52 protein-coding genes and 1 riboswitch (2 of these 53 running past the window's edge) are annotated in these 56535 nt (G+C 68.8%); of the genes, 30 read left to right on the top strand and 22 right to left on the bottom strand.

All coding sequences use genetic code 11. The features are described 5' to 3' along the window. Positions 1-493, top strand: the 3' end of a protein-coding gene (locus Q3A80_RS26155; protein WP_446331707.1) for a DEAD/DEAH box helicase. 956 nt of this gene lie to the left of the window's left edge; the window shows 493 of its 1449 coding nt (coding positions 957-1449); the start codon falls outside the window, past its left edge; its stop codon occupies positions 491-493. On the opposite strand, the gene Q3A80_RS26150 is transcribed toward Q3A80_RS26155, so the two are convergent. From Q3A80_RS26150 to Q3A80_RS26140, 3 genes are all read right to left on the bottom strand, one after another. Further along, a complete protein-coding gene (locus Q3A80_RS26150; protein WP_446331706.1) occupies positions 487-996 on the bottom strand; it encodes a hypothetical protein in 510 nt (169 codons plus the stop codon). The genes Q3A80_RS26155 and Q3A80_RS26150 overlap by 7 nt on opposite strands. A 67-nt stretch (positions 997-1063) precedes the next feature. Next, on the bottom strand, positions 1064-1891 hold the full coding sequence (locus tag Q3A80_RS26145; protein ID WP_446331705.1) for a ferritin-like domain-containing protein: 828 nt from the start codon (positions 1889-1891) through the stop codon (positions 1064-1066). A 311-nt stretch (positions 1892-2202) separates the two neighbouring features. After that, positions 2203-3843, bottom strand: coding sequence for a gamma-glutamyltransferase family protein (locus Q3A80_RS26140; RefSeq protein WP_446331704.1), 1641 nt, complete (start codon positions 3841-3843; stop codon positions 2203-2205). A 223-nt stretch (positions 3844-4066) separates the two neighbouring features. Between Q3A80_RS26140 and Q3A80_RS26135 the strand changes: the two genes are divergently transcribed. Together Q3A80_RS26135 and Q3A80_RS26130 are read left to right on the top strand one after the other, a co-directional pair. After that, positions 4067-4846: a DeoR/GlpR family DNA-binding transcription regulator gene (locus tag Q3A80_RS26135; RefSeq protein ID WP_446331703.1), complete on the top strand. Its 780-nt coding sequence runs from the start codon at positions 4067-4069 to the stop codon at positions 4844-4846. 302 nt (positions 4847-5148) lie between these two features. Then, on the top strand, positions 5149-5346 hold the full coding sequence (locus Q3A80_RS26130) for a hypothetical protein (protein WP_040144790.1): 198 nt from the start codon (positions 5149-5151) through the stop codon (positions 5344-5346). Between the two features lie 98 nt (positions 5347-5444). Here Q3A80_RS26130 and Q3A80_RS26125 read toward each other — a convergent pair whose 3' ends face one another. Further along, positions 5445-5813, bottom strand: coding sequence for a hypothetical protein (locus tag Q3A80_RS26125; protein ID WP_446331702.1), 369 nt, complete (start codon positions 5811-5813; stop codon positions 5445-5447). Positions 5814-5976: 163 nt separating this feature from the next. Between Q3A80_RS26125 and glpD the strand changes: the two genes are divergently transcribed. The 3 genes from glpD to Q3A80_RS26110 all read left to right on the top strand — a co-directional run bounded on the left by glpD (position 5977) and on the right by Q3A80_RS26110 (position 9928). Continuing rightward, the gene (gene glpD, locus Q3A80_RS26120) at positions 5977-7500 is read left to right on the top strand and encodes a glycerol-3-phosphate dehydrogenase (protein ID WP_446331701.1); all 1524 of its coding nucleotides are present in this window, start codon (positions 5977-5979) and stop codon (positions 7498-7500) included. Positions 7501-7611: 111 nt separating this feature from the next. Further along, positions 7612-9114 (top strand): glycerol kinase GlpK, encoded by a 1503-nt coding sequence (gene glpK, locus Q3A80_RS26115; RefSeq protein ID WP_446331700.1) that lies wholly within the window; start codon positions 7612-7614, stop codon positions 9112-9114. Between the two features lie 97 nt (positions 9115-9211). Further along, complete coding sequence (locus tag Q3A80_RS26110) at positions 9212-9928, top strand: MIP/aquaporin family protein (protein ID WP_446331699.1); 717 nt, start codon at positions 9212-9214, stop codon at positions 9926-9928. Positions 9929-10046: 118 nt separating this feature from the next. On the opposite strand, the gene Q3A80_RS26105 is transcribed toward Q3A80_RS26110, so the two are convergent. Genes Q3A80_RS26105 through Q3A80_RS26095 form a run of 3 tightly spaced genes read right to left on the bottom strand, consistent with a single transcriptional unit; the run spans position 10047 to position 12733 of the window. Next, positions 10047-11297 (bottom strand): NAD(P)/FAD-dependent oxidoreductase, encoded by a 1251-nt coding sequence (locus Q3A80_RS26105; protein WP_446331698.1) that lies wholly within the window; start codon positions 11295-11297, stop codon positions 10047-10049. Positions 11298-11301: 4 nt separating this feature from the next. Next, positions 11302-11610, bottom strand: coding sequence for a non-heme iron oxygenase ferredoxin subunit (locus Q3A80_RS26100; protein ID WP_446331697.1), 309 nt, complete (start codon positions 11608-11610; stop codon positions 11302-11304). A gap of 37 nt (positions 11611-11647) precedes the next feature. Then, positions 11648-12733 (bottom strand): fatty acid desaturase family protein, encoded by a 1086-nt coding sequence (locus Q3A80_RS26095; RefSeq protein WP_446331696.1) that lies wholly within the window; start codon positions 12731-12733, stop codon positions 11648-11650. A gap of 170 nt (positions 12734-12903) precedes the next feature. Between Q3A80_RS26095 and Q3A80_RS26090 the strand changes: the two genes are divergently transcribed. The 6 genes from Q3A80_RS26090 (at position 12904) to Q3A80_RS26065 (ending at position 18366) form a co-directional block, all read left to right on the top strand. Then, positions 12904-13968: a LacI family DNA-binding transcriptional regulator gene (locus Q3A80_RS26090; RefSeq protein ID WP_446331695.1), complete on the top strand. Its 1065-nt coding sequence runs from the start codon at positions 12904-12906 to the stop codon at positions 13966-13968. 141 nt (positions 13969-14109) lie between these two features. Beyond that, a complete protein-coding gene (locus Q3A80_RS26085; protein WP_446331694.1) occupies positions 14110-15144 on the top strand; it encodes a xylose isomerase in 1035 nt (344 codons plus the stop codon). Positions 15145-15179: 35 nt separating this feature from the next. Further along, the gene (locus Q3A80_RS26080) at positions 15180-16013 is read left to right on the top strand and encodes a TIM barrel protein (RefSeq protein ID WP_446331693.1); all 834 of its coding nucleotides are present in this window, start codon (positions 15180-15182) and stop codon (positions 16011-16013) included. After that, positions 15895-16383, top strand: coding sequence for a porin (locus tag Q3A80_RS26075; protein WP_446331711.1), 489 nt, complete (start codon positions 15895-15897; stop codon positions 16381-16383). The genes Q3A80_RS26080 and Q3A80_RS26075 overlap by 119 nt, the downstream gene beginning before the upstream one ends. A 71-nt stretch (positions 16384-16454) precedes the next feature. After that, the gene (iolG, locus tag Q3A80_RS26070; protein WP_446331692.1) at positions 16455-17441 is read left to right on the top strand and encodes an inositol 2-dehydrogenase; all 987 of its coding nucleotides are present in this window, start codon (positions 16455-16457) and stop codon (positions 17439-17441) included. Between the two features lie 238 nt (positions 17442-17679). Further along, positions 17680-18366, top strand: coding sequence for an HAD family hydrolase (locus Q3A80_RS26065; protein ID WP_446331691.1), 687 nt, complete (start codon positions 17680-17682; stop codon positions 18364-18366). 114 nt (positions 18367-18480) lie between these two features. On the opposite strand, the gene ribB is transcribed toward Q3A80_RS26065, so the two are convergent. The 3 genes from ribB to Q3A80_RS26050 all read right to left on the bottom strand — a co-directional run bounded on the left by ribB (position 18481) and on the right by Q3A80_RS26050 (position 21729). Continuing rightward, positions 18481-19191 (bottom strand): 3,4-dihydroxy-2-butanone-4-phosphate synthase, encoded by a 711-nt coding sequence (ribB, locus tag Q3A80_RS26060; protein ID WP_446331690.1) that lies wholly within the window; start codon positions 19189-19191, stop codon positions 18481-18483. Between the two features lie 118 nt (positions 19192-19309). Next, positions 19310-19458, bottom strand: a riboswitch (FMN riboswitch). A gap of 185 nt (positions 19459-19643) precedes the next feature. Beyond that, a complete protein-coding gene (locus Q3A80_RS26055; RefSeq protein ID WP_446331689.1) occupies positions 19644-20327 on the bottom strand; it encodes a helix-turn-helix domain-containing protein in 684 nt (227 codons plus the stop codon). Between the two features lie 226 nt (positions 20328-20553). Beyond that, on the bottom strand, positions 20554-21729 hold the full coding sequence (locus tag Q3A80_RS26050; RefSeq protein WP_446331688.1) for an MFS transporter: 1176 nt from the start codon (positions 21727-21729) through the stop codon (positions 20554-20556). Between the two features lie 146 nt (positions 21730-21875). Between Q3A80_RS26050 and Q3A80_RS26045 the strand changes: the two genes are divergently transcribed. The 8 genes from Q3A80_RS26045 (at position 21876) to lnt (ending at position 30339) form a co-directional block, all read left to right on the top strand. Next, complete coding sequence (locus Q3A80_RS26045; protein ID WP_446331687.1) at positions 21876-22808, top strand: LysR family transcriptional regulator; 933 nt, start codon at positions 21876-21878, stop codon at positions 22806-22808. 296 nt (positions 22809-23104) lie between these two features. Further along, entirely contained in the window at positions 23105-24478 is a 1374-nt protein-coding gene (gene miaB, locus Q3A80_RS26040; protein ID WP_446331686.1) for a tRNA (N6-isopentenyl adenosine(37)-C2)-methylthiotransferase MiaB, read from the top strand. A gap of 33 nt (positions 24479-24511) precedes the next feature. Beyond that, positions 24512-25558, top strand: a complete 1047-nt coding sequence (locus tag Q3A80_RS26035) for a PhoH family protein (RefSeq protein ID WP_446331685.1) — start codon at positions 24512-24514, stop codon at positions 25556-25558. A gap of 166 nt (positions 25559-25724) precedes the next feature. Then, positions 25725-26501 carry an rRNA maturation RNase YbeY gene (ybeY, locus tag Q3A80_RS26030; RefSeq protein ID WP_446331684.1) on the top strand — a complete coding sequence of 259 codons (777 nt, stop codon included), beginning with the start codon at positions 25725-25727 and terminating at the stop codon, positions 26499-26501. A gap of 14 nt (positions 26502-26515) precedes the next feature. Beyond that, positions 26516-27148 (top strand): gamma-glutamylcyclotransferase, encoded by a 633-nt coding sequence (locus Q3A80_RS26025; RefSeq protein ID WP_446331683.1) that lies wholly within the window; start codon positions 26516-26518, stop codon positions 27146-27148. A gap of 74 nt (positions 27149-27222) precedes the next feature. Continuing rightward, positions 27223-27372, top strand: a complete 150-nt coding sequence (locus Q3A80_RS26020) for a hypothetical protein (protein ID WP_446331682.1) — start codon at positions 27223-27225, stop codon at positions 27370-27372. A 329-nt stretch (positions 27373-27701) separates the two neighbouring features. Next, positions 27702-28589, top strand: coding sequence for an HlyC/CorC family transporter (locus Q3A80_RS26015; RefSeq protein WP_446331681.1), 888 nt, complete (start codon positions 27702-27704; stop codon positions 28587-28589). A 52-nt stretch (positions 28590-28641) separates the two neighbouring features. Then, positions 28642-30339 (top strand): apolipoprotein N-acyltransferase, encoded by a 1698-nt coding sequence (gene lnt / locus Q3A80_RS26010; RefSeq protein WP_446331680.1) that lies wholly within the window; start codon positions 28642-28644, stop codon positions 30337-30339. Positions 30340-30483: 144 nt separating this feature from the next. Here the strand turns inward: lnt and Q3A80_RS26005 are convergent, their stop codons facing one another. Then, positions 30484-32121, bottom strand: coding sequence for a tetratricopeptide repeat protein (locus Q3A80_RS26005; protein ID WP_446331679.1), 1638 nt, complete (start codon positions 32119-32121; stop codon positions 30484-30486). A gap of 355 nt (positions 32122-32476) precedes the next feature. On the opposite strand from Q3A80_RS26005, the gene glyQ reads away from it, so the two are divergent. The 5 genes from glyQ to Q3A80_RS25980 are packed head-to-tail and all read left to right on the top strand — an operon-like array spanning position 32477 to position 37942. Further along, positions 32477-33481 (top strand): glycine--tRNA ligase subunit alpha, encoded by a 1005-nt coding sequence (gene glyQ / locus Q3A80_RS26000; protein WP_080294533.1) that lies wholly within the window; start codon positions 32477-32479, stop codon positions 33479-33481. Positions 33482-33503: 22 nt separating this feature from the next. Beyond that, positions 33504-35603 (top strand): glycine--tRNA ligase subunit beta, encoded by a 2100-nt coding sequence (gene glyS, locus Q3A80_RS25995; protein WP_446331678.1) that lies wholly within the window; start codon positions 33504-33506, stop codon positions 35601-35603. A gap of 10 nt (positions 35604-35613) precedes the next feature. Then, the gene (gene gmhB / locus Q3A80_RS25990; RefSeq protein WP_446331677.1) at positions 35614-36177 is read left to right on the top strand and encodes a D-glycero-beta-D-manno-heptose 1,7-bisphosphate 7-phosphatase; all 564 of its coding nucleotides are present in this window, start codon (positions 35614-35616) and stop codon (positions 36175-36177) included. Between the two features lie 43 nt (positions 36178-36220). Next, positions 36221-36985, top strand: a complete 765-nt coding sequence (locus Q3A80_RS25985; RefSeq protein WP_446331676.1) for a lysophospholipid acyltransferase family protein — start codon at positions 36221-36223, stop codon at positions 36983-36985. Positions 36986-37030: 45 nt separating this feature from the next. Beyond that, positions 37031-37942 carry a M48 family metallopeptidase gene (locus Q3A80_RS25980; protein WP_446331675.1) on the top strand — a complete coding sequence of 304 codons (912 nt, stop codon included), beginning with the start codon at positions 37031-37033 and terminating at the stop codon, positions 37940-37942. 110 nt (positions 37943-38052) lie between these two features. On the opposite strand, the gene gloA is transcribed toward Q3A80_RS25980, so the two are convergent. Beyond that, positions 38053-38442, bottom strand: a complete 390-nt coding sequence (gloA, locus tag Q3A80_RS25975; RefSeq protein WP_446331674.1) for a lactoylglutathione lyase — start codon at positions 38440-38442, stop codon at positions 38053-38055. 396 nt (positions 38443-38838) lie between these two features. On the opposite strand from gloA, the gene Q3A80_RS25970 reads away from it, so the two are divergent. Beyond that, positions 38839-39774 (top strand): DMT family transporter, encoded by a 936-nt coding sequence (locus Q3A80_RS25970; protein ID WP_446331673.1) that lies wholly within the window; start codon positions 38839-38841, stop codon positions 39772-39774. A gap of 123 nt (positions 39775-39897) precedes the next feature. Here the strand turns inward: Q3A80_RS25970 and rsmA are convergent, their stop codons facing one another. The 4 genes from rsmA to Q3A80_RS25950 are packed head-to-tail and all read right to left on the bottom strand — an operon-like array spanning position 39898 to position 45556. Beyond that, the gene (gene rsmA / locus Q3A80_RS25965) at positions 39898-40728 is read right to left on the bottom strand and encodes a 16S rRNA (adenine(1518)-N(6)/adenine(1519)-N(6))-dimethyltransferase RsmA (protein ID WP_446331672.1); all 831 of its coding nucleotides are present in this window, start codon (positions 40726-40728) and stop codon (positions 39898-39900) included. 55 nt (positions 40729-40783) lie between these two features. Next, complete coding sequence (pdxA, locus tag Q3A80_RS25960) at positions 40784-41773, bottom strand: 4-hydroxythreonine-4-phosphate dehydrogenase PdxA (protein WP_446331671.1); 990 nt, start codon at positions 41771-41773, stop codon at positions 40784-40786. Between the two features lie 11 nt (positions 41774-41784). Then, positions 41785-43143: a peptidylprolyl isomerase gene (locus tag Q3A80_RS25955; RefSeq protein ID WP_446331670.1), complete on the bottom strand. Its 1359-nt coding sequence runs from the start codon at positions 43141-43143 to the stop codon at positions 41785-41787. Positions 43144-43195: 52 nt separating this feature from the next. Further along, complete coding sequence (locus tag Q3A80_RS25950) at positions 43196-45556, bottom strand: LPS-assembly protein LptD (RefSeq protein ID WP_446331669.1); 2361 nt, start codon at positions 45554-45556, stop codon at positions 43196-43198. 223 nt (positions 45557-45779) lie between these two features. On the opposite strand from Q3A80_RS25950, the gene Q3A80_RS25945 reads away from it, so the two are divergent. Continuing rightward, on the top strand, positions 45780-46829 hold the full coding sequence (locus tag Q3A80_RS25945; protein WP_446331668.1) for an aminoglycoside phosphotransferase family protein: 1050 nt from the start codon (positions 45780-45782) through the stop codon (positions 46827-46829). 22 nt (positions 46830-46851) lie between these two features. Continuing rightward, positions 46852-47574: an N-acetylmuramate alpha-1-phosphate uridylyltransferase MurU gene (gene murU / locus Q3A80_RS25940; RefSeq protein WP_446331667.1), complete on the top strand. Its 723-nt coding sequence runs from the start codon at positions 46852-46854 to the stop codon at positions 47572-47574. A gap of 213 nt (positions 47575-47787) precedes the next feature. On the opposite strand, the gene Q3A80_RS25935 is transcribed toward murU, so the two are convergent. After that, complete coding sequence (locus tag Q3A80_RS25935; RefSeq protein ID WP_446331666.1) at positions 47788-49659, bottom strand: ABCB family ABC transporter ATP-binding protein/permease; 1872 nt, start codon at positions 49657-49659, stop codon at positions 47788-47790. Between the two features lie 174 nt (positions 49660-49833). On the opposite strand from Q3A80_RS25935, the gene Q3A80_RS25930 reads away from it, so the two are divergent. After that, entirely contained in the window at positions 49834-50229 is a 396-nt protein-coding gene (locus tag Q3A80_RS25930; protein WP_446331665.1) for an acyl-CoA thioesterase, read from the top strand. Between the two features lie 36 nt (positions 50230-50265). Here the strand turns inward: Q3A80_RS25930 and Q3A80_RS25925 are convergent, their stop codons facing one another. Further along, entirely contained in the window at positions 50266-50748 is a 483-nt protein-coding gene (locus Q3A80_RS25925) for a nitrate reductase associated protein (RefSeq protein ID WP_446331664.1), read from the bottom strand. A 114-nt stretch (positions 50749-50862) separates the two neighbouring features. Here Q3A80_RS25925 and fdhD point away from each other — a divergent pair, with 114 nt between their 5' ends. Then, complete coding sequence (gene fdhD / locus Q3A80_RS25920) at positions 50863-51693, top strand: formate dehydrogenase accessory sulfurtransferase FdhD (protein ID WP_446331663.1); 831 nt, start codon at positions 50863-50865, stop codon at positions 51691-51693. 58 nt (positions 51694-51751) lie between these two features. Here fdhD and Q3A80_RS25915 read toward each other — a convergent pair whose 3' ends face one another. From Q3A80_RS25915 to Q3A80_RS25900, 4 genes are all read right to left on the bottom strand, one after another. Next, positions 51752-52519, bottom strand: coding sequence for an enoyl-CoA hydratase (locus tag Q3A80_RS25915; protein ID WP_446331662.1), 768 nt, complete (start codon positions 52517-52519; stop codon positions 51752-51754). A 90-nt stretch (positions 52520-52609) separates the two neighbouring features. Next, positions 52610-53809, bottom strand: coding sequence for an acetyl-CoA C-acyltransferase (locus tag Q3A80_RS25910; RefSeq protein ID WP_446331661.1), 1200 nt, complete (start codon positions 53807-53809; stop codon positions 52610-52612). A 111-nt stretch (positions 53810-53920) separates the two neighbouring features. Next, on the bottom strand, positions 53921-56356 hold the full coding sequence (locus Q3A80_RS25905; RefSeq protein ID WP_446331660.1) for a 3-hydroxyacyl-CoA dehydrogenase/enoyl-CoA hydratase family protein: 2436 nt from the start codon (positions 56354-56356) through the stop codon (positions 53921-53923). A 113-nt stretch (positions 56357-56469) separates the two neighbouring features. Continuing rightward, a protein-coding gene (locus tag Q3A80_RS25900; RefSeq protein ID WP_446331659.1) for an acyl-CoA dehydrogenase C-terminal domain-containing protein crosses the window boundary here: on the bottom strand, positions 56470-56535 show its final stretch. Its footprint extends 1722 nt past the window's final position; 66 of the gene's 1788 nt are visible here — the last part of the coding sequence; its start codon lies beyond the right edge, outside the window — the gene reads right to left on this strand; the stop codon is at positions 56470-56472.

The following is a 56535-nucleotide window of genomic DNA, read 5'->3' as shown; positions in this document are numbered from 1 at the left end:
CAACTTCGACCTGCCGAACGTGCCGGAAGACTACGTGCACCGGATCGGCCGCACGGGCCGCGCGGGCGCGACCGGCGAAGCCGTGTCGCTCGTGTGCGTCGACGAGAAGCAGCTGCTGCGCGACATCGAGCGGCTGATCAAGCGCGAGATTCCGCAGGAAGTGATCGCGGGCTTCGAACCCGATCCGAATGCGAAGCCGGAGCCGATCCAGCAGCGGCGCGGCCAGCAGCCGCGCGGCGGCAACGGCGGTGGCGGCGGCGGGAATCGCCAGCCGCGTGCAGGCGGCTCAGGCCAGCCGGCCGCGAAGCGCGACGGCAACGCGCAGCCGAAGGCCGCGAAGCCGGCCAAGCCGCGCACGGGCGGCGGCGCGAGCGGTAACGCGAACGCCGGCGGCCGCCCGTCCGGCGGCGGCACCGGCGCGCGTCCCGCGAACGGCAACGCCGCGCACCCGAACCGCAACCGCTCGTCGCGCAGCGGCCAGCGCGGTCACTGAAGCCGCGCGGCCGCGCGCCGCAGGTGCTCGACCTGGCGCTGCCAGCGCGCGAGCACCTCGGCGCGCCCCTGCCCTTCCAGCGCGAACGTGACACCCGTCGCGAGATGCGCATAGCCGACCCGCTGCGCATCGCCGTGCGCGATCGTCGCAGCGAATCCGGCCAGTCCGCCGACGTCCCCTTCGAGCGGCTCGATCGTCAGTTGTGCCTGAAAGAACGCACCGTCCGCGACGAGCGTCAGCGCGGCCGTGCGCCGTTGCGCGAGCGCGCGCGCCGCGCGCGATTGCGGCCACAGCGCGAGCAGCAGCGTGCGCGCGTCGTGCGCGAGGATCTCGCCGACGCTTAGCAGCGTCGTGCGCAACTGGCCGTCGCCGGTCGCGACGATCAGCGATGCGGCGAAGTCGGCATGGCGTTCGAGCGCGGTGCCGTCGAACAGCGCGACGACGGCCGGCGGCCACGCGTCGAACGTCCATTGTTCGAGTGCGTGGCGATGGGATTCGGTCATGATGGCGGCCCGGTGAAAAACGAATGGCGATGCCGCAGCATACGCTCGACGGGCCGCGCGGTGACGCTCAGCGCATGAACACGTGCCGCGTGATCTTCGTCAGCGGATAGTGGACGCTCGGCTGGATCTTCGCGGGCAGGTCGAGCGGCTTGAGCAGCATCTTCACGCACATGTCGGCCGACAGGTTGCGCCGCACGAGCGAGCTGATGCGGGCCGCACGCTCGCGGTTGTATTGATCGTCGCCGACGCGATCCGGATAGCGGACCGCGAACACGTGACGCAGCGCGATCTCGGAATCCTCGTTCTTGATTTCCATCACGCGGCGCATCAGCGCGCCGAGCACCGCGAGCCGGCCGTTGCCTTCGAGCTTGTTGTACTTCTTGAAGAACTTGAAGAAGTGCTTGTAGTGGCGCACTTCGTCCGAGCGGATGTTGTCGGTGATTTCCTTCAGCACCGGCTCGTCCGAGCATTCGTTGATCGCGCGGTACAGCGTGGCCGTGCCCGTCTCGACGACGCAGCGCGCGACCATCTCGAGCGCGCGGGTCTTCTCGAATGCGTCGACCGAGCAGGTCTTCGAATACTCGGCGAAGAAGTTCGCGAACGCGGTGTCCCAGTCGAACTCCGGCCACACGTGCGCGATATACGCCTTCAGCGCGCGGCCGTGCTGCAATTCTTCGTGCTCCCACGCATTGTTGAGCCACGCGGAGACTTCCGGATCGTCGTTGAAGAACTCGCTCAGGTTGCTCGTGTAGAGATCCGAGCCGCTCTCGATGAACGACGACGCGCACAGCAGCAGCAGCAGATCCTCGTTCGCGGCGGCGCGCTGACGATCGATCCGGTTCAGGTCGATGTCCTCGATACGCCACGGCATGACATGCGTCGTTTCGGTATGCATGGTGATGCGCTCCCAGTCGTCGCGCGGCCGTCCGGCCCATGCGTGTCGCACTGGCCCGGCGCCCGCAGGCGACGTTTTGCTTGCATTTATAGTGAATTGGTCCGGCCGAACCATCCTGGCATCTTAGCCGGACTTTTATGTTCGTGCTTCAAGCACTGACCGTACCCGGCACGCGCAGTTCCACCGGCGATATTGCGGTCCGTTAGACGGGTCATTCGAACCGGCTGCGCGCATTCGACGGAATGCGCGGCATCAAGCAAGACGGGCGGCCGTTCGGCCGCCCGTCGGGGCACCACACTGGAAGCGTTCCGTCAGAAACCGGCCGCCAGGCCGTCGCGGCGGCTGTCGCTCGCGGCCACGTAGCCGCGCTCCGGATCGTCGGGGTCGAGCCGCCACACGAACTGCCCCGAGCCGAAATCCATGTAAGGATCGTCGATCGACTTGATCGTATGGCCGCGCGCGGCGAGCGCGTCGACCGTCTCGCGGTTCATCGTCGCCTCGACGTCGAGCGTGAAGTCGCGGTTGACCTTCCAGCGCGGCGCGCAGCACGCGGCCTGCGGCTGCTGTCCGTAGCCGAGCATCCGCACGATGGTCTGCAGATGGCCCTGCGGCTGCATGTCGCCGCCCATCACGCCGAAACTCATCACGGCCTCGGTGCGGCCGTTCGCCTGCTCGGTGACGAACGCCGGAATGATCGTATGGAACGGCCGCTTGCCGCCCGCGACGACGTTCGGCGACGCCGGGTCCATCGAGAAGCCGTGCCCGCGGTTCTGCAATGCAATGCCCGTGCCGGGCACGACGAGCCCCGAACCGAAACCCATGTAGTTGGACTGAATGAAGCTCACCATCATCCCGCGTTCGTCCGCCGCGGACAGATAGATGGTGCCGCCCGAATGCGGCCGGCCGGCCGCGAAGTGCGTCGCGCGCGTGCGGTCGATCAGCTTCGCGCGTTCCGCGAGATACGCGTCGTCGAGCATCTGCTCGGCCGTCACGTCCATCGCGCGCGGATCGGCGACGTAGCGGTAGACGTCCGCGAACGCGAGCTTCATCGCCTCGATCTGCAGATGCTGCGAGTCGACCGAATCGACCGGCCACTCGGTCACGCCCGCATGCTCGGCGATGCCGAGCGCGATCAGCGCGGCGATACCCTGCCCGTTCGGCGGGATCTCGTGAATCGTGTGACGGCCGAAGCGCTTGCCGATCGGCTCGACCCATTCCGGCCGGTACGCGCGCAGGTCGGCTTCGGTCAGCGCGCCGCCGCCTTCGCGTGCGAACGCCGCGAGCTGCGCGGCGAGCGCGCCCTCGTAGAACGCGCGCGGGCCGTCCTTCGCGAGCGTGCGCAGCGTCTGCGCGTGGCCCAGCAGGCACATGCGTTCGCCGACGAGCGGCGCGCGACCGCGCGGCATGAAGGTGTCGGCGAAGCCCGGCAGCCCCTGCAGTTCGGGCACCGCGGCCGCCCATTTGTGCGCGACGATCGGCGACACCGAATAGCCGCGCTCGGCGATGTCGATCGCCGGTTCGAGCAGGTCCGCGAACGGCAGCGAACCGAACTTCGCATGCAGCGCTTCCCAGCCCGCGATCACGCCGGGCACCGTGACGGTGTCCCAGCCGCGGGTCGGCTTGTTCGCGATCCCGTGCGCGTTCTCGCCGTGGCGCTTGCGGAAGTAGTCGGGGTTCCACGCGGCCGGCGCGACGCCCGACGCGTTCAGCCCCGACAGCCGCTCGCCGTCCCACACGAGCGCGAACGCATCGCCGCCGAGCCCGCACGATACGGGCTCGACCACCGTGATCGCGGCCGCGGCGGCCAGCGCCGCATCGACGGCGTTGCCGCCCTTCCACAGCATCCGCAGCCCGGCCTGCGCGGCGAGCGGGTGCGACGTCGACACGACGTTGCGCGCGAACACCGGAATGCGGGTCGTCGGATACGGGTTGTGCCAGTTGAAGCCAGTCATCGGTTCCACCTCGTCGAAAGCTGAATGAACGCGCGGGACGCACGATCCGCGCGCGCGGACAGTCCGCCATTGCAGCGCGATCCACGCGATCGCACAAATTCATTTATCACATGAATCCATGCGGCGTGCGCATGAATACCCGGCGTGCTTGCGCCGCGCGCCGGTCACACGCCCTTCCCGCCCTTACAATACCCGCTTCGCCTCACGATCCGACCGCCGAGCCATGACCCGAGATCCCCGCCTCACCCTGAACGCGCGCCAGCAGGAATTGCTCGAATGGGTGCAGCGCGACGGCTTCGTGACCGTCGACGATCTCGCCGCGCACTTCGCGGTCACGCCGCAGACGATCCGCCGCGACGTGAATTGGCTGGCCGACCTGAACCTGCTGCGCCGCTACCATGGCGGCGCGAGCCTGCCGACCAGCTCGGAGAACGTGTCGTACACCGCGCGCCAGCGGATGTTCCACGACGAGAAGCGGCGCATCGCGGCGCTCGCGGCGTCGCACATCCCCGACCAGGCGTCGCTGTTCATCAACCTCGGCACGACGACCGAGGAAGTCGCGCGCGCGCTGAACCGTCATCACGGGCTGCACGTGATCACGAACAACCTGAACGTCGCGTCGATGATGAGCGGCTATCCCGACTGCGAGGTGCTGATCACGGGCGGCATCGTGCGGCCGTGGGACAAGGGCATCGTCGGCGAACTCGCGATCGATTTCATCCGCCAGTTCAAGGTCGACTACGCGATCATCGGCACGTCGGCGATCGAGGCCGACGGCACGCTGCGCGACTTCGACACGCGCGAGGTGCGCGTGGCCGAGGCGATCATGCAGCATGCGCGCACGGTCTATCTCGTCGCCGACCATTCGAAGGTCGGCCGCCCGGCGCTGGTGCGCCAGGGGCACCTGAGCCAGGTGCACGCGCTTTTCACCGACAAGCCGCTGCCGCCCGACATGGCCGATGCGGTCGCCGCCGCCGGCACCCAGGTGTACGTGGCGGAATGACCGCCCCGATGCTGCACCGCACCCGAAACTTCAAGTGAAATCAAGAAGTTGACGCGCCGGCCGAACCGCTTGCGGGATGCATCCCTGTCAAACTGAAAATTAACGGGGCGCGATTTGTCGTTGCTCGCGGGCTCGACTAGACTCCAGTTCCCCGGCCCGTTTGCTCGACCCGCCCGTGCCAAGGCGTGGGCGAATCCGAAGGCCGGCGAATACAGCTTTCCCCCCAAGCCATACCCCGCGGGGTATCGCGCGCCGGCGTTCGCGCCGGCTGCGCGGGCAGACCGATTGCCATGGAGAGAACGATGCTGAGTCCGCATGAATTCGCCACGCTATTGCTTGTGAAGGACGCCCCGGATCAGGGCGACATGGACAGGGATGAACTCGACGCGCTGCTCGAACAGCAGCTAGTCCGCCTGGAAGGGCTGGGATCGGGGCGCAAGTACTGCGTGACCGAGACCGGCGACGCCGCACTGCGATCCATCAAATACCGCTATTCGTGAACTTCCACCGTGCCTGACCCGAGCGCGCCGGCCGGATTCCCGGCCGCGCCGCTTCCTCCGCCCGTCACGCCTTTCCCGCCTCCCGCAGCTTCCCCGCGTCAGCCGCCGCGCAGCGTCGGATCGACCGCGGCCCGCCAGCTGATGGCCTGTGCGCGCGCGCCGTTGAAATAGGCGATCCAGCCGGCGCGCCCGGCCGCATCCGGCGCCGCGTAGCGCGTCGAAAGTTCGTTTACGAACGCACAATAGTTCGCTTGCGTGAGCCCGCGATACCGTTTCGCGACGTACGCGTCGTACAGCGTCGAATAGACCGGCTGCGCGTCCGCGCCCCAGTCGCGCGCGGCGCCGCCGCACGCCGTCTGCAGGTCGACGAACGACGGCGCGCGCCAGTTGCCCGCCAGCGGCGGCGTGCCGGCGCTGCACGCTGCCAGCACGACGGCGCACGCGCCGGCCCACATCCCAATACGCATGATGCACCTCGCGAAACGGTCGATTCCGCCAGTATCGTCCGGGATCGCGCGGCGCGCTACTGGCCCCGCTTTTTCGAACTTTACTTTTTCGAATCCGTTCGTTAAATTTCGAATTCGAACATTTCTTGTTCGCCTATTTCCATCAGACGATAAGGACAGCAGGGTGACCCAACCGAATCGCTACGATCTGCTCGTCGTCGGCGGCGGCATCAACGGCGCAGGCATCGCGCGCGATGCGGCCGGCCGCGGCCTGTCGGTCCTGCTCTGCGAGCAGGACGACCTCGCGTCGCACACGTCGTCGTCCAGCACGAAGCTGATTCACGGCGGCCTGCGCTACCTCGAGTACAACGAATTCGGCCTGGTGCGCAAGGCGCTGCAGGAGCGCGAGACGCTGCTGCGCGCGGCGCCGCACATCATGTGGCCGCTGCGCTTCGTGATGCCGCACATGCCGAACCTGCGACCGGCGTGGCTGATCCGCATCGGGCTGTTCCTCTACGATCACCTCGCGAAACGCGAACTGCTGCCCGGCTCGCGCGGCATCGACATGCGCCGCCATGCGGCCGGCAAGCCGCTGATCGACTCGATCAAGCGCGGCTTCGTGTATTCGGACGGCTGGGTCGACGACGCGCGCCTCGTCGTGCTCAATGCGCTCGACGCGAAGGAACGCGGCGCCGAGATCCTCACGCGCACGAAGCTCGTGTCGGCCGAACGCCGCGGCGACGAATGGGAAGCACGGCTGCAGCACGCGGACGGTTCGATTCGCGTCGTGCACGCGCGGGCGGTCGCGAATGCGGCGGGCCCGTGGGTCGGCGACGTGCTGCACGGCGCGCTCGGCCGTGGCGCGCAGCACAGCGTGCGGCTCGTGAAAGGCAGCCACATCATCACGCGGCGCCTGTTCGAGCACGATCACGCGTACATCTTCCAGAACCCGGACAAGCGGATCATCTTCGCGATTCCGTACGAGCACGACTTCACGCTGATCGGCACGACCGACGTCGAATACACGAACGATCCCGCGAAGGTCGCGATCGATCGCGACGAGACGCAGTATCTGTGCGAGTCGATCAACCGCTACTTCAAGCGCAAGATCTCGCCGGCCGACGTGCACTGGACCTATTCGGGCGTGCGCCCGCTGCTCGAGGACGAAAACGCGGCGAACGCGTCGGCGGTCACGCGCGACTACCGCCTCGAGATGGACGACGGCGCCGGCGCGCCGCTGCTGTCGGTGTTCGGCGGCAAGATCACGACGTTCCGCAAGCTCGCGGAAGAAGCCGGCGACCTGCTGTGCCGCGCGCTCGGGCGCGACGCGCACGCGTGGACGGCCGGCGCGCCGCTGCCCGGCGGCGACATCGCGAACGCGAAGTTCGACGTGTTCGCCGACGCATTCGCCAAACGTCACCCGTGGCTGCCCGCCGCGCTCGCACGCCGCTATGCCCGCGCATACGGCACGCGTGCGGAACGCGTGGTCGACGGCGCGGCGTCGCTCGCCGATCTCGGCACCGAAGTCGCGCCCGGCCTCTTCGACGCCGAACTGCGCTACCTGCGCGACGTCGAATGGGCGACCTGCGCGCAGGACGTGCTGTGGCGCCGCTCGAAGCTCGGGCTGCACGTCGCGCCCGGCACGCTCGACGCGGTGACCGCCGCGGTCGACGCGTGGTTCGCCGCCGCGCATGCGCCGCATGCGTGATCCGTTTTCAGTTGCTGTTGCAGTTGCCTGACCGACGTTGATTCACCGACGCGCTGCGCGACATGCGGCGCGCATCACAACTACGCCAATCCACGGATGGAGATGAGAGACATGCAGGACCAGTACATCCTCGCGCTTGACCAGGGCACGACGAGCTCCCGCGCAATGCTGTTCGATCGCCAGGGCAACATCGTGTCGATCGCCCAGAAGGAATTCGAACAGATCTACCCGCAACCCGGCTGGGTCGAGCACGACCCGCAGGAAATCTGGTCGACGCAAGCGGGCGTCGCCGCCGAAGCCGTCACGCGCACCGGACTGAACGGCACGTCGATCGCCGCGATCGGCATCACCAACCAGCGCGAGACGACGATCGTCTGGGATCGCGAGACGGGCCAGCCCGTCTACAACGCGATCGTGTGGCAGGACCGCCGCACCGCCGACTTCTGCGATTCGCTGAAGAAGCAGGGCCTCGAAGCGAAGGTGCGCGCGAAGACCGGCCTGCCGATCGACTCGTACTTCTCCGCGACGAAGATCCGCTGGATCCTCGACAACGTGCCGGGCGCGCGCGACAAGGCGCGGCAGGGCAAGCTCGCGTTCGGCACCGTCGACAGCTGGCTCGTGTGGAACTTCACGAAGCACGAGCTGCACGTGACCGACGTGACGAACGCGTCGCGCACGATGCTGTTCAACATCCACACGCGCGAATGGGACAGCGAGCTGCTCGAACTGCTCGACATCCCGCGCAGCATGCTGCCGGACGTGAAGGCGTCGTCGGAAATCTACGGCCACACGAAAACCACGGTGTTCGCGTCGAAGATCCCGCTCGCCGGCATCGCCGGCGACCAGCACGCGGCGCTGTTCGGCCAGATGTGCACGACGTCGGGCATGGTGAAGAACACCTACGGCACCGGCTGCTTCCTGATGATGAACACCGGCGACAAGCCGATCGAGTCGAAGAACAACCTCGTCACGACCATCGCATGGCAGATCGGCGACGACGTGCAGTACGCGCTCGAAGGCAGCATCTTCATCGCGGGCGCGGTCGTGCAATGGCTGCGCGACGGCGTCGGCATCATCAAGACGGCCTCGGAAATCGAAGCGCTCGCCGCGAGCGTGCCGCATACCGACGGCGTGTATCTCGTGCCGGCGTTCGCCGGCCTCGGCGCGCCGCACTGGAATGCACGCGCACGCGGGTCGGTGTTCGGCGTCACGCGCGGCACGACGTCCGCGCACCTCGCGCGCGCGGCGCTCGACGCGATCGCGTACCAGTCGCTGGACGTGCTGGCCGCGATGGAAGCCGACTCGGGCATCAGCATCGGCGAGTTGCGCGTCGACGGCGGCGCGAGCGCGAACAACCTGCTGATGCAGTTCCAGGCCGACCTGCTCGGCGTCGACGCGGTGCGTCCGCAGATCACCGAGACGACCGCGCTCGGCGCGGCCTACCTCGCCGGCCTCGCGATCGGCTACTGGAAGAACCTCGACGAAGTGCGCAGCCAGTGGCAGCTCGATCGCCGCTTCTCGCCGTCGATGCCGAAGGAGCAGGTCGAGCGCTGCATGGCCGGCTGGCAGCGTGCGGTGCGCGCGGCGAAGGCGTGGGCCGACGACGCGCAGTAAGCGCCGCCGCAGCAACCACAAGCAATCCGAACGAAATACAACAACACCGGCGGACCGCGCACCCGCGCGAGTCCGCCGCGATCTACGAGAGACAAACATGTCACCTTATATTGCAGAATTCATCGGCACCGCCATTCTCGTGCTGCTCGGCAACGGCGCGGTCGCCAACGTGCTCCTTGCGAAGACCAAGGGCAAGGGCGCGGACCTGATCGTGATCGTGATGGGCTGGGCGATGGCCGTGTTCGTCGCCGTGTACGTGACCGCGTCGTTCAGCGGCGCGCACCTGAACCCGATCGTCACGATCAGTCTCGCGCTCGCGGGCAAGTTCGCGTGGTCGAAGGTCGGCGGCTACATCCTCGCGCAGATGCTCGGCGGGATGGCCGGCGCGTTGCTCGTGTGGCTCGCGTATCGCCAGCACTTCGCGAAGGAAGCCGATGCGGACCTGAAGCTCGCGGTGTTCTGCACGGCGCCCGCGATCCGCAGCACCACGCACAACGTGCTGACCGAGGCGATCTGCACGTTCGTGCTGATCCTCGGCGTGCTGTATCTCGCGTCGCCGCAGGTCGGCCTCGGTGCGCTCGACGCGCTGCCCGTCGGCCTGCTCGTGCTCGGCATCGGCATCTCGCTCGGCGGGCCGACCGGCTATGCGATGAGCCCGGCGCGCGACCTGTCGCCGCGGCTGATGCATGCGCTGCTGCCGATTCCGGGCAAGCGCGACAGCGACTGGCGCTACGCGTGGGTGCCGGTGATCGGCCCGCTGCTCGGCGGCGCCGCGGCGGCCGGGCTGTATCTGCGCCTGCACGCGATGGGCTGATCGCGCGTCGATTCTTGCTCGAGCGCGCGGCAGCGGTTGCCGCGCGCTTCTGCCGTCCTCCTTCCCCTTTTGCTTCGCGCGGCCGCCGCCGCACCGGCACCGGCACCGCACATCGCCACTAGCGATCGCCCGCGGCCGCCACCAGCGATTTCAACTTCACACCCGTATCCGCGACCGCCGCCGGCGTCGCGCCGATCCCGCGCTCGACCAGCATCCGCGCGACGCGCATCTCCTTCACGAACCCGGACGCACGGCCGAACCCGCTTGCCGCGACGAGCCGCTCGCGGGCGTCGAAATGGAAATGGATCTCCGCGTCGTCGCCGAGCACGCGCGCGACCGTCCGTTCGCCGAGCGCCGGTTCGCCTGCCACCTGCAGCTGCGCGTCGTACTGGTCGGACCAGAACCACGGCGTCTCGCGATACGGCTCGTCGGCGCCGAGCATGTTGCGTGCGGCCACGCGTGCCTGCGTCTGCGCGCCGTGCCACGTTTCCTGGCGCACGAGCCGCCCGGACGCCGCACTCGGGAACACCGCGACATCGCCGGCCGCGTAGATGCCGCGCTCGGACGTCTCGAGCCGCTCGTTCACGACGATTCCGCGCTCGACGGCAAGGCCCGCATCGCGCGCCAGCTCGTCGGCCGGTTCGATCCCGATGCCGGCGACCACCGTATCGGCAACGAGCGTGTCGCCATCGTCGAGCACGACGGCCAGCGCGCCGTCGTGCAGGCGCTCGATCGCGACGGGCCGGCGGTTCAGGCCGATCTCGACGCCCCGCTGCACGTGCAGCGCATGCACGCGGGCCGCGAGCGGCGCCGGCACCGCGCGGCCGAGCAGCCGCGGCGCCGCATCGAGCACGGTCACGCGACAGCCGCGCGAGCGCGCCGACGCAGCCACTTCGAGACCGATGAAGCCGCCGCCGATCAGCACGACCCGCGCATCGGGCACGAGCCGCGCGCCGAGCGCCGCCGCATCGTCGAGCGTGCGCAACGCGAATACGCCGTCGAGCTCGGCACCCGGAATCGCGAGACGGCGCGCGCGGCCGCCGGTCGCGAGCAGCAGCGCGTCGTAATCGAATCGATGCCCGCCCGACACGTGAAGCGCGCGCGCCGCCGGATCGATCCGCTCGACCGTCGCGACGATCGGCTCGATGCCGTCCGCGCGCCACGCATCGGGATCGCGCAACGCGCATTGCGCGGCACTGCGTTCGCCGGTCAGCACGCCCTTCGACAGCGGCGGCCGTTCGTACGGCAGATGCGCCTCCGCGCCGATCAGCACGATGCGCCCGCGCCAGCCGCCCTCGCGCAGCACCTGCGCCGCGCGGCCACCCGCCTGGCCTGCGCCGACGATCGCCATCACCCGGTCGGTCGTCATTGCGTCACACCTCGATCAGGATGCGGCCGTTCTCGACCTTCGCGCGGTACGTGCGCAGCTTCTCGCACGCGGGCGCCGACAGCGCGCGGCCGTCGCGCACGTCGAACCGCCCGTTGTGCTTCGGGCATTCGATCACGTGGTCGATCACGAGCCCGTCCGCGAGATGCACGTGCTCGTGCGTGCACAGCCCGTCGCTCGCATACACGTTCCCGTCGATCCGGTAGATCGCGTACGTGTGGCCGTCGTGGTCGAAGCGCGCGACGTCTTCATCGTCGATGTCGTCGAGCGCGCCGGTGTCGATCCATTGCGTCATGATGCGTGTCTCCTTCGTTGGAATGTTCGATGCGCGGTCACGCGCGCGCCGCGTCCGGCACCGGCCGCACCACGTGGTGCGACGGATCGCGCGTCTGCCGCATCAGCGCCGGCACGATCTCCGCGTACGCGGCCAGCGTGCTGCGGTACGGCGGCGGCATGTCGGCCTTCACCGCTTCATGCAGCTTCGGCAGCGCGTGGAACGGCACCATCGGGAACATGTGGTGCTCGACGTGGTAGTTCATGTTCCAGTACAGGAAGCGGAACACGGGGTTCATCCGCACGGTCCGGCAGTTGCGACGGTGATCGAGCACGTTCTCGGGCATGCCCGCGTGCTGCGTGAGGCCGAAGTACAGGTACAGCCACGCGCCGTACAGGCTCGGCAGCCCGATGTACAGCAGCGGCACGATCGTGTGCCAGTACAGCGACGCGCCGGTCACGAGCGCATACACGCTCAGGTGGACGCGCGCCTCGCGCACGGCCTTCGGCCATTCCGATTCGGGCACGTACGTGCGTTCCTCGTCGTCGAGCCGGCCGGTGAACGCGAGCACGATCATCTTGCGCAGCTCGCTCGCGACGTGCTTCAGCGCGACCACGTTCAGCGCGAGGCCGAGCCAGTCGGTCGGCTTCGGCGCGGCGATTTCCGGATCGCGGCCGACGACGAGCGTGTCGGTGTGATGGCGCGCATGACTCCAGCGCCAGACGGTCGCGCGGCGGAATACCTGGAACGACGCGACCTGGTACAGCACGTCGTTCATCCAGCGCGTGCGGAACGCGGTGCCGTGCCCGCATTCGTGCCAGCGCGAATCGGCCGGGCTGCAGTACAGCGTGCCGTACACGAAGAACGCCGGAATCGCCCACGCTGAATGCGCACACCATGCGAGCCACGCGAGCACGCCGCTCGCGACGATCGCCGCGTACCAGATCAGCGTGTCGCGAATCGCCCGCGCATCGTCGCGCTGCATCAGCTGCTTCATCAGCGGCCGCGGCACCGGGCATCGGTACCAGTCGGCGTTGACGAGCCCGGCAGCGCGTGCCCGCTCGCCGGCGCCGCCGATCATTCGGTATTCCTGACGGCGCGCCGCCGCGGTGCGGTCGTGCGCCTGGTCGTCCGTATGGGCCACTCGTGTCTCCTGGTGTTTCGTTCGCGGGAAGCGCGGCGGGCGCTTCGCATGCGTCCAAAATTAGGCGACGGCCATGACCGGCTCAATCGAAACGTTGACGAAATTTCGCCATCGCCGTAGCGTTGCGCACAGCGCCACGTACCGATGGCGACGACGACATGGAGACGAGCATGGCCGACCCGACCGGTCCGCGCTGGCGCAAACGCACCGCGCGCTTCGACGAGATCGCGGCGCTCGCCGGCGTCAGCACGACCACCGTCGATCGCGTGCTGAACGAGCGCGGCAGCGTGTCCGCACAGGCGCGCGAACGCGTGGTCGCGGCCGCGCGCCAGCTCGGCGTGCCGCGCCAGCTGCCCGACACGCGGCACGGGCTGCTGCACGTCGACGTGCTGCTGCCGGACACCGACGCGCCGTTCTTCCGGCGGCTGCAGCAGGCGCTGCAGCGCTCGCTGCAGATGCTCGACCGGCGCGTGGTCGTGCACCGCACCATCCTGCCCGCCGCGGACGACGAACGCGCGGCCGCGCTGATCGAGCGGCCCGCGTACCGGCGCGCGGCGCTGATCGTCACCGCGCGCGACACGCCGCGCGTGCGCGACGCGCTGGCCGGCGCGATCGCGCGCGGCGAGACCGTCGTCACGATGGTCACCGACATCGGCGGTGTCGACCGCGTGCACTACGCAGGCATCGACAACTACCGCGCCGGCCGCACGGCCGGCTACTACATCGGCCGCCTCGCCGCGCGCGCGGGGCGCGTGCTGCTGCTGGGCGGACGCATGGGTTATCGCGCGCACGCAGACCGGATGGCCGGCTGCATCGACCAGCTGAAGGAGGCGTTCACCGGCCTCGAATGCGGCGATGCGCCGGTCGAAACGCTCGACCAGGACGACCGTTGCTACCGCGCAGTGATGGACGCGCTTCGCACGCACGACGACATCGTCGGGATCTACAACAGCGGCGCGGGTTCGGCCGGCATCGAGGCGGCGCTGCGCAAGGCGGGCGCGGCCGGGCGCGTAGTCTGGATCGGGCACGAGATGATCGACCTGCACCGCACCTATATCGAGGCCGGCGCGATGGACATCGCGATCGACCAGGACCCGGACGGCCAGGCGATTTCCGCACTGCAGCACGTGCTGCATGCGTGCGGCGTCGTCGAACAGCCGCCGCTGGCCGACCCCGTGGAATTCCGCGTGTTCTGCTCGGCCAACGTGCGCACCAGCGCATACCTGCAGGCCTGACGGCCGCCGCGCGGCGCGCAGACGCACGCCGCGAAAAAATCGACCGCCGCATTGGCGATTTTTCGTCAACGTTTGTCATGCAGGCCGCGCCGCGCGTCCGTACATTTGGCAGCCATCCAGAATCAGAAACGGACGGAGACGATGGCTGAAGCGATCCTCATCGGCGTGAACCTCGACGGCGTGCTCGAACACGACGGCCTGCCGCCGCCCACGCCCGCCGAACGGTTCCGGATGATCGCCGGCGCCGGCGTGTTCGACTACGTCGAGAAGAACCCGGTGCGCGGCGAGGATCTGGCGCCGTACTTCGCGCTGGTCGACCGGCACGCGCTGCCGATTCGCGTGATCGGCGGCATCTGGTGCGCGGGCCGCGACGAAGCGCACGTCGCCGAGATCGTCGACGCGGGCGCGCGCTTCGGCAGCACGGTGCTCAACTGTCAGCTGCATGCGCGCCATGCGGACGGCCATCCGCTGTCGGATCGCGAAGTCGCCGACTTCTACCTGCGCACGTATGAACTCGGCGAGCCGGCCGGCTGCCTGCCGAGCCTCGAAGTGCACGTCGACACGTGGAGCGAGGCATTCGTGCGGGTCGCGCGCGTCGCGCAACTGATCGAGCACGCCGGCGTGCCGTTCCGGATCACGCTCGACCATTCGCACCTGCTGTTCAAGCTCGGCAATCGCGCCGAACTCGACGCGTCGGAGCTGCGCGAACCGGCCGACGAAGTGCGGCGCCTGCTCGACCCGACGTCGCCCTCGGCCCTGTACGCGGACTGGATCGCGCGCGGCTGGGTCCGCCATGCGCATGCGCGCAGCGTGATGCCGAACAATCCGGAGAACCGCTGGATGCGCCGCGCGGACGGGCGCCCCGGCCGCGGGATCCAGTACCCGTTCGTCGCGCCAGCGCCGGGCACGTATCACGGCGAATGGCATGCAGCGGCGCTCGGTCCGTGGAAGACGGCGCTGCGGCGCCTGCTGCGGTCGCAGCTGCATGCGCGGCCGGCGCAGCTCGCGCAGATCAGCTGCGAATTCATCCCGTTTCCGGACTACGGCGGCGGCGCCCGCTATTCGATCTTCGACAACAACGTCGCGTGCGCGCACTGGCTGCGCGACACATGGCGCGCATTTGCAATGGAACCGGCGGCTGCGCCGGCCGAGGCCGCTGCGCGCGAGCTCACGTAATCCCGCCCAGCTCCACCCGAACCGAGGAAAGAACGATGACGCAACCCGCCTTTCACTTTTCGCTGAACCGGATGAGCGCGCCGCGCATGCCGCTCGACCGCTATGTCGCGCTGTGCCGCCGGCTCGGCGTCGACACGATCGAGATCCGCAACGATCTCGACGGCGTCGAGATCACCGACGGCACGCCTGCGGCGGCGGTGCGCGCGACGGCCGAAGCCGGCGGCGTGACGATCCTGACGATCAACGCGCTGCAGCGCTTCGAGCAATGGAATGCCGAGCGCGCGGACGAAGCAACCGTGCTCGCCGACTACGCCGCACAATGCGGCGCGCGCGCACTGGTACTGTGCCCGACCAACAGCCGCGGCGACACGCGTGACGCCGACGCACGCCATGCCGATCTCGTGAAGGCGCTGAAGGCGCTCGAGCCGATCCTCGCTGCGCGCGGCCTGCTCGGCTTCATCGAGCCGCTCGGCTTCGAGGAATGCGCGCTGCGCCGCAAGTCGGACGCGGTCAAAGGCATCTACGCGGCGGCCGGCGAACAGGTATTCCGGCTCGTGCACGACACGTTCCACCATCACCTGTCCGGCGAGGACATCTTCTTCCCGAACCTGACGGGCCTCGTGCACATCTCGGGCGTCGACGAAAGCGACCTGCCGGTCGACCGGATGCGCGACGGCCACCGCGTGCTGGTCGGCCGCGCCGACCGGCTCGGCAATATCCGGCAGCTGCGCGAGCTGCTCGCGCGCGGATATCGCGGCGCGTTGTCGTTCGAGCCGTTCGCGAACGAAATCGCGGAAGCGGACGACATCGAAGACCGGCTGCGCGCCAGCATCGACTACATCTGCGGCGAGCTGCCGGCAGCGCGGTGAACGTCGCGGCGGCGGCAGCGGCGCCGGCACGCCGCCGCGCAATGCCGACCACTACTGGGTCGGCGCGCAGTACCGCGTGACGCCCGCGCTGTCGCTCGGCGGCGCCGCATACTACGTGCACGTCGGCTCCGGCGCGGGCGACGCGACGCACGATCCGTCCGGCCACGCGTCGATGTTCGCGCTCGGCGGCGCGTACAGCCTGTCGAAGCGCACGCTGCTGTATGCGACCGTCGCGCACGTGCGCAACGCGAGCGGCTCGAATTGCTCGGTCGCGAACGACAACCCCGGCACGGACAACGACAACCTCGCGAATCCGCTGCCGGGCCGTTCGCAGACTGGCGTGAACGTCGGCATCAATCATTCGTTCTGACCGACGGCGCAGCATGCGGCCGACGCATGCCGCGCGCCGTCGACACACAACGCAGTCAACAGGAGCACACCATGATCGAATTCGCTTTGTTCGGTGCGGGAAGAATCGGGAAGATCCACGCGGCGAATCTGGCGCGCCACCCCGGCGCGAAACTCAAGTACGTGATCGACCGCCACGCGCCGTCGGCCGACGCGCTCGCGCTCGCGCACGGCGCGCAGGTCGCCGATGTCGAGCGCGCGCTCGGCGACGCGGCCGTCAAGGCGGTCGTGATCGCGTCGAGCACCGATACGCACGCGGACCTGATCGTCGCAGCGGCGAACGCGGGCAAGGCCGTGTTCTGCGAGAAGCCGGTCGACCTGACCGTCGAGCGCTCGCGCGAATGCGCGGAGGTCGTGCGCCGCCGCGGCGTGACCTGCATGATCGGCTTCCAGCGCCGCTTCGATCCGACCTTCGCGGCGCTGAAGGCGCGTGTCGAGCGCGGCGACATCGGCACGCCTGAAATGCTGATCGTCACGAGCCGCGACCCGGGCGCGCCGCCCGTCGACTACATCCGCAGCTCGGGCGGCATCTTCAAGGACATGCTGATCCACGACTTCGACGTGTTCCGCTGGATCCTCGGCGACGACGCGCAGACGCTGCATGCGACCGGCAGCTGCCTGACCGATCCGGCCGTGCGCGACGCGGGCGACATCGATTCGACCGCGGTGACGATCCGCACGCGGCGCGGGCTGCTGTGCCAGATCAACACGTCGCGCCGCGCGGCGTACGGCTACGACCAGCGCTTCGAGCTGCTCGGCAGCAACGGGATGCTGCAGGCCGGCAACGTGCGGCCGACCGAGGTCGCCGCATGGTCGGCGAGCGGCATCGCGACCGACGTGCCGGAGCCGTTCTTCCTCGAGCGCTACCGGCACGCGTACGCGGCAGAGATCGCGCATTTCGTCGATGCGCTGCGCGACGGCACGCCGGTCAGGACCACGATCGACGACGGGCTCGCCGCGCTCGAGCTGGCCGAGGCCGCGATGACGTCGTGGCGGACGGGGCGCGTGGTCGAGGTGTGACGGACGCGGCGGCGGCCGGCATCACGGCACGCCGCCGTCATCGTCGCCGTGCCGAGATGCCAGGGTGGATCCGATACGCCGGATCGGCCCGGCGGCTTGAGCGGGCCGTGGAACGGGCCGCCGAATGGCTTGCCGAACGGCTCGTTGAACGCCTCGCGGAACGTCGCGCGGCGCGGCGGCGAAAGCACGTATCATGGCGGGACGATCGGCGTCGCCGACACCCCGCTTCTTCACCACCATGCTCGATCACCTTATCTGCGACTGCGACGGCGTACTCGTCGACAGCGAAGTCATTGCCGACCGCGTGCTGTTCGAAACGCTGTCCGCCACCTTCCCGCACCTCGATTTCACCGACGCCGCGAAATCCGCGTTCGGCCAGCAGACGTCGCGCTTTCTCGCCGGGCTCGAAGCGCATTTCGGCATCCGGATGCCCGAGAACTTCATCGAGACCATCGAGCACAACATCGAGACCGGCCTCGCACAATCGCTCGCGCCGATCACCGGCGTGCGCGACGCGTTGCTGAAGGTCGAGCTGCCGGCCGCGGTGGTATCGAACAGCCGGCTCGTGCGCGTGCGCAGTTCGTTGAAGCGTGCAATGCTCACCGAGATCTTCGGCGATCGCGTGTTCAGCTCCGAGCAGGTCGCACGGCCGAAGCCCTACCCCGACGTCTACCTGCATGCGGCGCAGACGCTCGGCGTCGCGCCGGCGCGCTGCATCGTCGTCGAGGACAGCGTGTCGGGCCTGAACGCGGCGCGCGCCGCGGGGATGAAGACGATCGCGTTCGTCGGCGCGAGCCACATCCCCGACAACTACGCGGACGCGCTGCGCGCGATGGGCATCACGCGGATCATGCGGAACATGGATGAACTGCCGGCGCTCGTCGCGGCCGGCCTGCGCGGCGAATTCGGCGACGTGCAGTCCTGACCGGCGGCCGCGCGGCGCCGGGCCACGCAGGATCGACAAGACCGGAACGGCCGGCGTGCGATGCCGCAGGCACGCCGCGCAGCGGGCGCATCGGCGCGCCCGCCGCTCACACCGTCAGGCCGGTTCGCAGCACCGCTCGCGCGCGGCCGCGAGCGCCTCGCGGAATTCGACGAGCTCCGCGATCGTCAGCATCGGCAGCCCGTGCTGCTGCGCGAAACGCTCGACGTCGTCGCCGCGCGTCATCGTGCCGTCCGGATTCATCAGCTCGCATAGCACGCCGGCCGGCTTCAGCCCCGCGAGGATCGACAGGTCGACCGTCCCTTCGGTGTGGCCGCGGCGCGCGAGCACGCCGCCCGGCTGCGCACGCAGCGGAAACACGTGGCCGGGGCGCACGATGTCGTACGGCTTCGCGTCATCGGCGATCGCCGCGCGGATCGTCGTCACGCGGTCGGCCGCGGACACGCCGGTATGCACGCCCTCGCGCGCTTCGATCGACACGGTGAACGCGGTACCGTTGCGGCTTTCGTTGGTCTGCACCATCGGCGGCAGCTCGAGCGCGCGCACCTTGTCGTCGGTCAGGCACAGGCACACGATGCCGCTGCACTCGCGGATCAGGAGTGCCATCGTCTCGGGCGTGATGCGCTCGGCGGCGACGATCAGGTCGGCCTCGTTTTCACGGTCGTGATCGTCCTGCAACACGACCGCGCGGCCCGCGCGCAATGCGTCGAGCGCAGCGGCGATGCGCGGCGGCACCGGTTCGGCATCCAGCAACGGGAGATCGGCAAAGGCGTCGGCGGGTGCCGACGAAACGGACTTGAAGGACATGTGAAACGCTCCTCGCGATTACGATTTGGGCGAAAAACGTTCCAGGGCATTGCAAACAGACAGAACGACAACCCGCTTCGCACGCATCGCGAAGCGGCCCTGACGGACATGACTATCTGCACATCTTCTCTCATCCGGACTGTGACCGTCGGCTCTGGCATTCGACCAGATCTGCTGACCCCGCGCGCATGCGCGGGCGCTCGCGGGCTCGCCGGCTTTCGCCAGCCTACCGCCGGTGGGGAATTTCGCCCCGCCCTGAAGACGCACTGATTGCCGGCCGGGGATCTGCCCCGGCACCGGCGGGCCAAGCATACAACAGCTGCGCTCGCGACGCAGCCAACCACACCTAAAACCTTACTGACGACACCGTCTAACGGCATCGTCCGAACGGCCGACCCACCGGGCCTGCGCGCCCGTCCCGCAGGAACCGGCGCCGGCCCGGCCGCACGCGCTCAACCGGCCGCGTGCGCGGCGTCGGGGACGAGCCAGCGCGGCGGCACTTCCGGGCTCACCGTCACGCGGAACGCGCGCGCCTCGCTGTCGCCCGGGTTGCGCAGGCTGTACGGCTGGTCGGCGTCGAACACGATCGCGTCGCCGGTCGCGAGCAACTGGCGGCGATCGTGCACGCTCACTTCGAGCGTGCCCTCGCTGACGACCAGATTGACCGTCGTGCCCGGCGCGCGGCGCGTGCCGGGCTCCGTATGCAGCGGCGCGATCCGCAGCTCGTGGAATTCGGCCGCGGCCGGCTCGCCTTCCGGGTACAGCGCGCGCGCCGAGAAACGGCCGTTCGAGCTGACGACGCGCGCCGCGCGCTCGGCCGCCAGGTGCTCGAAGCCGTTGACCGCATGGCGGCGCAGGAACGCGGCGACCGACACCTTCAGCGCGGCGGCGATCTTGCAGAGCACCTTGATCGACGGCACGCTGCGCGCGGATTCGATCTGCGCGAGCATCGCGCGCGACACGCCCGACAGCCGCGCGAGCGCATCGAGCGACAGCTGCCGCTCCGCGCGCAGGCGCGCGAGGTTCACGCCGACGACCTGCTCGAGGACGTCGAGCGACGCGGACGTCCGCGCGTCGCCGGCATTGCCGGACTCGAAGGAAGACACGTCGCGCACCAGCGCCAGGGGTGAAGACATAGCATGGCCTCCGGGCCGCCATGCGGCCCTGCGAATGGGGTAAGCCGGGATCGGAATCGGGTTGCGCCACGAACGGCGCGTATCGAGACGCTATCACCTGGCCCCGGGCCGGCAAACGAAGTTATCTTCACACCGTTATCAGCATCGCGGAGGAATGCGTTTCTCGCGAACCTTTTCGTGCCGCTATCGCGACGGCGCGACGACGCCCCGCCGCCCGATGCGGCAATCAATGCGCGGCCGGCGCCGCACCGCGCGCCGGTGCGCGCGCATCGAGCCGCATCGCGACGAACGTTACGACGAGCGCCGCGAACGTAACCGCGACGGCGACCCACGGCAGCGCATCGAGCGCGAAACCGTGCGTCAGTGCGAGCCCGCCGAGCCACGCGCCGCCCGCGTTGCCGACGTTGAACGCGCCGATGTTCAGCGTCGACGCGAGATGCGGCGCGCTCGCGGCCTTCTCGACGACGCGCGCCTGCAGCGGCGGCACCGTCGCGAACGCGGCGATCCCCCACACGAATACCGTCACGGCGGCCGCGACCGGCAGATGGCTCGTCCTCGCGAACATGGCCATCACGGCCATCAGCGCGACGAGAATCGCGATCAGCGACGGCATCAGCGCGCGGTCGGCGAGCTTGCCGCCGAGCGTGTTGCCGACCGTCAGCCCGGCGCCGAACAGCACGAGGATCAGCGCGACCGCGCGCGGCGAATAGCCGGTGACGGTTTCGAGAATCGGCGCGATGTACGTGAACACGACGAACACGCCGCCGAAGCCGAGCACCGTCATCAGCAGCGCGAGCCAGACCTGCGGCTCCTTCAGCACGCGCACCTCGTGGCCGAGGCCGACGGGGCCGCTGTCGTGGCGGTTCGGCACCAGCAGCGCGACGCCGCCGAGCGACAGCACGCCGAGCGCCGCGACGATCCAGAACGACGCGCGCCAGCCGAGCAACTGGCCGACGAACGTGCCGAACGGCACGCCGAGCACGTTCGACAGCGTGAGGCCGGTGAACATCAGCGCGATCGCGCTCGCGCGCTTGTCGGCCGGCACGAGCGACGCGGCGACCACCGCGCCGATCCCGAAGAACGAGCCGTGCGCGAACGACGTGACGACGCGCGCGACCATCAGCATCGCGTAGCCGGATGCGCTCGCGCACAGCACGTTGCCGACGATGAAGATCGCCATCAGCAGCTGCAGCGCGGCCTTGCGCGGCATGCGGCTCGTCAGCACCGCGAGCAGCGGCGCGCCGACCGCGACGCCGAGCGCGTAGCCGGTGACCAGCAGCCCGGCCGACGGCAGCGACACGGCGAGGTCGTGTGCGACCTCGGGCAGCAGCCCCATGATGATGAATTCGGTGGTGCCGATGGCGAAGGCGCTGATCGCGAGCGCCAGGAGCGGAATGGGCATGACGTTCTCCGGGAGGCGGCGGACGCGGCGCCCGGTCGGTGCCGCACCGCACAAAAAGCGGGATGTGCGCGCATTGTCCCGAATACGCCTATCTTTGATAATTGGCGTGGCATTTGAACCATTTTCAAAAGATTCTGGAAAATCCGATGGATCGACTGGGCGATATCCGGCTGTTCGTCGAGGCCGCCGAACTCGGCAGCCTGTCCGCGGCCGGGCGCAAGCTGAACCTGACGCCGGCCGCCGCGAGCGCGCGCCTCGCGAAGCTCGAGGCGAAGATCGCGACGCGGCTGTTCGAGCGCTCGACGCGGCAACTGCGGCTCACCGACGAAGGCCGGCTCTACCTGAACTGCTGCCGCCAGGCGCTGCAGGCGCTCGACGACGCGCACGCGGTGCTGCAGGAAGGCCGCAACGTGGTGGCCGGCAAGGTGCGGCTGTCGTCGACGTCCGATTTCGGCCGCCACCAGCTGCTCGACTGGCTCGACGAATTCACGACGCTGCATCCGGGCGTCACGTTCTCGCTGACGGCATCCGATTCGGCGTCGAACCTGTGGCAGGACGAGATCGATCTCGCGATCCGCTTCGCCGCGCCGCCCGACGGCGCGCTGATCGCGCGGCGGCTCGCCGCGAACCGGCGCGTGCTGTGCGCGGCGCCGTCGTTCGTCGAGCGCCACGGCGTGCCGGCCGACCCGCACGATCTGGCCCGCTTTCCCTGCAACGTGATCACGATCGCGTCGGGCCCGATGAACACGTGGCGCTTCACGCGCGGCGACGAAGTGCAGACCCACACGGTGCCCGTGTCGACCGCATTCGAGACCAACGACGGCGGCCTGACCCGCGAATGGACGCTGCGCGGCCACGGGATTGCGCTGAAGTCGCTGTGGGACATCGCCGACGACGTGCGCGCCGGCCGGCTGCGCGTGCTGCTGCCCGACTGGCGCCATCAGGACGCGCCGCTGCATGCGATCTATCACAGCAAGCGCTACATGGCGCCGCGCGTGCGCGTGCTGCTCGACTTCCTCGCCGAACGCTTCGCGCGGGAAGAAGCGGCGCTCGACGACCTGCTGAACGCGTGCCGCTGACGGCGGCCGCCTCGCCCCGTTCAGGGTCGGAAGACGACGAGCGCCGTCGCGCGCGTGCAACCCGTGTGCAGCCCGGTAGCCGCCGTGGACACCGCGTAAAGCTATAATGGAAGGCTTTCCCGACGGCTTTTCACGCGCTTGCGACCGGCTCGCACGACGCGCGCGGCGCGCCCAGGCCGGCCCTTGCGCCACCGAGGCACCGGCAGGCTGCGGCCCGCGCCGCTGCACCGGCAGCGGCCGTCCCGATTCACCCTTGACGACGCCCCCAGGTCAACCACTGCGAACGGCGAATCCCCATGACGAAAAAAGTTTACGTAAAGACCTTCGGCTGCCAGATGAACGAGTACGACTCGGACAAGATGGTGGACGTGCTCAATGCGGCCGAAGGCCTCGAGAAGACCGATACCCCGGAAGACGCGGACATCATCCTGTTCAACACGTGCTCGGTACGTGAAAAGGCGCAGGAAAAGGTGTTCTCCGACCTCGGCCGCGTGCGCGAGCTGAAGGAAGCGAAGCCGGGCCTCTTGATCGGCGTCGGCGGCTGCGTCGCGAGCCAGGAAGGCGCGTCGATCGTGTCGCGCGCGCCGTACGTCGACCTCGTGTTCGGCCCGCAAACCTTGCACCGCCTGCCGCAGATGATCGACGCGCGCCGCGAAAGCGGCCGTGCGCAGGTCGACATCACGTTCCCCGAGATCGAGAAGTTCGACCATCTGCCGCCCGCGCGCGTCGAAGGGCCGAGCGCGTTCGTGTCGATCATGGAAGGCTGCTCGAAGTACTGCAGCTACTGCGTCGTGCCGTACACGCGCGGCGATGAAGTGTCGCGTCCGCTCGACGACGTGCTGACCGAAGTGGCCGGCCTCGCCGATCAGGGCGTGCGCGAAGTCACGCTGCTCGGCCAGAACGTGAACGCCTACCGCGGCGCGCTGACGGCCGGTTCCGCCGACATCGCCGATTTCGCGACGCTGATCGAATACGTCGCCGACATCCCCGGCATCGAGCGGATCCGCTACACGACGTCGCATCCGAAGGAGTTCACGCAGCGCCTGATCGACACGTACGCGAAGGTGCCGAAGCTCGTGAGCCACCTGCACCTGCCGGTCCAGCACGGCTCGGACCGCATCCTGATGGCGATGAAGCGCGGCTACACGGTGCTCGAATACAAGTCGGTGATCCGCAAGCTGCGCGCGATCCGCCCGGACCTGTCGCTGTCGACCGACATGATCGTCGGCTTCCCCGGCGAGACCGAGGACGATTTCGACAAGATGATGGCGCTCGTGCACGAGATGGGCTACGACACCAGCTTCTCGTTCATCTACAGCCCGCGCCCCGGCACGCCGGCCGCGAACCTGCACGACGACACGCCGCGCGAAGTGAAGCTCAAACGCCTGCAACATCTGCAGGCGACCATCGAGGAAAACGTCGCGCGCATCAGCCAGTCGATGGTCGGAAAGGTCGAGCGGATCCTCGTCGAGGGCCCGTCGCGCAAGGACCCGAACGAACTGTCGGGCCGCACCGAGAACAACCGGGTCGTGAATTTCCCGGCGCCGCTCGCGTCGCACCCGCGGCTGATCGGCCAGATGATCGACGTGAAGATCAACCACGCGTACCCGCACTCGCTGCGCGGCGAGCTGCTGCTCGTGAGCGACGACGCGAGCGCGGCCACCCACTGACCGACTGACGCTCAACAGGAGCCCGACGCTACTTTGAAGACCGTCCAAGCACTGGAATTCACCGCGCCGCGCGACGACAACGCGCGCCTTGCCAACCTCTGCGGCCCGCTCGACGAGAATCTGCGGCAGATCGAACAGGCGCTCGACGTCACGCTCGCGCGGCGCGGCCACCGGATCACGATCCGCGGGCGCGGCGCGAAGCTCGCGCTCGCGGCGCTCGAAAACTTCTACAACCGCGCGCGCGATCCGCTGTCGGTCGACGATATCCAGCTCGCGCTGGTCGAAGTGCGTCACACCGCCGGCAACGGCCGCCAGGACACGCTCGACGTGCGTTTCCGCGGCGACCCCGACCATCCGTTCGACGAGCCGGCCGCGCAGCTCGACGACGAGAATCCCGACGAGGAGCCGGCGCCGAAGCTCTACACGCGGCGCGCCGATCTGCGCGGCCGCACGCCCGCGCAGCGCGAATACCTGAAGCAGATCCTGTCGCACGACGTGACGTTCGGCATCGGGCCGGCCGGCACCGGCAAGACCTACCTCGCGGTCGCATGCGCGGTCGACGCGCTCGAGCGCGACCAGGTCAAGCGGATCGTGCTGACGCGTCCGGCCGTCGAGGCCGGCGAGCGGCTCGGCTTCCTGCCGGGCGACCTCGCGCAGAAGGTCGACCCGTACCTGCGGCCGCTGTACGACGCGCTGTACGACCTGCTCGGCTTCGACAAGACCGCGAAGATGTTCGAGCGCCAGATGATCGAGATCGCGCCGCTCGCGTACATGCGCGGCCGCACGCTGAATCACGCGTTCATCATCCTCGACGAGGCGCAGAACACGACGCCCGAGCAGATGAAGATGTTCCTCACGCGGATCGGCTTCGGCTCGAAGGCCGTCGTCACCGGCGACACGAGCCAGGTCGACCTGCCGCGCGGGCACAAGAGCGGCCTCGTCGAGGCGCAGCAGGTGCTCGGCGGCGTGCGCGGCATCGCGCTCACGCGCTTCACGAGCGCGGACGTCGTGCGCCATCCGCTCGTCGCGCGCATCGTCGAGGCATACGACGACTTCCACGCGCAGCACAAGGACGCGTGAGTCCGCACGCATGAACCGCCGGCGGCGCCCCGCGCGCCGCACCGGCCGACGGCCCGGCCCGCCCGACGGCGCGCCGGGCTTTTTTGCCCGCGCGCGGCCCGGTCCGAATTCGGGCGCGATCGGCCGTTTGGTGTATCCTCAACGCGTTCCAATCGCCGTACCGGTCATGAAATCTTCCCGTTCTCGCAAGTCCGGGCGCGCGCAATCCGCCGCGCCCGAATCCCCTCGTCTTTCGCTGTTCGATGCGAAGGGCAAGGCCCGGACCGTCAACGCGCAGGGCCTGCGAATCGACTTCCCGGACGGCCGCAGCCTGATGTTCGACCTGTCTGGCAGCTCGGGCGACGCCGCCGTCGCGATCGTCGCACAGCATAACGATCCGGCGATGCGCGCGAAGCTCGCGCTGCAACCCGAGCACTACGACAGCGTGACGCTGCACGTCGGCGCCGAACCCGCGCCGCGCGACGAGGAAATGGAAGAAGGGCTGCGCGAACTGGAGCTCGACCTGTCGGTGCAGTACGGCGACGAGATCACGGCCGACGTGCGCAAGGCGCTGCCCAAGCGCAAGCTGATCGCCGAATGGATCGAGCCGGCGCTGTTCGCCAGCGCGCAGCTCACCGTGCGCTTCGTCGGCGAGGCGGAAGGCCGCACGCTGAACGCCGGCTATCGCCACAAGGACTACCCGACCAACGTGCTGACCTTCGCGTACGATCCGGCCCCCGACGGCACCGTGATCGGCGACCTCGTGCTGTGCTGTCCGGTCGTCGAGAAGGAAGCGCACGAACAGGGCAAGCCGCTCGCGGCCCATTACGCGCACCTGCTGGTGCACGGCGCGCTGCACGCGCAGGGCTACGATCACGAGACGAGCGACGAGGACGCGGCCGAAATGGAAGCGCTCGAAGTCGACATCCTCGCGAAGCTGGGCTTCCCGAACCCGTACCGGTAAGCGCCGTCCGCCCCATGCACCACGCCGCGATGCTGCCGCCCGCCTACCCGCCGTCGATCGGCGAAGGACGGCTGCTGACCGACGACGAACTGGCGGCGTCGCTCGCGCACACGATGCGCGACTGGGACGGCCAGCAGGATCTCTGGCTGTTCGGCTATGGCTCGCTGATCTGGAATCCGGGGCTGCCGACCGTCGCCGCCGTGCGCGGCAAGGTGCACGGCTACCACCGCGGGCTCTACCTGTGGTCGCGCGTGAACCGCGGCACGCCCGAACGTCCGGGCCTCGTGCTCGCGCTCGATCGCGGCGGTTCGTGCTCGGGCATCGCGTTCCGGCTCGCAGGCCCGACCGCGCAGCCGCATCTCGAGACGCTGTGGAAGCGCGAGATGCCGATGGGCTCGTACCGGCCCGCGTGGCTGCCGTGCTCGCTCGAAACCGGCGAACGCGTGACCGCGCTCGCGTTCGTGATGCGCCGCGACGCGCCGACATACACCGGCAAGCTGACCGACCCGGTCGTGAAGGAAGTGTTCAGCTGCGCGGCCGGCCGCTACGGCACGACGCTCGACTACGTGAGCCGCACCGTCGACGCGCTGCGCGCGAGCGGCATTCCCGATCGCGCGCTGGAAGGGTTGCTCGCGCGATGCCGGTGACGCGCCGCCGCGCAACGCAATGCTTGCACGACGCCGGCCGCCGCGCCGCGGGCTTCGAAGGAGAACCGCTCCCCATGAAATCGTCACGCAGATCGCGCTGTGCATTGGCCGCGCTGCTCGTCGCCGCGAGCGTTGCGCTGTCCGGCTGCGGCATCTTCGGCTGCGGCGGTGTCGCGACCAACGGCGCGGCCGGCGGCGGTTGCTCGGCCGGCATGCGCTTCTGATTGCTGCGATTTCGGCCGTCCGCACATCCGGCCCCATGCGCGCAGCACCGCCCGCCGCGCCCCGCACGCGACGAAATGCCGCTGGCGACCGACCGGCCGGCCGGTCGCCGTTGCGCCCCGCTTTTTTGCCGCCGCTGCCCCGGCGCGCCTTTCTGAGATAGGATGGACCCGAGGACACCGCCGCGCCCGGCGCGGCCGTTTCCGAGCGGGGCCCGCGCGCGCCGCGTGCCCTCGGCCGGACGGCCGGGGTGACACGGCCGCGCCATGCCCTTGGTGTATCCTTGCCTACTCCGTGACCGCGCGCCCCGGCATGACCCGGGCGCACCACCATGAACGATTCGTATCCCAGTCGTAAGCTCACCGACAAACCGCAAGAAAAGCGCTCGCTGCTCGAGCGCCTGACCGACTTCATCTCGCCCGAGCCGGAATCCCGGACCGAGCTGCTGGAAATCCTCCAGGACGCCCACGAACGCAACCTGATCGACGCCGACTCGCTGTCGATGATCGAGGGCGTGTTCCAGGTGTCCGATCTGTGCGCCCGCGACATCATGGTGCCGCGCGCGCAGATGGACGCGATCAACATCGCCGACAAGCCCGAAGACTTCATCCCGTTCGTCCTCGAGAAGGCGCACTCGCGCTACCCCGTGTACGAGGAGAACCGCGACAACGTGATCGGCGTGCTGCTCGCGAAAGACCTGCTGCGCTTCTACGCCGAAGAGGAATTCGACGTGCGCGGAATGCTGCGCCCGGCCGTGTTCATTCCGGAATCGAAGCGCCTGAACGTGCTGCTGCACGACTTCCGCGTGAACCGCAACCATCTCGCGATCGTCGTCGACGAATACGGCGGCGTCGCGGGCCTGATCACGATCGAGGACGTGCTCGAACAGATCGTCGGCGACATCGAGGACGAATACGACTTCGACGAGGAAGCCGGCAACATCATCTCGGGGCCGGACGGCCGCTATCGCGTGCGCGCGCTCACCGAGATCGAACAGTTCAACGAGACGTTCGGCACCGATTTCCCCGACGACGAGGTCGACACGATCGGCGGGCTGATCACCCATCATTTCGGCCGCGTGCCGCACCGCGGCGAGAAGCTGCAGCTCGACAACCTCGTGTTCGAGATCCAGCGCGGCGATGCGCGCCAGATCCACGTGCTGCTGGTGCGCCGCAACCCGCTCGCGAGCCGCCGCGCCGAAACCTCGCACGAGGATTGACCGTCTCGCGCCGGCCGCGTCTCCTTCAACCGCTCGCCCCCTTTCGCTTCACATGGACGAACCGATTCCGTCCCGCCCGGCTGGCGGTCTTCTCGCGCCGGCGCCCGGCCGCGCGCTGCCGCGCTGGCACTATCCGGCCGCACTGCTTGCCGGCGCGGCCAATACGCTCAGCTTCGCACCGACGCCGCACGGCGGCTGGCTGCAGCTCGCCGTATTCGTCTGGTTTTTCGCGCAGCTGACGCGCACGTCGAGCTGGCGCGGCGCCGCGCTCACCGGCGGCGCGTTCGGCTTCGGCAACTTCATCAGCGGCGTCTGGTGGCTCTACATCAGCATGCACGTGTACGGCGAGATGGCCGCGCCGCTCGCGGGCGGCGCACTGGTGCTGTTTGCGCTGTACCTGTCGCTGTACCCGGCGTTCTCGGCGGCGCTGTGGTCGTTCTGCGCGGGGCATGCATGGCATCGCCGCGAACCCGATCCGCGGCCGTTCTCGCCGAGCTGGCACGGCGCATTCGCGTTCGCGAGCGCATGGGCGCTCGGCGAATGGCTGCGCGGCACCGTGTTTACCGGCTTTCCGTGGCTTGCGAGCGGCTATCCGCAGGTCGACGGGCCGTTCGCGGGCTTCGCGCCGGTCGTCGGCGTGTACGGAATCGCGTGGGTGCTCGCGCTGTTCGCCGCGCTGGTCGTGCAGGCGCTCGTCGCCGCGCGGCCCGCGCCGGCGGCCGCGGCCAGCCGCGGCACCGCGGGCAATGCGCGCGTGCGCGTGATCGCGCCGGCCGGCATCGCCGTCGCGCTCGTCGCGGCCGGCGTCGCGCTGTCGCAGGCCACGTGGACCGTGCCCGCGAACGCGCCGCTCACGGTGCGGCTCTTGCAGGGCAACGTGAAGCAGGACATCAAGTTCGAACAGGAAGGCATCGACGCGGCGATCAAGATGTACACGCAGATGATCGTCGAGAAGCCGGCCGATCTGATCGTCACGCCGGAGACCGCGATCGCGGTGATGATCCAGGAGCTGCCCGAGCCGTTCGCGGTCGCGATCCGCAAGTTCAGCGACACGACGGGCTCGGCCGTGCTGTTCGGCGCGGTCGGCGCGTCGGTCACGCCCGAGGGCCGTTACGTCGACTACACGAACAGCCTGTACGGCGTGACGCCGCACTCGCGCGACATCTATCACTACGACAAGCACCACCTCGTGCCCTTCGGCGAATTCATCCCGTGGGGCTTTCGCTGGTTCGTCGACCTGATGAAGATGCCGCTCGGCGACTTCGCGCGCGGCGCGCCGGTGCAGAAGCCGTTCCTCGTGCACAACCAGCCCGTGATGGCCGACATCTGCTACGAGGACTTGTTCGGCGAGGAGATCGCCGCGACCATCCGCGACAATCCGCAGCCGCCCGGCGTGCTCGTCAACGTGACGAACCTCGCGTGGTTCGGCGACACGATCGCGCTCGACCAGCACCTGCAGATCGCGCGGATGCGCGCGCTCGAAACGGGCCGGCCGATGCTGCGCTCGACCAACACCGGGATGACCGCCGCGATCGACGCGCACGGCCGCGTACTCGGCCAGCTGAAGCCGTTCACGATCGGCTCGCTCGACGTGCGCATCGAAGGCACGAGCGGCTTCACGCCGTACGTGACGAGCGGCAACAGCATCGTGCTCGCGGTGTCGCTGGTGCTGCTCGCGTTCGGCTTCACGCTCGGGCCGGGCCTGCGCCGCCGCAACGGCACGAAGGCCGGCGACGACCGGCACGTGTGACGCATCGGGCCGCTGTCGCGCGACGCGCGGCGGCGGCCGTTCCGGCATGCGGGCCGTGCCGCGTGCCGCCGTTCGCCGCACTGCGTTTCGTCGGCACGACACGCCGGCCAGCCGGCACGCATGACGCGAGCGACGCCGCGCCGCTCACGCGGTCCGCTGCGCGTCGGCGGCCAAAGCGCGCAAGTCCCGCGCGACCGCTTCCATCACCGGCTCCCATGCGCCGAACGTCGGCTGCCGATACAGCGTCGCGGTCGGATACCACGGGCTGTCCGTGCGTTCGAGCAGCCACGGCCAGTGCGGATTCACGTCGAGCAGCACCCACGTGCGCGCGCCGAGCGCGCCCGCCAGGTGGGCGACCGACGTGCACACCGTGATCACCAGATCGAGCGCGCCGACGAACGCGGCCGTATCGTCGAAGCTGCGCAGCTCCGCGGTGAAGTCGTCGATCGCGAAACCGGCCGCGCGCACCGCGGCGACGTCCGCGTCCGCGCCCGGCTGCAGCGAATAGAACGCGACGTCGTCGACGCCGCGAAACGCGTCGGCATAGCGTTCGAGGCCCACGCGGCGGAACGGATTGCGCTGGTGCCCTGCGCTGCCCGTCCAGACGAGCCCGACCTTCAGCCGCCTCTCTCCCGCGAGCCGCGCGCGCCACGCGTCGCGTGCGTCCGGATCGGCATGCAGGTACGGCACCGACGCGCCGAGCGTCGACGTCTCCATCCCGAGCATCAGCGGCAGGCCGATCAGCGGTACTTCGTAGTCGAACGCGGGCAGTTCGTCGACATCGCCGCCCGCGCCGAATACGTCGGCATGTGCGCCGAGGCTGCGCTGCATCAGCGTGCCGACCTGCGGAAACGTGTTCCATGCGAGCCGGCCGCCGTCGCGGTGCACGCGCTCGGCGAGCGGCGCGACGAAGCGCGCGAACTGCAGCACGTCGCCGAGCCCCTGCTCGCCCCACACCAGCAGCGTCTTGCCCGCGAGCGGCTCGCCGTGCCAGCGCGGCCCCGGCAGCGCCGGCCGGCGGCCGCGCAATTCGCCCGCGCCGTCCCAGCGCGCCTCGTGGCCGCGCCAGCCGGCCGCGTAGTTGCCGCGCACGAGCTGGATGATCGCGAGGTTGAAACGGAACGACGCGTCGTCGGGCGCGAGCTCGCACGCACGCGCCGCGTAGCGCTCGGCGTCGTCCCAGCGCTGCGCCTCCTTCATCGCCATCGCGATGTTGTTGAGCGCAAGCGCGTTGTCGGGCGCGATCTCCGCGAGCCGCGCCGCACATACGAGCGCGCCGTCGAGATCGTGCGTCGCGAGCCGTGCGACGACGAGGTTGATCCACGCCTGCACGTCGTGCGGATCGGCTTCGACGGCCGTCTCCAGCAGCGCGATTTCCTCGCCGCGATCGCCGCCCGACAGCCGCAGCGCGATCGCGAGGTTGTTGCGCAGCGACGGCCAGCCCGGATCGAGCGCATGGGCGGCGCGATACGGCGCGATCGCATCGGCATGGCGGCCGAGCATCTGCAGCGCGTAGCCGTGGTTGAAACGGGCATCGGCGCCCGAATGCACGCGCGCCGCGCATTCGGCGAGCGCGAGCGCGTCGGCCGCGCGCTGCCGCGCGACGAGCGTTACCGTGAGCTGCGCGAGCGCGGCCATGTCGACCGCGTGCAGATGGCCGGCCGCGGCGAGCCAGAGTGCGTGCGCATCGTGGTCGCCGCGCGCGCGTGCGTCGGCCGCCTGCCCGAGCAATGCAAGCAGCGGCGGCATCAGCGGAATGAGGAAATCGTTCGAATCGTCCATGCGGTCCGGAGTGGGCAAGCGGTCGCGCGGCAGGCGTCGCGCGCACCGCGATATGCGCATCTTAACGCCCGCGCCGCGCGACGCGGCAAGCGGCTCGACCGGCGCATCGCCGCGCGGCGCCGACGCATGCGACGCGCCCGCCGGCCCCTCGCGCACGGCCATCTCGCAGCCGCGCGCCGACCGTCGAAATGCTTCCGGTGGACCGTTCATCCGCGTTCAGGCCGCATCCGGTCGCCGATCCGGTAAAATTGCACGTTTCAGCACACTAACAAGCCGCGCCGCCGCGCGAGCCGACCCTCCGGGCGTTGCCCGGAGCGCCGCCCGCAACGGAGCGCCAGCGCCACGAAGGCTCTTCATGCTTACGTTTCAGCAAATCATCCTGACGCTGCAGTCCTACTGGGACAAGCAGGGTTGCGCTCTGCTCCAGCCCATCGACATGGAAGTCGGCGCGGGCACGTCGCACGTCCACACGTTCCTGCGCGCGGTCGGCCCCGAGCCGTGGCGCGCCGCGTACGTGCAACCGTCGCGCCGCCCGAAGGACGGCCGCTACGGCGAGAACCCGAACCGCCTGCAGCACTACTACCAGTACCAGGTCGTGCTGAAGCCGGCGCCGGAAAACATCCTCGACCTGTACCTCGGCTCGCTCGAGGCGCTCGGCTTCGACCTGAAGCAGAACGACGTGCGCTTCGTCGAGGACGACTGGGAAAACCCGACGCTCGGCGCGTGGGGCCTCGGCTGGGAGGTGTGGCTGAACGGGATGGAAGTCACGCAGTTCACGTATTTCCAGCAGGTCGGCGGCCTCGACTGCAAGCCGGTGCTCGGCGAGATCACGTACGGCCTCGAGCGCCTCGCGATGTACCTGCAGAAGGTCGAGAACGTGTACGACCTCGTGTGGACCGAGTGGGAGGAGCAAGGCCCGAACGGCCCCGAGCTGCGCCGCCTGTCGTACGGCGACGTGTACCACCAGAACGAGGTCGAGCAGTCGACCTACAACTTCGAGCACGCGAACGTCGACCTGCTGTTCACGTTCTTCAACAGCTACGAAGCGGAAGCGAAGAAGATGATCGACGCGCAGCTTGCGCTGCCCGCGTACGAGCTCGTGCTGAAGGCCGGCCACACGTTCAACCTGCTCGACGCGCGCGGCGCGATCTCGGTCACCGAACGTGCGGCGTACATCGGCCGCATCCGCGCGCTGTCGCGTCTCGTCGCGCAGGCTTACTACGACTCGCGCGAGAAGCTCGGCTTCCCGATGCTCGGCAATCCGCCGGGCGTGCCGGGCCTCACCACCGATGCCCAGGACGCCGCGCAGCCGGCATGGGCGCCGCCGCTGAAGGTCGAACGCAAGATCGATCAGGACTGACGAGACGAGACTTATTCCACACATGACGCACAATCATCCCGCCCCCCTGCTCGTCGAACTGCTGACCGAAGAGCTGCCGCCGAAGGCCCTCGCGCGCCTCGGCGACGCATTCGCCGAAGGTCTCGCGCAACGCCTCGCGGCGCGCGACCTCGTCGACGGCGAACTCGTGTTCGAACGCTATGCGACGCCGCGCCGCCTCGCGGTCGTCGTGCAGAACGTGCGCGCCGTCGCGCCCGAAAAACAGGTCCGCGAAAAGGTCCTGCCCGTATCGGTCGCGCTCGACGCCGAAGGCAAGCCGACCGCGCCGCTCGCGAAGAAGCTCGCGGCGCTCGGCCACCCGGACCTGACGATCGCCGATCTCGAGCGCGCGCAGGACGGCAAGGCCGAAGCGTTCTTCGTCAACTATTCGGCGGCCGGCGCGACGCTCGCCGACGGGTTGCAGGCCGCGCTCGACGAAACGCTCGAGAAGCTGCCGATCCCGAAGGTGATGACCTACCAGCGCCCGGACGGCTCGGACGTGAAGTTCGTGCGCCCGGTGCACCGCCTGACCGTGCTGCACGACGATCGCGTCGTGCCCGTCACCGCGTTCGGCATCGACGCCGGCGATACCACGCTCGGCCACCGCTTCCTGTCCGACGGCCTCGTCGCGATCCAGCATGCGCGCGCGTATGCGGACACGCTGCGCGACAAGGGTCGCGTGATCGCGCACTTCGCCGATCGCCGCGAAACGATCCGCACGCAGCTGAACGAACACGCGAACGGCGACACCGTCGTGATGCCCGAGGCGCTGCTCGACGAAGTGACGTCGCTGGTCGAATGGCCGGTCGTCTATCCGTGCCGCTTCGAGGACGAATTCCTGCAGGTGCCGCAGGAATGCCTGATCCTCACGATGCAGACGAACCAGAAGTATTTCGCGCTGACCGACGTCGCGGGCAAGCTGCGCTCGCGCTTCCTGATCGTGTCGAACATCGACACGAAGACGCCGGACGAGATCGTCGAAGGCAACGAGCGCGTCGTGCGCCCGCGCCTCGCCGACGCGAAATTCTTCTTCGAGCAGGACAAGAAGAAGCCGCTCGCCGACCGCGTGCCGCTGCTCGCGAACGTCGTCTATCACAACAAGCTCGGTTCGGCGCTCGCGCGCGTCGAGCGCCTCGAGGCGCTGGCCGGCGAGATCGCGCCCGCGATCGGCGCCGATGCCGCGCACGCGAAGCGCGCCGCGCGCCTCGCGAAGGCCGACCTGCTGACCGACATGGTCGGCGAGTTCCCGGAACTGCAGGGCACGATGGGCACGTACTACGCGCGCCACGACGGCGAACCGGACGACGTCGCGCTCGCGTGCGCCGAGCACTACCAGCCGCGCTTCTCCGGCGACGCGCTGCCGACCACGCCGGTCTCCACCGCGGTCGCGCTGGCCGACAAGCTCGAGACGATCGTCGGCATCTGGGGCATCGGCCTCGCGCCGACCGGCGAGAAGGATCCGTTCGCGCTGCGCCGTCACGCGCTCGGCGTGCTGCGCCTGCTGCTCGAGAAGCAGCTGCCGCTCGATCTCGTGTCGCTGCTGCGCACGGCTCATGCGCGCTTCGCGGGCGTGCCGGGCGTCGCCGAATCGACCGACGCGATCTTCGCGTTCTTCATGGACCGCCTGCGCGGCCTGTTGCGCGAACGCGGCTACTCGGCCGGCGAAGTCGACGCGGTGCTGAGCCTGAACCCGACGCGTGTCGACGATCTCGTCGCACGCCTCGACGCGGTGCGCGAATTCACGCGCCTCGCGGAAGCCGAAGCGCTCGCGGCCGCGAACAAGCGGATCTCGAACATCCTGAAGAAGTCCGAAGGCGGCACGAACGGCGCGGTGCAGCCGACGCTGCTCGTCGAGGCGGCCGAAAAGGCACTGCACGAACAGCTCGCGGCCGTCACGCCGCACGTGCAGTCGCAGCTCGAGGCGCGTGCGTACACGGGCGCGCTGTCGGCGCTCGCCGCGCTGCGCGCGCCGGTCGACACGTTCTTCAACGACGTGATGGTCAACGCGGAGGATCCCGCGCTGCGGGCGAACCGTCTCGCGCTGCTGGCCGCGCTGCACCAGCAGATGAACTGCGTCGCCGACATCTCGAAGCTTGCCGCATAAAGGCCGGACGATGCCGATCAGCCCCAACCGCAAGCTCGTCGTCCTCGACCGGGACGGCGTGATCAACGTCGATTCGGACGCGTTCATCAAGACGCCCGACGAGTGGATCGCGCTGCCCGGCAGCCTCGAGGCGATCGCGCGGCTCAATCACGCGGGCTACCGCGTGGTCGTCGCGACCAACCAGTCCGGCATCGGCCGCGGGCTGTTCGACATGGCCGCGCTCAACGCGATGCACCTGAAGATGCATCGCGCGGCGGCTGCGGTCGGCGCGCGCATCGACGCGGTGTTCTTCTGCCCGCACGTGTCGGAAGATCACTGCGACTGCCGCAAGCCGAAACCCGGCATGATGCAGATGATCGCCGAGCGCTTCGAGATCGATCCGGCGCACACGCCGGTCGTCGGCGATGCGCTGCGCGACCTGCTGGCCGGCGTCGCGGTCGGCTTCCAGCCGCATCTCGTGCTGACCGGCAAGGGCAAGAAGACGCTCGCCGCGGGCAATCTGCCGGACGGCACGAAGGTGCACGACGACCTGCGCGCATTCGCGCTCGATTTCCTTTCACACGAACACGAGTGATGCAGCCGCCGCGCGCATCCTCCTTACAGCCAGACCCACGCCGATGCGCTTCGTCCGCTCCCTGCTGCTGCTGATCTACTTCATCCTGTACACGGTGCCGTACGCGACCGCGTGCTTCATCGCGTTCCCGTTCATGCGTCCCGACGCGCGCTACTGGATGGCGGCCGGCTGGTGCAAGTCGACGCTGTGGGTCGTGCGCTGGCTGAACGGCATCCGCTACCGGATCGAAGGGATGGAAAACCTGCCCGACGGCCCGGCCGTGCTGCTGTCGAAGCACCAGTCCGCATGGGAGACGCTCGCGTTTCCGGCGCTGATGCCGAAGCCGCTCTGCTACGTGTTCAAGCGCGAGCTGCTGTACGTGCCGTTCTTCGGCTGGGCGCTCGGGATGCTGCACATGGTCAACATCAACCGCAAGGAAGGCAAGAACGCGTTCGTGTCGGTGATCCGCCAGGGCAAGAAGCGCCTGTCGGAAGGCGCATGGATGATCATGTTCCCCGAAGGCACGCGCACGCCGGTCGGCAAGCAAGGCAAGTACAAGACGGGCGGTGCGCGCTTCGCGATCGAAACCGGCACGCCGGTCGTGCCGATCGCGCACAATGCAGGTCATGTGTGGCCGCGCAATTCGTTTACGAAATTCCCGGGCGTCGTCACCGTGTCGATCGGCAAGCCGATTCCGGTCGAAGGCAAGACGCCCGACGTATTGAACTCGCAGGTCGAAGCATGGATCGAAGCGGAAATGCGCCGTATCGATCCCGATGCCTATCGCCAGCCGGGCAATGCCGGCGCGCGCGATGCCGCGCGCGTCTGAATTACCGGATTGCAGCCGTTGCGTACGACGAAACGAAGCGAACAGATGAAAAAGCGTCCGCGGCCACGGCCTGCCGTCGTGGCCCTCGATCATCGCCAGATGGACCTGCCGCTCTTCGACGCGCCGGCAGCAGCCGCGCCGGCATCGCCGGCGCCAGCGGCACCGCCGTCGCCGCCTGAAGCGGCCGCGGCGCCCGCGGTCCCCGCGGCGCCGCTCGATCCGGGCCCCGCGCCCGATCGTTCGCGCATCCGTACGTTCGTCGTCGACAGCCGCGTGCTCGAGTATCGGCTCAAGCGCTCCGCGCGCCGCACGATCGGCTTCACGATCGACGGCAGCGGGCTGGCGATCACCGCGCCGCGCTGGGTCACGCTCGCCGACATCGAAGCGGCGATCGCTGAAAAGCAGCGCTGGATCTTCGCGAAGCTCGCGGAATGGAAGACCCGCACCGAGCAGCGCGCGCTGCCGCAGATCGACTGGCGCGACGGCGCGCAACTCCCGTATCTTGGCAAGACGATCACGATCGCGCTCGGCGCGGGCGCCGTCGCGTTCGACGCCGACGTGCAACGGCTGTCGCTGCCGCTGCCCGCGCAGGCCGACATGCAGCAGATCAAGGATCGCGTGCAGGGCTGGCTGCAGGGCGAAGCGAAGCGGATCTTCGGCGAACGCCTCGTGGTCTACGCGCAAAAGCTCGGCGTCACGTATTCGACGTATGCGCTGTCGTCGGCCGCGACGCGCTGGGGCAGCTGCTCGAGCGACGGCAAGATCCGGCTGAACTGGCGGCTGATCCACTTCCCGATGTCGATCATCGACTACGTCGTCGCGCACGAGCTGTCGCACCTGCGCGAAATGAACCACAGCCCGGCGTTCTGGCAGACCGTCGAATCGATCTTCCCGGAATTCCGCGAAGCGCGGCATACGCTGAAGCACCACCCGCCCGAGTTGCTGCCGTCGCTGTAACGCAATCGGCCGCGCCGGCAAAACGAACGGGCGATGCGGATCACTCCGCATCGCCCGTTTTTTCCGCCCGCACCGCGCATGCCGTGCGCCGCGGGCCGCTCATCCGGCGCTCAGTGCGCCTTTTTCTGGATGAACTCGATCTTGTAGCCGTCCGGATCCTCGACAAACGCGATCACGGTCGTGCCGTGCTTCATCGGGCCCGCTTCGCGCGTGACCTTGCCGCCTTGCGCCTTGATCTTCTCGCAGGCCGCGTACGCGTCGTCGACTTCCAGCGCCAGGTGACCGAAACCGTTGCCGAGATCGTACGACGGCGTATCCCAGTTGTGGGTCAGCTCGATCACGGTGCCCGTGCTTTCCGCTTCATAGCCGACGAACGCGAGCGTGAACTTGCCTTCCGGATAATCCTCGCGGCGCAGCAGCTTCATGCCGAGCAATTCGGTGTAGAACTTGATCGAGCGGTCGAGATCGCCGACTCGCAGCATCGTATGCAGCAAACGCATGTTTTGTACTCCTGTGGGGACTTTCCAGAACCGGAAATTCTACCGGAGTCGCGTGAATCTCGCCGTCGGCGGCCGGCCGGCGGTCTGCCGGCAGCGCGCATCGGCGCGACCCGGCCGGCGCGCGTGCCGGTCGCATTCACCGCCCCGCCGGACGGCCCCCGCGGCGCGTGCCGATTGGGTAACATCCTTCCACTTCGCACCAAAAGCGGGCATGCTGCCCGCCGCCGGAACGCGACCACCGCCCCATTCAGCCACATTGCCTGCCGTGCGAAACCGCCGATTCGAGCGTACCGGACGCGCCGTCCGCGCGCCTCTGCCGATGTTCCTGCCTGCGTTCCTGCCTACGCTTCCGGCTGCGTTCCTGCCTGCTTCCCGCCGCATCGGCGAGGTCCGCCGATGACCGCGCTCGCCGGATCCCCCGTGCGCCGTGCGCTCGACGCGCGCGCCGTCGGCGTGATGCTGCTGCTGTGCGCGATCTGGGGCTTCCAGCAGGTCGCGATCAAGAGCACGAACGCGGCAATCCCGCCGATGTTCCAGGCGGGGCTGCGTTCGGTGATCGCCGCGCTGCTGCTGTGGGGCTGGGCGCGCTCGCGCGGCACGCCGCTGTTCCGCGCGGACGGCACGCTCGGCGCGGGCATCGCGGCCGGTGCACTGTTCGCCGGCGAATTCATCTGCGTGTTCTTCGGGCTGACGCTGACGAGCGCGTCGCACATGGCGATCTTCCTGTACACCGCGCCGTGCTTCACCGCGCTCGGCCTGCACCTGTTCGCGCCGGGCGAGCGGCTGCAGCGCGTGCAGTGGGCCGGCGTCGCGCTCGCGTTCGCCGGCATCGCGCTCGCGTTCGCGGACGGCTTCCTGAAGCCGCGTGCGCCCGGTGCATCGATCCTGGCCGGGCTGGCCGGCGACGCGCTCGGGATCCTCGGCGGCGCGATGTGGGCCGCGACGACGGTCGTCGTGCGCTCGACGTCGCTCGCACGCGCGAGTGCGAGCAAGACGCTGTTCTATCAGCTCGCGGTGTCGGCCGCCGTGCTGGTCGCGCTTGCGGCGCTGCTCGGCCAGATGTCGTTCGCGCGCGTCACGCCGATCGCGCTTGCGAGCCTCGCGTACCAGTCGGTGATCGTCGCGTTCGTCAGCTATCTGTCGTGGTTCTGGCTGCTGACGCGCTACAGCGCATCGCGGCTGTCCGTGTTCACGTTCCTGTCGCCGCTGTTCGGCGTCGCGTTCGGCGTGCTGCTGCTCGGCGAATCGGTCGGCTGGCGCTTCATGTCGGCGGCCGCGCTGGTGCTGCTCGGGATCGCACTCGTCAACGCGCCGCCGCGGCAGCGCGCGTAACGTCGGCCGGGCGCGCGCCGGGATCGGCACAACCGACGAAAGCGCCGCAACCGGTTCGCGAAAACAAAAAGGCTGCCCGCGATAGGGCAGCCTCGTGAGCTCGAGCCGGCGCCCGCGTTGCCGCTATTGCGCGGCCTTGCGCACCTTCGCCAGCGCCTGCGCGACGCCGACATATTCGGCCACGCTCACATCCTCCGCGCGCCGCGCGAGATCGAAGCCGAGCCCGTCGAAATCGATCGTCTCGCGATAATCGCCGAGCGTATTGCGCAGCATCTTGCGGCGCTGCGAGAACGCGGCCGTGACGACTTCGCCGAGCAGCACGGGATCGACATCGGGCAGTTCGTGCGGCTCGTACGGGATCATCCGGACGATCGCCGAATCGACCTTCGGCGGCGGCTGGAACGATTCCGGCGGCACGTCGAGCATCTTGTCCATCACGTAGCGGTACTGCAGCATCACCGACAGCCGCGAGAACGCCTTCGTGCCCGGCTCCGCGACCATCCGCTCGACGACTTCGTTCTGCAGCATGAAATGCTGGTCGATCACCACACCCGCGAACGTCATCAGGTGAAACAGCAGCGGGCTCGAGATGTTGTACGGCAGGTTGCCGACGATGCGCAGCGACGGCTTGTCGCCGGGCGCGGCGAGCGAGCCGAAGTCGAACGCGAGCGCGTCGCCGGCATGCAGCTCGAGCAGCGCGCCGAAGCGCTGCTGCAGGCGCCCGATCAGGTCGCGGTCGAGCTCGACCGCATGCAGCGGCGACTCCGGTGTCGCGAGACGCGCGATCAGCGGCTCGGTCAGCGCGCCGAGGCCGGGGCCGATCTCGACCATCCGCTGGCCGCGCGCGGGGCCGATCGTCGCGACGATCGAGTCGATCACGCCGTGATCGACGAGGAAGTTCTGCCCGAAGCGCTTGCGCGCAAAGTGGCCTTGGTGCTGTCTGCTGTTCGACATCGACTGAGAAAAACGAAAAAAGCGACGAATAAGGTCAGGCCTGCGCCTGCGTGCGTCAGGACGCGCGGCGATGGTGCGCCATCGTGACGGCCGTGTCGAGCGCGGCGACCATGCTGCCCGGATCCGCGCGGCCGCTGCCGGCCAGATCGAGCGCGGTGCCGTGATCGACCGACGTGCGGATGATCGGCAGCCCGAGCGTGACGTTGATGCCCTCGCCGAAGGTCGCATACTTCAGCACGGGCAGGCCCTGATCGTGGAACATCGCGAGCACGCAATCGGCGCCCTCGAGATAGCGCGGCTGGAACAGCGTGTCGGCCGGATACGGGCCGCGCGCGTCGATGCCCTGCGCTTGCGCGCGTGCAAGCGCCGGCGCGATCACGTCGATCTCCTCGCGCCCGAGATAGCCGTTCTCGCCCGCGTGCGGGTTCAGCCCCGTCACGAGGATGCGCGGCGCCGCGAGACCGAAGTCGCGCCGCAGGTCGCGGTCGACGATCGCGAGCGTGTCGACGAGCCCGTCGATCGTCAGCGCGGCCGATACGTCCTTCAGCGGCAGGTGCGTGGTCGCGAGCGCGACGCGCAGCGGCCGTTCGCCGGTGCCCGCCAGCATCATCACGACGCGCGGCGTGTGCGTGCGCTCGGCCAGGTATTCGGTATGGCCGGTAAACGGCACGCCGGCATCGTTGATCGTGCTCTTCTGCAGCGGTGCGGTGACGATCGCGTCGAACCGGCCGGCCACCGCGCCGTCGATCGCCGCATCGAGCAGCCCGAGCACGTAGCGGCCGTTGGCCGCGTCGAGCTTGCCAGCCTGCGCGGGCACGGCAAGCGGATGATGCTCGACCGACACCGGGCCGCCGCCCGCAAGTACTGCGCGGTCGGCGCCGACGGCGGCCGCGCGCGCGTCGATCAGCGCGGCGTCGCCGAGCACGGTGAAATGCGCGCCCGGCCAGCGCCGCGCCGCATCCTGCAACGCCTGCACGGTCAGCTCCGGGCCGACCCCCGCGGGTTCGCCGGTCGTGATCGCGATCTGCAGCGCGGGTGCCGTCATGTGAAGCTCGCTCAGTTCGCCGGGCCGACGCCGCCGATCTTGTACTGCACGTACGACGAGTCGCGCAGCTCGCGCAACCAGTCGGCATACGCCTGCTCGGCCTTGCGCTGGCCGATCGCCTGGCGCGCGATATCCATCTGCTGCTGCACCGAGCCTTCCGCTTCGCGGCGCTCGAGCACCTGGATCAGATGGTAGCCGTACTCGGTACGAATCGGCTGGCTGATCTGGCCGTCCTGCAGGTTGTTCATCGCCCGCTCGAATTCCGGCACGGTCTCGCCCGGGCTGATCCAGCCGAGATCGCCGCCCTGCGACGCCGAACCGTCCTGCGAGTAGGTGCGCGCGAACTTCGCGAAGTCGCCGCCCGCCTCGACCTGCCGGCGGATGTCCTGCAGCTGCTGGCGCGCCTGCCCTTCGGACTTGCCTTCGCCGACGCGCAGCAGGATGTGGCGCACGTGCGTCTGGACGATCTTCGGTGCCGCGGCGGTCGCGCCCTGGCTCTGGCGGCGGTCGACGAGACGCACGATCTCGAAGCCGTCCGGCACGCGGATCAGCGTCGGATTGACCTGGCCCGGACGCAGCTTCGAGGCGGCTTCGACGACGTCGGCCGGCAGCGCGCCCGGCGCCTTGAAGCCGAGGTCGCCACCCTTCTTCGCGTCGTTCGCTTCCGAATTGTTCTTCGCGAGCTTCTCGAAATCGGCGCCCGACGTGGCCTGCTGCAGCAGCGCTTCGGCCTTCTTCTGCGCGGCTTCGATCTCGGCCTGCGGCGCGTTGGTCGGCGCCTTGATGAAGATGTGCTGGAAGCGCAGGTCCTGCTGCTGCGACGCGCTCGGCCCGCGCTGGCTCGCAATGTAGTTCGCGACCTCGGCGTCCGACACGGTGATCTTGCCGTCGACCTCGCGCTCGCGCAGCTTCGACAGCATCAGCTCGGTGCGCGCGTCGCTCGTGAACACGCTCCAGGGCACGCCTTGCGCGACGATGCGCGCGCGATACTGGTCGAGCGTCATCCCGTTCGCCTGCGCGAGGCGCTGCAGCGTGGCCTGCACGGTCGCGTCGTCGACGCGGATCCCGTCGTCCTTCGCCTTCTGCACCTGGATGCGTTCGAGCACCATCTGGTTCAGCACCTGCGCGCGCAGCTGGTCGACGGGCGGCACGGGGGCGTTCTGCTGCTGCAGCCGGCGCGAGATCAGGCCGACGCGCTGGTCGAGTTCGCGGCCGGTGATCACGTCGTTGTTGACGACCGCGACGACTTCGTCGGCGAGCTGCGCGCCTTGCGAACCGAGCGCCTGCGCCGCGGCCGGCGCAGCGGCGAGCAGCGCGGCGGACGCGGCGAGGCTGGACACGACTGCCGCGAAACGAAGGGTTTTCTTCATTGCCACTGATACTCCATTGAAATCGTGCTGACCGGTGCAGACAAAGCCGGCGTTACTCGTAGTTGCTGAAGCGGGACATCGGCGGCGGCGCGGACGGCAGCGGCGTATAGCCCGGCACCCCGGCGCGGAATGCGGCGACGAGACCGTTGTCGACGCTCGACAGCCCCTTCAGCGTCAGCTGCATCATGAAGCGCGTCGACGAATTCTGCTGCCCCGACGTGTTCACGCCGTTCGCGTACCGCTGGACCCCGACCCCGAGCGCCCAGCAATCCGCGTCGTATTGTAAGCCGAGCAGACCGTCGACGATCCGGTCGGCGGCCAGGTCGTAGTTGAAGCGGCCGATCGCATACAGGCGGCGCGTGAGCGGCCACTGCGCGGACACCAGGAACTGGTTGATCGGCTGGTTGTCGAGCGTCGTGTTCGCACGCGTGTAGCGGTAGCCGACGTTGATCACGCGGCGCTCGCCCGGGCTGAACCCGAAACCGATGCTCGACTTCACGAGCTGGTTGTTGTTCTGGTTGTACTGGAACGCCGTCTCGGACATGAAGCCGGAGCCGAGCTTCAGCGCGGCGCCGACGATCAGGTCGGAGTGGCGCGCCTGCACCGCGCTCTGCCCCGAGTTCAGCGTCACGCGCTGGTTGGCGAAATAGTACTGCTGCGCGACCACGAAGCGCGCGCGCTCGTCGCCGGTGCGCGGATCGATGAAGCGCGACGTCAGGCCGGCCGTGATCCGGTTCGCGTCCGCGATCCGGTCGTTGCCGACGAACGTGTTCGGCTGGTAGATCTCCGCGAGCCCGAAGTCCGATTCCGCGGTGTCGAACAGCGGCGCGTTCGACTGGTCGCGATACGGCGTGTACACGTAGTACAGGCGCGGCTCGAGGGTCTGGATGAAGTCCTGGCCGAACAGGCGCACCGAGCGGTCGAAGATCAGGCCCGAGTCGAAGCTCACGGTCGGGATCGACTCGGTGAAGCGCTTCGGGCTGTTCGGCGTGGTCGACGACAGGTAGTTCAGGTCGTACGACGCGAAGTGGTACTGGACCTTCGGCACGACGAAGTAGCCGGGGCCGTACACGCCGTATGCGATGTACGGGTTGAAGACGATCCGGTCGCCTTCGGTCGCATCGGCGGTGGTGATGCGGAACCGCGAATAGTCGGCTTCCGCGCCGAAGTCGAAGCCGCCGACGTTGTACTTCGTGTACTTCACGTTCAGCTGCGGCTCGCGGCTGTACGGCGCGATCGACGGCGGCAGCGTCTGCCAGTGCTGGTAGCGCGCGAGCACCGACCACGGGCCCTTGTTGTACGTGAGGCCGGCTTCCTGCTGGTACAGCGTCTGCGTCCCGTTGATGAACTGGTTCATCGACCCAAGATCTTCGGGATACGTGTTGTCCGAGACCTTGTTGTAATAGACGTAGCCGCCGAAACCGCCGCCGAAGTTCTGCTGGTGCTGCCAGTAGACCGCGTAGCGATCGCGGTGCGCGAGCCGGTCGCTCGGCAGGTAATTGGCCGTAAACGTGCCCGAATACGACGGCGACAGGTAGCGGAACGTCGCCTCCGTCTGCACGCCGCGCCGCGAGATGATGCGCGGCGTGATCGTCAGGTCGCGGTTCGGCGCGATGTTGAAGTAATACGGCAGCGACAGCTCGAACCCGTTGTTCGAGTTCATCGAGAACGTCGGCGGCAGCAGGCCGCTGCGGCGCTCGCCCGACAGCGGGAACGTCATCCACGGGCTCGCGAAGATCGGCACGCCCTGGAAGAACAGCACGCCGTTGCGCGCGGTGCCTTCGTCGGCGCCCGTATCGAAGTCGAAGCGGCTGCCCTTGATGTACCACGCGGGGTTCGTCGAGCACTGGCACGCGGTGTAGGTGCCGTTGACGAACACCGAGCGCTCGCTGTCGAGCAGGTCGACGCGCTCCGCGCTGCCGGACCCGCCCGTCACGTTGAAGTGGTACTTCGGCGCCGTCATGAAGCCCTGGTTCGCCTCGACCTTCAGATGCGCCTCGGGGCCCGCGAACGACGTGCCGCCGTTGATCACCCTGACCTGGCCGTACGCGTCGGCCATGTCGGTATCCTGATCGTAGTGGATCGCGTCGGCCTTCACGACCGCGTCGCCGCGGCGCAGTTCGGCCGAGCCCTTCGCGGCCAGGTCCTGCTCGGCCGTGCCGCTCGTATGGTCGGCGATCACGAAGGCGGCCGGCTTCGCGCCGTCCTTCAGCGGATGATCCTCGAGCTGCGGGGCGAGGCGCAGGTCCCACGGCGAGTCGAGCGGCTGCGGCTGCGCGGCCGCGCCCGACAGCTGCGCGTGCGACACGGCCGGCACGAGGCCGGGCACGGCCAGGAGCGCGAGCGCGAGCCGCCGTTTGCGCGGCACCCCGTCAGCGGGGAAGACATTCGGGAATAGCGGTTTGGGCGGCATCTATCGTTTGGCGAATCGCCCCTTGTCAACCGCACCTGCACGGCACATCCGCGTGCGGCGGGCCGCACCGTCGAACCGCGACTGCGGCTCTGCGCAAACCGGGGAGGCGATCGGGCGGACCGCGCGACAGGCCACGGGCCTGCACGGCGGAAGCTGACGCGGGGCGCGTCAAAAAAGTCGTGGGGTATTATATGGCAAGACGTTCCCCCCTCCGCCGAGTTTCATGACGCCCCCATCCGCCGCATCCCAGCCCGACGCCCGCCTCGAAGCGCTCACCGCGTGGCTGCGCCCGCTCGCCGAGCGCTACGCCCTCGACCTGTCGACCCTCGCGCCCGCGTCGTCGGACGCCAGTTTCCGCCGCTATTTCCGTGTCGCGTCGGCCACGAGCCCCGGCGGCTCGCTGGTCGCGGTCGATGCGCCGCCGCCCGAGAAGTGCCGCGAATTCGTGCAGGTCGCGCAGCTGCTCGCCGCGGCCGGCGACCACGTACCGGACGTGCTGGCGCACGATTTCGACGCGGGCTTCATGCTCGTGACGGACCTCGGCCGCACGTCGTACATCTCGGTGCTCGACCCGGCCGATCCGGTCGCCGCCCGCCCGCTGATGCGCGCCGCGCTCGACGCGCTGATCCGCTTCCAGCTGAGCTCGAAGCCCGACGTGCTGCCGCCGTTCGACGAGGCGTTCCTGCGCCGCGAAATGGAGCTGCTGCCCGAATGGTTCATCGGCCGGCACCTCGGCAAGCCCGTCACCGACGCGATGCGCGGCACGCTCGACCGCACGTTCGCGCTGCTGGTCGCAAGCGCGCACGCACAGCCGCAGGGCTTCATGCTGCGCGATTTCATGCCGCGCAACCTGATGGTGTGCGAGCCGAACCCGGGCGTGCTCGATTTTCAGGACGCGGTGTACGGGCCGCTGACGTACGACGTCGTGTCGCTGCTGCGTGACGCGTTCATCAGCTGGGACGAGGAGTTCGAGCTCGACTGCTTCGCGTACTACTGGGAAAAGGCGAAGAAGGCCGGCCTGCCGGTCGAGCCGGATTTCGGCGAGTTCTACCGGCAGCTCGAATGGATGGGGCTGCAGCGTCACATCAAGATCCTCGGCCTGTTCGCGCGCATCAACTATCGCGACGGCAAGCCGCATTACCTCGCCGACCTGCCGCGCTTCCTCGCGTATGCGCGCAAGGTCGCGCTGCGCTACCGCCCGCTCGTGCCGTTCGCGAAGCTGCTCGACGAGCTCGAGGGCAAGGGCGCGGCCGACGTCGGCTATACGTTCTGACCGCCTTCACCTTCAGCCGAACATGAGCACTACCCTGACCACGGCGATGATCTTCGCCGCCGGCCGCGGCGAGCGGATGCGCCCGCTGACCGACACCCGCCCGAAACCGCTGCTCGAAGCCGGCGGCAAGCCGCTGATCGTCTGGCAGATCGAGGCGCTCGCGCGCGCGGGCATCGAGACGATCGTGATCAACCACGCGTGGCTCGGCGAGCAGCTCGAGGCGACGCTCGGCGACGGCTCGCGCTGGGGCGTACGGCTCGCGTATTCGGCCGAAGGCGACGCGCTGGAAACCGCAGGCGGCATCGCCAAGGCGCTGCCGCTGCTCGAACGCGACGGGCAGCCGACGGTGTTCGCGGCGGTCGCAGGCGACGTGTACTGCGCGTTCGACTACCGGACGCTTGTCGCGCGCGCCGCGGAGATGGCCGCACTCGAAGCACCCGCGATGCATCTCGTGATGGTGCCGAATCCGCCGTTCCATCCGGCCGGCGATTTCGTGCTGCGCGACGACGGCCGGCTGGCGCTCGCCGGCGCGCCGCGCGTCACGTTCGGCAGCATCGGCGTCTACGACACGCGGATGTTCCGCGACATCGCGCCCGGTACGCACCGCGCGCTGAAGCCGTATTTCCAGGCGACGATCGAAGCCGGCCGCGCGACCGGTGAATTGTATGAAGGTATCTGGGAGAACGTCGGCACGCCCGCGCAGCTCGGCGAGCTCGACGCGCGGCTGCGCGCCGCTGCCAGCTGATCGTCGAGCGGCCGGGCGCAGGTTCGCCGGCAAGGCGCTCGATGATCTGGCGGGCCAATGGCGGTTCGGCGGATCAGTAACCTATCGAGCGGGAAGCCAGTACCGCGAGCACTCCGCCGGCTCGCCCGTCCGTGCCGCCACCGTGCGATCCGTCACCGGACAGCCGACAAACCGCCGCCCCTCCCCGCACATCCTGCCGCACGGTACCCAGCCTCACGCGGCCTCGGCCGCTTCCCCGCCCGCGGCCGCGCGCTGCTGCTGCAGCGCCCACATCTGCGCATACAGCCCGTCCGCGCGCACGAGCGCGTCGTGCGTGCCGCGTTCGACGATCCGCCCGTGGTCCATCACGAGAATCTGCTGCGCATGCACGACCGTCGACAGCCGGTGCGCGATCACGAGCGTCGTGCGATGCCGCGCGATCTGGTCGAGCTCGTGCTGGATCGCGCGCTCCGAGCGCGAATCGAGCGCGGACGTCGCCTCGTCGAACAGCAGCACCGGCGGATCCTTCAACAGCGTGCGCGCGATCGCGACGCGCTGCTTCTCGCCGCCCGACAGCTTCAGCCCGCGCTCGCCGACCGGCGTGTCATAGCCCTTCGGCAAGCTCTCGATGAAGTCGTGGATGTGCGCAGCGCGCGCGGCCGCGATCACTTCGTCGCGGCTCGCGGTCGGCCGGCCGTACGCGATGTTGTAGTAGATCGAGTCGTTGAACAGCACGGTGTCCTGCGGCACGATCCCGATCGACGCGCGCAGCGAGTCCTGCGTCACGTCGCGAATGTCCTGGCCGTCGATCCGGATCGCGCCGCCCGTCTGCCGGTCGAGGTCGTAGAAGCGGAACAGCAGCCGAGACAGCGTCGACTTGCCCGAGCCGCTGTGGCCGACCACCGCGGTCGTCGTGCCGGCGTCGATCGTGAAGGTCACGTCGTGCAGGATCTGCCGCGACGCCTCGTACGCGAAATTCACGTGCTCGAAGCGCACCTGCGCGCCGGCCACCGCGAGCGGCCGCGCGTCGGCCGCATCCGCGACTTCCTTCGTCGACGACAGCAACCCGAACATCCGGTCCATGTCGGTCAGGCTCTGCTTCAGCTCGCGATAGACGACGCCGAGGAAATTCAGCGGAATGTACAGCTGCAGCATGAACGTGTTGATCAGCACGAGATCGCCGAGCGTCAGCTTGCCGGCGAGCACGCCCTGCGTCGCGCGCCACAGGATGAACACGAGCCCGGTGCCGATGATCGCCTGCTGGCCGAAGTTCAGCACCGACAGCGAGTTCTGCGAGCGGATCGCGGCCTTGCGGTAGCGCTTCAGATTCTCGTCGTAGCGCTGCGCTTCCCACTCCTCGTTGCCGAAGTACTTCACCGTCTCGTAGTTGATCAGCGAATCGATCGCCCGCGAGTTCGCGCGCGAATCGAGTTCGTTCATCGTGCGGCGAAAATGCGTGCGCCAGTTGGTGACCTTCACGGTGAACACGATGTAGGTGACGAGCGCCGCGAACGTCACGTACGCGTAGTAGGCCTCGTACTTGACCACGAAAAAGCCGAGCACGAGCCCGACCTCGACCAGCGTCGGCAGGATGCTGTACAGCGAATAGGAGATCAGTTGCTGGATGCCGCGCGTGCCGCGCTCGATGTCGCGCGACATGCCGCCCGTCTGGCGTTCGAGATGGAACCGCAGCGACAGCCCGTGCAGATGCCGGAACACCTGCAGCGCGAGCTGACGCACCGCGCTCTCGGTGACCTTCGAGAACAGGATTTCGCGCAGCTCGGTGAAGAGCGACGTCGACAGCCGCACGAGCGCATACGCGACGACCAGCAGCCCGACGCCGCCCGCGAGCACGATCCCGGCCGACTGTTCGGCGCGGCCGAGCGCGGTCAGCTGCTGCACGGCGGACAGGTGGTCGACGATGCGCTTCATCACGACCGGCACGCCGAGGTTCGCGACCTTCGCGCCGATCAGGCAGCCGAGCGCGAGCACGACGCGCCATTTGTAGGTGGCGAGGTACGGCAGCAGCGACCGGATGGTCTGCCAGTCGTTGCGAGGCCCGGTCGGAGCCGGCGCGGGCTCGCCGGAAGCGGAATATCGGCGCATGGGGGAAGGATCGGCGGCGGTGCGAGACGCGTGCTGCGGCGCTCGACTCGCGTGCTTTCTCGTACAATTTGCGAACGTTGTATTGTCGCAGAAGCCGCTACGCGCCGCTGCCGGCGGCCTCGCCGGCCGGGCTGCGCGCGGCGGCGCAATTATTACAGGATGAAAGCCCCCGCCATGACCGATTCGACCCTCGAACTCCCGAACAAGCAGCCCGCGCTGCGCGTCGTCCCGCAACCGCACGACGCGAACGTCCACGGCGACGTGTTCGGCGGCTGGATCATGTCGCAGGTCGACATCGCCGGCTCGATTCCCGCGAGCCAGCGCGCGAACGGCCGCGTCGCGACGGTCGCGGTCAATTCGTTCGTGTTCAAGCAGCCGGTGTTCGTCGGCGACCTGCTGAGCTTCTACGCGACCATCACGCGCACCGGCAACACGTCGGTGACGGTCGACGTCGAGGTGTACGCGCAGCGCATGCGCCTGATCGGCGAGATCGTGAAGGTCACCGAAGCGACGCTCACCTACGTCGCGACCGGCCCCGACCGCAAGCCGCGGCAGCTGCCGCAGCTGTAACGGGCCGGCACCGCCCGCGGCGTTCCCCGGGGCCCGTCAGTGCGTGGCCGTGAGCCCGAACTCGCGCATCGCCGGCACGAAGTCGTGATTGAGCGTCGGCTTGCGCGACAGCTTCATCAGCACGTAGCGCTGGAACGGCGCGAGCCGCTGCCATTGCGCGAGCGCCGGCGCCGGCAACCCGGCCAGCGCGCTCTGCTGCACGAGCGCGTCCGGCACCGCGTCGGTCGCGCGCCAGCTCGGCTGTTCGTCCGGCTGGAACCACGACGGTTCGAGATCCGCGTGCGTGCGCAGCATTTCGAACAGCGCGTGATCGAAGTTGGGCTCGATCGCGGTGTCGTCGTCGGCCGGAAAGCGCGCGAGCAGCTTGCGGTCCTCGAGCGGCAGCAGCTGCCACTGCTCGAGCGAAATCCGCAGACCGAAGCGGTCGAGATTGAAACGCACGATCATCGGGATGTACGTCAGGTTTTCCGACGAATCGTGTTCGAAATCGAATAGCAGCGGAGCGTCGCTGAGTCCCATGGTCGTTACCTGAGTGGCGGATGCCGGCGCGGCCGGCCTGCCTGGGGTATTTTAGAACCTCTGCGCGCGAGCGGCGCACACGATCGTCGCCGCCGCTGTCTCGAATCAACGGGAGTGCTCGTGAATCCGACCGAAACAGAAGAACCGCGCGGCGCGATCGAGCTGTCCGTGCGCCGCACGCGCGGCGGCGCCGTCGAAACCGCGCACGACTACGTCGGCCAGGAGTGGCCGGTCGCGCTGGTCTTCAACGGCATCTCGCATGCGGTGATGATGTGCACGCCGCGCGATCTCGAAGCGTTCGCGGTCGGCTTCGCGATCTCGGAAGGGATCGTCGAGCGCGGCAGCGACATCAAGGACATCGACGTGGTGCTGCACGCCGACACGCCGCTGCCGCACGCGGAGGTGCATCTGGAAGTCGTCCAGCAGGCGTTCGCCGCGCTGAAGGACCGGCGCCGCGCGCTGGCCGGACGCACCGGCTGCGGCGTGTGCGGGATCGAAAGCATCGACCTGCTCGATCTCGCGCCCGAACGCGTGCCGGATACCGGCTTTCTCGCGCGCCTCGCGCCCGACGCGCTCGCGCGTGCGGCGCATGCGCTGCCGGCGCACCAGGCGCTCACGCAGCTCACCGGCGGCCTGCACGCGGCCGCGTGGTGCGATGCAACAGGCGCGATCCGGATGGCGTTCGAGGACGTCGGTCGCCACAACGCGCTCGACAAGCTGATCGGCTCGCTCGTGCTGGCGCGCGCGGACGCGACCGACGGCTTCGTGTTCCTGTCGAGCCGCGCGAGCTACGAGCTCGTGCGCAAGTCCGCACGGGTCGGCATTCCGCTGGTCGCGACCATTTCGGCGCCGTCGTCGCTCGCGATCGCGATCGCGAAGACGGCCGGCCTGCGGCTCGTCAGCTTCTGCCGCGAGACCGGCCACGTGGATTACGGCACGGCCTGATGCCGTCCGTGCAGGCGCGCCGGCGTGCGACCCGTGACCGCCGGCGCGGGCCGCTTCGTCAGTCGAACTGACGGAAATCCGGCTTGCGCTTCTCGAAGAACGCGGTCATCGCCTCGCGCGCCTCGGGCGCGCGCAGCATCGCGGAGAAGTGCGCGGCTTCCTCGGTCATCCGCGCGGCCACCGCCACGCCGCCCGTCTCCTTCAGCAGCGCCTTCGTCACGCGCAGCGACGACGCCGGCAGCGCCGCGAGCTTCGCGGCCTGCTTCGCCGCGAACGCGTCGAGTTCGGCCGCCGGCAGCACGCGATTGACGATGCCGATCCGGTGCGCTTCGAGCGCATCGAACGCTTCGCCGAGCAGCAGCTTCTCGGCGGCGATCTGATGGCCGGCCAGGCGCGGCAGCAGCACGCTCGACGCGGCCTCCGGGCACAGCCCGAGCTGCGCGAACGGCAGCGAGAACGTCGCGGTGTCGGCCGCGTAGACGAGGTCGCAATGCAGCAGCATCGTCACGCCGACCCCCACCGCGATGCCCGGCACCGCGGCGACGATCGGCTTGCTCGCGGTGCTGATCCGCGCGAGGAACTGGAACACCGATGCGTTCTCGTCCTTCGGCGGCGCCTTCAGGAAATCCTCGAGGTCGTTCCCCGCGCTGAAATTGCCGTCGCTGCCGCGCAGCAGGACGACGCGGACCGCCTTGTCTTCCTGCGCGTCGGCGAGCGCGTCGGCCATCGTCTGGTACATCGCCGCCGTCAGCGCGTTCTTCTTCGCCGGCCGCGCGATCGTGATCGTCATCACGCCGTCGGCGCGTTCCACTTGAATGTCGGACACCACCGTCTCCTTGTCTTGCCCCTACCGGAATGAAAAACGGTGCGCGAGCTCGTGGCCCGCGCACCGTCGTCGCTCTTCGTCGCGTCCCGCTTACAGGCGTTCGATGATGCCCGCCGCACCCATGCCGGTGCCGACGCACATCGTGACCATCCCGTACTTCAGGTTGCGGCGGCGCAGCCCGTGCACGACGGTCGCCGCGCGGATCGCGCCGGTCGCGCCGAGCGGGTGGCCGAGTGCGATCGCGCCGCCGACCGGGTTGACCTTCGACGGGTCGAGGCCGAGATCGCGGATCACCGCCAGCGACTGCGCGGCGAATGCCTCGTTCAGCTCGATCCAGTCGAGATCGTCCTGCTTCAGGCCCGCGGCCTTCAGCGCGGCCGGAATCGCTTCCTTCGGCCCGATGCCCATGATCTCGGGCGGCACGCCGCGCACCGCGAAGCTCACGAAGCGCGCGAGCGGCGTCAGGTTGAATTGCTTGAGCACCTTCTCCGACACGACGAGCAGCGCGCCTGCGCCGTCGGAAGTTTGCGAGCTGTTGCCGGCCGTGACCGAGCCCTTGTTCGCGAACACCGTGCGCAGCTTCGCGAGACCTTCGAGCGTCGTGTCCGCGCGCGGGCCTTCGTCGAGCTTGATCTCGCGCGTCTTCACGTCGATTTCGCCGGTCGCGAGGTTCGGGAAGCGCTCGGTGATCGTGTACGCGGCGATCTCGTCGCCGAACTCGCCGGCCTGCTGCGCGGCGAGCGCCTTGCGGTGCGATTCGACCGAGAACGCGTCCTGGTCCTCGCGGCTCACCTTCCACTGCTCGGCGACGCGCTCGGCCGTCAGGCCCATCCCGTATGCGATGCCGAAGTCTTCGCTGCGATCGAAGATGTGCGGCGACATCGACGGCTTGTTGCCCATCATCGGCACCATGCTCATCGATTCGCAGCCGCCGGCGAAGATCGCGTCCGATTCGCCGACGCGGATGCGGTCGGCCGCCATCGCGAGCGCGGTGATGCCCGACGCGCAGAAGCGGTTGACCGTCACGCCGCCGACCGTCTGCGGCAGGCCCGCGAGCAGCGCGCCCATGCGCGCGACGTTCAGCCCCTGCTCGGCTTCCGGAATCGCGCAGCCGATGATCGCGTCCTCGATCAGCTTCGTGTCGAAGCCGGGCACCTGCGCGACCGCCGACTTGATCGCGTGAACCAGCAGCTCGTCGGGGCGCGTGTTCTTGAAGACACCGCGCGGTGCCTTGCCGATCGGGGTGCGGCTGGCGGCGACGATGTATGCGTCTTGCAATTGTTTGCTCATTTGAAGCTCCTGTCGATCGGAGTTGGCGCTTCAGCGCTTACTCCGATCCCATGCCTTGGCGATCGGCCGGAGCAGGCGCATCAGCGCCGACTCCGGCCTCGAACACAGTCCTCAGTTACGCACCGGCTTGCCGGTCTGCAACATGCCCATGATCCGTTCCTGCGTCTTCTGCGTGCCGAGCAGCTCGACGAATGCGCGGCGCTCGAGCGCGAGCAGCCATTCTTCGTCGACGAGGCTGCCGGCTTCGACGTCGCCGCCGCACACGGCTTCGGCGATGCGGCTCGCGATCAGGAAGTCGTGATCGCTGATGAAGCGGCCGTCGCGCATGTTGACGAGCGATGCCTTGATCGTCGCGATCGCCGAGCGGCCTGCGACCGGCACGTCCTTCGCGCGCAGCGGTGCGCGGTAGCCGGTGTCGGCCAGCGCACGCGCTTCCTTCTTCGCGGTGTCGAGCAGTTCGAACACGTTGAAGACGATCGTGTCGGACGGCTTCACGTAGCCCATCGCACGCGCATCGTGCGCGGACGACGATACCTTCGCCATCGCCGCGTTCTCGAACGACTTCGTCACGAACTTCAGGATGTCGGTGGTCGCGTTCGCGGCCGTCGCGGCGTCCGCTGCGCGCAGCGCCGCTTCCTTCAGGCCGCCGCCCGCCGGCACGAGGCCGACGCCCACTTCGACGAGACCGATGTAGCTCTCGACGTGCACGACGCGCTTCGCGCTGTGCAGCATCAGCTCGCACCCGCCGCCGAGCGCGATGCCCGACACGGCCGCGACGACCGGCACGTTCGCGTACTTCACGCGCAGCATGCCTTCCTGGAACTTCTTCACGAACGGCTCGATGCCCTTCGCGCCGCCCATCATGAACGCGGGCATCGCCTCCTCGAGGTTCGCGCCGGCCGAGAACGGGCCGCCCGGCGTGCCGAGCTTCAGCGACGTCGGCTGCCAGATCACCACACCCTTGTAGTCCTTCTCCGCGAGTTCGATCGCCTGCACGAGGCCGTCGATCACGCTCGGTCCGATCGTGTTCATCTTCGACTTGAACGACACGATCACGACGTCGTCCTCGCCTGCACGGTCATCGACCCAGGCACGCACCGCGTCGGTTTCGAACAGCGTCTTGCCGTACGTCTTCGGATCCGCGCCGGTTTCGCCGATGAGCGGCGCGCGGAACACCTGCTTGCCGTACACGGCGAGGTCCGAGCGCGGCACGAAGCGCTTCGACGCCGGTGCCCACGAGCCTTCGGCCGTGTGCACGCCGCCCTTCTCGGCGACCGGGCCTTCGAGCACCCACGACGGCAGCGGCACGTTCGCGAGCGCCTTGCCGGCCGCGATGTCTTCCTGCACCCACTCGGCGACCTGCTTCCAGCCGGCGGCCTGCCAGCCTTCGAACGGGCCTTCGTTCCAGCCGAAGCCCCAGCGGATCGCGAGGTCGACGTCGCGCGCGTTGTCGGCGATCGATTCGAGATGCACGCCGATGTAGTGGAACACGTCGCGGAAGATCGACCACAGGAACTGCGCGTGCGGATGGTCCGTCTCGCGCAGCAGCTTCAGGCGCTCCGCCGGCGGACGCTTCAGGATGCGGCCGACGGTTTCGTCCGCCTTCGCGCCCGAGTCCACGTAGGCGCCCGTCTTCGCGTCGAGCACCTTGATCGCCTTGCCTTCCTTCTTGTAGAACCCGCCGCCCGTCTTCTGGCCGAGCGCGCCCTGCTTCACCAGTTCGGCGAGCACGGCAGGCGTCTGATAGACCGGGAAGAACGGATCGTCGGCGAGGTTGTCCTGCATCGTCTTGATCACGTGCGCCATCGTGTCGAGGCCGACCACGTCCGCGGTGCGGAACGTCGCCGACTTCGCGCGGCCGAGGCGGCTGCCCGTCAGGTCGTCGACTTCGTCGAAGCGCAGGCCGAATTTCGCGGCCTCGGTGATCACCGCGAGGATCGAGAAGATGCCGACGCGGTTCGCGATGAAGTTCGGCGTGTCCTTCGCGCGCACGACGCCCTTGCCAACGACGCTCGTCAGGAAGGTTTCGAGCTGGTCGAGGATTTCCGGACGCGTATGCGCGGTCGGGATCAGCTCGACGAGGTGCATGTAGCGTGGCGGGTTGAAGAAATGCACGCCGCAGAAGCGCGACTTCAGCTCGTCCGAGAAACCTTCGGACAGCTTCGTGATCGACAGCCCCGACGTATTGGTCGCGAAGATCGCATTCGGCGCGATGTGCGGCGCGACCTTCTTGTACAGGTCGTGCTTCCAGTCCATCCGCTCGGCGATCGCCTCGATCACGACGTCGCATTCGGCGAGCTTCGCGATGTCGTCTTCGTAGTTCGCCGCTTCGAGGTATTTCGCGTCGTCCTTCACGCCGAACGGCGCCGGCGACAGCTTCTTCAGGTTCTCGATCGCCTTCAGCGCGATCGCGTTTTTCGGGCCTTCCTTGGCCGGCAGGTCGAACAGCAGCACCGGCACGCGCGCGTTGACGAGGTGCGCGGCGATCTGCGCGCCCATCACGCCGGCGCCCAGCACGGCGACCTTGCGAATCAGGAAATTGCTCACGGGATGTCTCCGGATGGTGTCGTGCAGCGCGGATTGGGAGGGCTGCACGGCGAAGTGAGTACCAGGAACCGTTGCGTCCGGGCGGCGCGCGGCGCGCACCGCCCGGACCTGCATCAGAACAGCGATTCGTCGACTTCCATCAGCGTCTTCGAACCGGCGCGCGCGGCGCGGATCGTCGC

This window comes from Burkholderia sp. SR8 (assembly GCF_052851275.1).
Note: the sequence above shows the minus strand (reverse complement) of the source record. Positions and strands in the feature narration are given on the sequence as shown.

What these genes read in the sequence shown, in the direction of transcription:
- Q3A80_RS26125 (WP_446331702.1), bottom strand. Translation starts at nt 5,813, where the DNA reads ATGCGTATTGGGATGTGGGCCGGCGCGTGCGCCGTCGTGCTGGCAGCG.
- Q3A80_RS26100 (WP_446331697.1), bottom strand. Translation starts at nt 11,610, where the DNA reads ATGACGCAATGGATCGACACCGGCGCGCTCGACGACATCGACGATGAA.
- Q3A80_RS26020 (WP_446331682.1), top strand. Translation starts at nt 27,223, where the DNA reads ATGAAATCGTCACGCAGATCGCGCTGTGCATTGGCCGCGCTGCTCGTC.
- gmhB (WP_446331677.1), top strand. Translation starts at nt 35,614, where the DNA reads ATGCCGATCAGCCCCAACCGCAAGCTCGTCGTCCTCGACCGGGACGGC.
- ribB (WP_446331690.1), bottom strand. Translation starts at nt 19,191, where the DNA reads ATGTCCTTCAAGTCCGTTTCGTCGGCACCCGCCGACGCCTTTGCCGAT.
- ybeY (WP_446331684.1), top strand. Translation starts at nt 25,725, where the DNA reads ATGAAATCTTCCCGTTCTCGCAAGTCCGGGCGCGCGCAATCCGCCGCG.
- Q3A80_RS25955 (WP_446331670.1), bottom strand. Translation starts at nt 43,143, where the DNA reads ATGAAGAAAACCCTTCGTTTCGCGGCAGTCGTGTCCAGCCTCGCCGCG.
- Q3A80_RS25910 (WP_446331661.1), bottom strand. Translation starts at nt 53,809, where the DNA reads ATGAGCAAACAATTGCAAGACGCATACATCGTCGCCGCCAGCCGCACC.
- pdxA (WP_446331671.1), bottom strand. Translation starts at nt 41,773, where the DNA reads ATGACGGCACCCGCGCTGCAGATCGCGATCACGACCGGCGAACCCGCG.
- Q3A80_RS25970 (WP_446331673.1), top strand. Translation starts at nt 38,839, where the DNA reads ATGACCGCGCTCGCCGGATCCCCCGTGCGCCGTGCGCTCGACGCGCGC.
- Q3A80_RS25980 (WP_446331675.1), top strand. Translation starts at nt 37,031, where the DNA reads ATGAAAAAGCGTCCGCGGCCACGGCCTGCCGTCGTGGCCCTCGATCAT.
- Q3A80_RS26015 (WP_446331681.1), top strand. Translation starts at nt 27,702, where the DNA reads ATGAACGATTCGTATCCCAGTCGTAAGCTCACCGACAAACCGCAAGAA.
- Q3A80_RS25930 (WP_446331665.1), top strand. Translation starts at nt 49,834, where the DNA reads ATGACCGATTCGACCCTCGAACTCCCGAACAAGCAGCCCGCGCTGCGC.
- Q3A80_RS26045 (WP_446331687.1), top strand. Translation starts at nt 21,876, where the DNA reads ATGGATCGACTGGGCGATATCCGGCTGTTCGTCGAGGCCGCCGAACTC.
- murU (WP_446331667.1), top strand. Translation starts at nt 46,852, where the DNA reads ATGAGCACTACCCTGACCACGGCGATGATCTTCGCCGCCGGCCGCGGC.
- miaB (WP_446331686.1), top strand. Translation starts at nt 23,105, where the DNA reads ATGACGAAAAAAGTTTACGTAAAGACCTTCGGCTGCCAGATGAACGAG.
- Q3A80_RS25925 (WP_446331664.1), bottom strand. Translation starts at nt 50,748, where the DNA reads ATGGGACTCAGCGACGCTCCGCTGCTATTCGATTTCGAACACGATTCG.
- Q3A80_RS25950 (WP_446331669.1), bottom strand. Translation starts at nt 45,556, where the DNA reads ATGCCGCCCAAACCGCTATTCCCGAATGTCTTCCCCGCTGACGGGGTG.
- Q3A80_RS26145 (WP_446331705.1), bottom strand. Translation starts at nt 1,891, where the DNA reads ATGCATACCGAAACGACGCATGTCATGCCGTGGCGTATCGAGGACATC.
- Q3A80_RS25945 (WP_446331668.1), top strand. Translation starts at nt 45,780, where the DNA reads ATGACGCCCCCATCCGCCGCATCCCAGCCCGACGCCCGCCTCGAAGCG.
- Q3A80_RS26050 (WP_446331688.1), bottom strand. Translation starts at nt 21,729, where the DNA reads ATGCCCATTCCGCTCCTGGCGCTCGCGATCAGCGCCTTCGCCATCGGC.
- Q3A80_RS26005 (WP_446331679.1), bottom strand. Translation starts at nt 32,121, where the DNA reads ATGGACGATTCGAACGATTTCCTCATTCCGCTGATGCCGCCGCTGCTT.
- Q3A80_RS26140 (WP_446331704.1), bottom strand. Translation starts at nt 3,843, where the DNA reads ATGACTGGCTTCAACTGGCACAACCCGTATCCGACGACCCGCATTCCG.
- Q3A80_RS25985 (WP_446331676.1), top strand. Translation starts at nt 36,221, where the DNA reads ATGCGCTTCGTCCGCTCCCTGCTGCTGCTGATCTACTTCATCCTGTAC.
- Q3A80_RS26080 (WP_446331693.1), top strand. Translation starts at nt 15,180, where the DNA reads ATGACGCAACCCGCCTTTCACTTTTCGCTGAACCGGATGAGCGCGCCG.
- lnt (WP_446331680.1), top strand. Translation starts at nt 28,642, where the DNA reads ATGGACGAACCGATTCCGTCCCGCCCGGCTGGCGGTCTTCTCGCGCCG.
- glyQ (WP_080294533.1), top strand. Translation starts at nt 32,477, where the DNA reads ATGCTTACGTTTCAGCAAATCATCCTGACGCTGCAGTCCTACTGGGAC.
- Q3A80_RS26090 (WP_446331695.1), top strand. Translation starts at nt 12,904, where the DNA reads ATGGCCGACCCGACCGGTCCGCGCTGGCGCAAACGCACCGCGCGCTTC.
- Q3A80_RS26110 (WP_446331699.1), top strand. Translation starts at nt 9,212, where the DNA reads ATGTCACCTTATATTGCAGAATTCATCGGCACCGCCATTCTCGTGCTG.
- glpK (WP_446331700.1), top strand. Translation starts at nt 7,612, where the DNA reads ATGCAGGACCAGTACATCCTCGCGCTTGACCAGGGCACGACGAGCTCC.
- Q3A80_RS26065 (WP_446331691.1), top strand. Translation starts at nt 17,680, where the DNA reads ATGCTCGATCACCTTATCTGCGACTGCGACGGCGTACTCGTCGACAGC.
- Q3A80_RS26105 (WP_446331698.1), bottom strand. Translation starts at nt 11,297, where the DNA reads ATGACGACCGACCGGGTGATGGCGATCGTCGGCGCAGGCCAGGCGGGT.
- glyS (WP_446331678.1), top strand. Translation starts at nt 33,504, where the DNA reads ATGACGCACAATCATCCCGCCCCCCTGCTCGTCGAACTGCTGACCGAA.
- rsmA (WP_446331672.1), bottom strand. Translation starts at nt 40,728, where the DNA reads ATGTCGAACAGCAGACAGCACCAAGGCCACTTTGCGCGCAAGCGCTTC.
- Q3A80_RS26025 (WP_446331683.1), top strand. Translation starts at nt 26,516, where the DNA reads ATGCACCACGCCGCGATGCTGCCGCCCGCCTACCCGCCGTCGATCGGC.
- gloA (WP_446331674.1), bottom strand. Translation starts at nt 38,442, where the DNA reads ATGCGTTTGCTGCATACGATGCTGCGAGTCGGCGATCTCGACCGCTCG.
- Q3A80_RS26055 (WP_446331689.1), bottom strand. Translation starts at nt 20,327, where the DNA reads ATGTCTTCACCCCTGGCGCTGGTGCGCGACGTGTCTTCCTTCGAGTCC.
- Q3A80_RS26130 (WP_040144790.1), top strand. Translation starts at nt 5,149, where the DNA reads ATGCTGAGTCCGCATGAATTCGCCACGCTATTGCTTGTGAAGGACGCC.
- Q3A80_RS26085 (WP_446331694.1), top strand. Translation starts at nt 14,110, where the DNA reads ATGGCTGAAGCGATCCTCATCGGCGTGAACCTCGACGGCGTGCTCGAA.
- Q3A80_RS26135 (WP_446331703.1), top strand. Translation starts at nt 4,067, where the DNA reads ATGACCCGAGATCCCCGCCTCACCCTGAACGCGCGCCAGCAGGAATTG.
- iolG (WP_446331692.1), top strand. Translation starts at nt 16,455, where the DNA reads ATGATCGAATTCGCTTTGTTCGGTGCGGGAAGAATCGGGAAGATCCAC.
- Q3A80_RS25935 (WP_446331666.1), bottom strand. Translation starts at nt 49,659, where the DNA reads ATGCGCCGATATTCCGCTTCCGGCGAGCCCGCGCCGGCTCCGACCGGG.
- Q3A80_RS26150 (WP_446331706.1), bottom strand. Translation starts at nt 996, where the DNA reads ATGACCGAATCCCATCGCCACGCACTCGAACAATGGACGTTCGACGCG.